Origin of the sequence: Streptomyces sp. NPDC048057, from assembly GCF_040653095.1 — a bacterium.
Lineage (GTDB): Bacteria > Actinomycetota > Actinomycetes > Streptomycetales > Streptomycetaceae > Streptomyces.
In genome coordinates this window covers 114272-171019 of the sequence record NZ_JBEZNF010000004.1, presented here as the reverse complement: position 1 = coordinate 171019, position 56748 = coordinate 114272, and the positions used below count along the sequence as shown (strand labels likewise).

Sequence of the window (56748 nt, the reverse complement as noted above, 5' to 3'; positions counted from 1 at the left end):
GTGGATCGTGGAGCCGCTGCGGCTGCTGGACTGCTGCCAGGAGACCGACGGCGGCCAGGCGCTGGTCGTCACCAGCCGGGAGCGCGCCCGCGACCTGCGCCGTCCACCGGCCGTGGTCGTCGCGGCGGCGCAGGGCGCCGGGCGGGCGCAGGAGCAGATGACCAGCTTCTACCGTGACGACCTGACCGGGCTGCCCGAGACGGCCGTGGTCGCCCGCCAGCTGTGGCGCACCTCGGGGCTCGGCCCCCGGGACATGGACGTCGGCATCATCTACGACCACTTCACGCCGTTCGTGCTGATGCAGCTGGAGGAGTTCGGCTTCTGCGGGCCGGGGGAGGGCGCCGACTTCGTCGCGGCGGACGCCCTACCGCTGAACACCCACGGCGGGCAACTCGGCGAGGCGTATCTCCACGGGATGAACGGCATAGCGGAGGCGGTCCGGCAGATCCGCGGCACCTCCGTGAACCAGGCGGCGGGCGCGGCGCACACCCTGGTGACCGCGGGCACGGGCGTCCCCACGTCGGGCCTGATCCTGGGAGCGGACCGATGACCGGCCCCGGCGAGGTGCCCCACGCCCCCGCACCCGTCCTCGGCCCCGCTCGGACCGTGCCCACTGCGGCCCCGCCCTCAGCCCCGAACCCGCCCGCCGCGGCCCCCGTACCGAAGTACGGCGACCCCGGGATCCCCGAGGGCGGTGTCCACCTGGAGTCGTACGGGATCTCCACCCTGGTCGTACGTCCGGCGGGCACCCCGTCGGCAGGGACCGCACCGCCCTCCGCCGCGGCCCGCCGACCCTCGCAGCTCCCTCGTCCACGCCGGGTGGTCCCGCCCGTTCTGGCCCGATCTCCCCCGGATCCGCCCCCTTATCGACCCCGTACCGGCGCCGATTCGGCCCGGATCCCGCTCGGTTTCGGCTCCGGTCCGGGTCGCGCCTCGATCGGTCCAGGACAGATCCGTGCCCGGGTCGCGGTTACGGAACGGCATGCGGGGCACCCGTTCCGTAGGGCTGCCCGCTCCTCCCCCTGAGTGCGGCGTCATCGCTCCTGAGGGTCGTCTCCACCTTCAGGAGGTGGGGCTGGTGCCACCACTACAACCTGAGGGGGAGATGCCTTCGGGACCTCTGGCCGATCCGCGGGAGCAGCCTCCGCTCCTACGTTGGAGGCTATGACCACGCCAGTCTGCACAAGCGCTTCGAAGGCCGCCCGGTCGGTGCCTCCGTCGTACGGAGCCGACACACGGTATGCGACCTACGCCCGTTCCACGCGCTCCACGCGTTACTCGTCGTTCTCGTCGTACGTACAGGCACGGGGGCCGGTGCTGCTGCGCACCGCCCGCTCCCTCACGGCGAACCCGAGTGACGCGGAGGACCTGCTCCAGACGGCGCTGACCAAGACGTACGTCGCATGGGAGCGCATCGAGGACCACCGCGCCCTCGACGGCTACGTCCGCCGCGCCCTGCTCAACACCCGCACGTCGCAGTGGCGCAAGCGCAAGGTGGACGAGTTCGCCTGTGACGAGCTGCCCGAGCGCGAGACCTCGCCCACGCCCGACCCCGCGGAGCAGCAGGTGCTGCACGACGCGATGTGGCGCGCCGTGATGAAGCTGCCGGACCGCCAGCGCGCCATGGTCGTGCTGCGGTACTACGAAGACCTGAGCGAGGCCCAGACCGCCGAGGTGCTCGGGGTCTCGGTGGGCACGGTCAAGAGCGCCGTGTCCCGCGCGCTCGGCAAGCTGCGCGAGGACCCGGAGTTGACCCCGGTCCGCTGACCCCCGCCCGCTGACCGAAGCCCGTATGACAGGCACGACCCTGGCCCGTACGGCAGGCACGACCCTCCTGCGTACTGCTGACACGACCAGCGCGTGGACGTCCCGATCGGCCGCGACCGGTGCCCGACCAGTGCCCGACCAGCCAGGTCGGCCACGACCGGCACGTGCGACACGAAGCGATTGCGCTTCCCTAGGGGTGGTGGCATCCCGGGGTGCACATGCAGAATCTGCACACCCTTACTGCCATGTAGCGCGTACTGCCATGTAGCGCGCCAGCGCCCACCAGGAGGACGCCGTGCTGAGCACCATGCAGGACGTACCGCTGACCGTGACCCGCATCCTTGAACACGGGATGAAGATCCACGGAAAGTCCCAGGTCATCACGTGGACCGGCGAAGCCGAGCCGCACCGCCGCAGCTTCCGCGAGGTCGGCGAGCGCGCGACGCAGCTCGCGAACGCGCTCCGCGACGAGCTGGGCATCGACGCAGACCAGCGCATTGCCACCCTCATGTGGAACAACGCCGAGCACGTCGAGGCGTATCTGGCGATCCCGTCCATGGGCGCCGTGCTGCACACGCTCAACCTCCGCCTCCCCGCCGAGCAGTTGGTGTGGATCGTGAACCACGCCGCCGACAGCGTCGTCATCGTCAACGGCTCCCTGCTGCCGCTGCTCGCGCCCCTCCTCCCGCACCTGCCCACGGTCGAGCACGTCGTCGTCTCCGGCCCCGGCGACCGCAGCCTGCTCGACGGCGTCGACTCCCGCGCGCAGGTGCACGAGTACGAGGACCTCATCGCCGGCCGCCCGACCACCTACGACTGGCCCGAGCTGGACGAACGCACCGCCGCCGCCATGTGCTACACCTCCGGCACCACCGGCGACCCCAAGGGCGTGGTCTTCTCCCACCGCTCCGTCTATCTGCACTCCATGCAGGTCAGCATGAGCGAGTCGATGGGGCTGACGGACCGGGACATCACCCTCGTCGTGGTGCCGCAGTTCCACGTCAACGCGTGGGGCATACCGCACACCGCGTTCCTGACCGGTGTGCACATGCTCATGCCGGACCGTTTCCTCCAGCCCGCTCCCCTCGCCGAGATGATCGAGAAGGTGCGGCCGACCCACGCCGCCGCCGTCCCCACCATCTGGCACGGCCTGCTCGCCGAGGTGACCGCGAACCCGCGCGACCTGACCTCCATGCGGATGGTCACCATCGGCGGCTCGTCCTGTCCGCCCGCGCTGATGGAGGCGTACGACAAGCTCGGCGTACGGCTCTGCCACGCCTGGGGCATGACGGAGACCTCGCCGCTCGGCACGATGGCCCACCCGCCGGCCGGGCTGACGCCCGAGGAGGAGTGGCCGTACCGCGTCACCCAGGGCCGCTTCCCGGCCGGCGTCGAAGCCAGGGTCGTCGGGCCCGGCGGGGACGTGCTGCCCTGGGACGGCGAGTCCGCGGGCGAGCTGGAGGTGCGCGGGCCGTGGATCGCCGCCGCGTACTTCGGCGGCGTCGGCGCCGAGCCCGTCCGGCCGGCGGACAAGTTCAGCGAGGACGGCTGGCTGAAGACCGGTGACGTCGGCGTGATCAGCGCCGACGGCTACCTCACCCTCACCGACCGGGTGAAGGACGTCATCAAGTCGGGCGGCGAGTGGATCTCCAGCATCGCGCTGGAGAACGCCCTGATGGCGCACCCCGACGTCGTCGAGGCGGCGGTGGTGGCCGTACCGGACCAGAAGTGGGGCGAGCGCCCGCTGGCGACCGTCGTCCTCAAGGAGGGCGCGAGCGCGGACTACGCGGCGCTGCGGGCGTTCCTCGGCGAGAGCATCGCGTCGTGGCAACTGCCGGAGCGGTGGGTGCTGGTGCCGGAGGTGCCGAAGACGAACATCGGCAAGTACGACAAGCGGGCGATCCGTCGGCAGTACGCGGACGGCGAGCTGGACGTGACCGAGCTGTAGCGACGGCCGGTGAGCGAAGAGCCCGCGGTGAGTGAAGAGGTTCGCGGTACGTGAAGAGGTTCGCGGTACGTGAAGCGGGCTGCGGTACGTGAAGGGGTCCGGGGTGAACGAGCGCCCCGGACCCCTTTCCCGTACTCGTTCCGCTGGTCCATGCCGATCCAGTCCGTACTGATCTGCTGATCCAGTCCGTAGCGATCTAGTTCGTACCGATCTTGGCGAGCAGGTCCACGATCCGCGACTGGACCTCCGCGCTCGTCGACCGCTCGGCGAGGAAGAGCACGGTCTCCCCGGACGACAGCCGCGGCAGCTCGGCGCGGTTGAGCCCGGCGGACGTGTAGACGACCAGCGGCGTACGGTTCAGCTGCCCGTTCGCCCGCAGCCAGTCGATGATCCCGGCGCGGCGCCGGCGCACCTGCATCAGGTCCATCACGACGAGATTCGGCCGCATCTGCGCCGCGAGCGAGACCGCGTCCGCGTCCGCGGCGGCGCGCGCGACCTGGAGGCCGCGGCGCTCCAGCGCCTCCGTCAGCGCCAGCGCGATCTCCTCGTGCTCCTCGATCAGCAGCACGCGCGAGGGGTGCTGCTCGCTGTCGCGCGGGGCGAGCGCCTTCAGCAGGACCGCGGGGTCGGCGCCGTACGCGGCCTCCCGGGTCGCCTGCCCCAGACCGGCCGTGACCAGCACCGGAACCTCCGCCGCCACGGCCGCCTGGCGCAGCGACTGGAGCGCGGTGCGGGTGATCGGCCCGGTGAGCGGGTCGACGAACAGCGCCGCGGGGAAGGCGGCGATCTGCGCGTCGACCTCCTCGCGCGAGTGCACGACGACCGGGCGGTAGCCGCGATCGCTGAGCGCCTGCTGGGTGGAGACGTCCGGCGCGGGCCAGACCAGCAGCCGGCGCGGGTTGTCCAACGGCTCGGGCGGCAACTCGTCGTCGACGGGCTGGGGGTGCGGCCGGTTGGTGACCTCGACTGCGCCGCCCGGGCCGTCCAACGGCTCGGGGCCCTCGGCGGCGCCCTCGTCGGGGGCGCCTATGGCGTACGCCCGACCCTGCTCCTCCCGCTCGCCCTCCCCGGGAGCGGGGAGCCGGAGCGCGGACTGGGTGTGGCCGCTCGGCTGCGGCGGGGCGGCCGGTGCGGGCGCCGGTGCCGTCGCCGACGGCTCGGGGCGGTCCGCGGCCGGCGGGGTGGACAGCTTGCGCCGGCGCCCGGAGCCGGAGGAGGCCGCCTGCACCTGGCCCTGTGCCGGCCCCTGTCCCTGGCCCTGTGCCTGTGCCTGTCCCTGCGCCTGCGCCTGGTTCTGGTTTGTGTTCTGGTTCGGCGTGAACGGGACGCCCTGCCCCAGGGTCCGTACGCTGAACGCCCGTCCCTGCGAGGCATCGGCCGGCATCGGAGCCTCGGCCGGCAACGGCTGGGCGAGGGACCGCGGCCCCCGCTCAAGGGAGCGTGCGTCAGCGGCCTGAGGCTCCTGCGCGGGCTGGGGCGTCTGAGCTTGCTGTGCCGCAGGTGCCGGCGGTGAGGTCGCTGCCGCGCTCTCCGCCTCCTGGCCCTCCTGAACTGCCTGAGCCCCCTGGCCTTCGATCTCCCGGCGCGCCCGACGACGTCCCGTCGGCCCGGGCGGCACCACGGGGTGCGGCTGCGGCGGCGTGAACTCGTCGGCGCCCGGTCCGGTGCGCGCGGTCTCGTGCTGCGCGGCGTCACCGGCGGGCAGCGCGAACGGGGCACGCGCCACGGCCTGCGGCGCCGGTCCCTCGGCAGGCGCGGGCGCGGGCGCGAGCGCCCGACGGGCCCGCCGCCCCGCGACGGCCTCGGCCGGTACGGGAGCCTGCGCCTGCGCGGGTACGGGCGCCGGCACCGGACCCCGCGGCGGTACGGGCTGCGGCGCGACACCTTGCGGGGGCACGGGAGCCTGCGGCGCGACACCCTGCGGAGGCACGGGCCCTTGCGGCGGCACCGGAGCCTGCGGGGGCACCGGCACCTGCGGAGGCACGGGCTGCGGTGCAGCACCCTGCGGCGGTACGGGAGCCCGGCCCCCGCCCGGCCCGGCCGGCAGCTCCGCAATCCCGCCGTGCCGCGCCCGCCGATTCCCACCAGCACCAGCACCAGCACCAGCACCCGTAGCGGGCCCGGCCGGTACACCCTGCGGCGGGACCGCCTGACCGAGCGCGGGCCGTCCACCCTGCGCCGCGCCTTCGGCGGCCGACACCACGGCACCTTCGGCCGGAACCTTGCCTTCCGCCGGGCTCGGCCGCCCGCGCCGACGCCCGGTCCCGCCCTCGGGACCGCCGTCGCCGCCCTCAGCAGCCGCCGGCTCCGCCTCCATCGGGCTCGCCAAGAACGCGTCCGTCGATCCCCGACGGGCCCTCCGGCGCCCGCCGCCGGACGCCGGATCCCCCGACGCCTGCTCCGGCAGCGCCAGCGCGCGCCCCTCGCCACCCGGCTGACCGCCCTGCCGAGGCTCCGGTCGGGCTTCCGGCTGAACGGCCTGTCGAGGCTTCTGCCCGGCGTTCCGATCGGCCTCCTGCCCGGCTTCCCGCCCGGCCTCCTGCGCCGCCGGCAGCTCCAGCTCCCGCCCGGTCGCCGGCGCAGCAGCGGCCACGGCCCCCGCGCCCTCGCCGAGCGGCACCTCCACCACGTACGCACTGCCGCTCATCCCCGGCACCTCGTGCGTCTGCACCACTCCGCCGTGCGCCGCCACGATCCCGCGCACGATCGGCTGGTGCACCGGATCGCCGCCGGGGAAGGGCCCGCGCACCTCAAGCCGTACGACCTCACCGCGCTGCGCCGCCGCGACCACGACCGTCGAGTCCACGTACGCCGCACCGCCACCGCCGGTGCCGCCACCGTCAACACCGGTCGCCGCACCACCGGGACCCGTCTCGGGAGCCGCCACCTGACGGGTCTTCCCCGTCGAGTCGACCCCGGCGACGTCCGCGATCAGATGCGCCAGCGCGGTCGCCAGCCGACCCGCGTCCACCTCGGCCTCGATCGGCGGCGCGTGCACCGCGAACTGCACCCGCCCCGGCCCGATCAGCTCCACCGCACCCTCGACACCGGCCGTCACGACCGCGTCGAGCAGCGCCTTCGACTTGGCCAACGGCTCCGCGCCGGCGTCCAGCCGCTGGAAGCCGAGGACGTTGTCGATCAGCGTCGTCATCCGGGAGTAGCCGGCGGCCAGGTGGTGCAGGATCTGGTTCGCCTCGGGCCACAACTGCCCGGCCGGATCGGCCGCCAGGGTGCCGAGCTCGGCCCGCAGCTCCTCCAAGGGCCCGCGCAACGCGTCCCCGAGCACCGCCGTGAGCTGATCCTGCCGCCCCGCGAGCGCGAGGAACCGCTCGTCGCGCCCCTCGATCTCGACGGTGTAGCGCTCGGCCTTGTCGGCGAGTTCGGCCGCGTGCTGCTCCCGCGCCTGCTCCAGCTCGGTCGTCAGCCGCTCCGTCGTCCCCGTCAGCTCGGCCGCGTGCTGCTCGACCAGCTTCTCGACCGGCCGGCGGTCGGTGAACGTCATCACCGCGCCGACGAGTTGGTCCCCGTCCCGCACCGGCGAGGTCGTCAGGTCGACCGGCACCCGCGAACCGTTCTTCGCCCACAGCACCTGCCCGCGGACCCGGTGCTTGCGCCCCGACCTGAGCGTGTCCGCCAGCGGCGACTCGTTGTACGGGAACGGCTTGCCGTCCTCGCGCGAGTGCAGCACCAGCGGATGCAGCTCCTGCCCGCCGAGGTCGCTGGCGCGGAATCCGAGGATCTGCGCCGCGGCCGGATTGACCAGGACGACCCGCCCCTCGGTGTCCGTACCGACGACGCCCTCGGCCGCAGCCCGCAGGATCATCTCGGTCTGTCGCTGCGAACGCGCCAGCTCCGCCTCGGTGTCCACCGTCCCCGACAGGTCCCGCACCACCAGCATCAGCAGTTCGTCGCCGGTGTAGAGCGAGTGTTGCGCGTCGTACGCCTCCCGCCCGTCCTCCAGGCTGGCGCTGGTCACCTCCGCCGGGAACTCGCTGCCGTCCGTGCGCCGCGCCGTCATCCGCGTCGGCTTCGTACGACCGCGCGGGCCGGCCGCCTCCGGGCGGCGCATCGACCCGGGGATGAGCCTGGAGTCGAACGCGGGCAGCAGATCCAGCAGCCCGCGCCCGACCAGGGCGGTGCCCGGCGCCTCGAAGAGTTCGAGCGCAATGGTGTTGGCGTTGACGACCGTGCCGTTGCAATTCACCAGCACGAGCCCGTCGGGGAGCGCGTCGAGTATGGCTGCGAGGCGAGCAGCGCCTCGGGATGGCCTGCTGCTCACGACGACGGTTCCTCCCTGCTGCCCTTCAGCCTGTCACTGGGAGGGAGTCTAAAGGCAGCGGCTGCGCGGGGGCGGGGGAAGAGGGGCAGCTCTCATCCGGGTTGTGTGCGGGTGCCGTGGGTTTCTCGTGACCGTACGGCGTACGCGACCCCTGTGAGCTGCCCGGTGAGCCACTATGCGCCGGCACTCGGAAGGATGGGCCGCATGAGGTTCCAGCGGGAGATCTCACATCCGTTCTGCCGGGTGAACGTGGAGTCCACCCGCTGCCCCTGCCAGGTCCCGGTGACCCGCGCGGTGGCCGGCCCGCCGGCCTGCTGGGTGCACAGCGCGTCCCGCGGCACGGGCGCGAACGGGTTCTCCCCCTCCCGTGCCATCTCGTCGAGCCGCGCACACGCCCCGACCCCGGCGGGGTGCGTCCCGCCCGGGAACCCGAGGGCGCCCTTCGCCCCGGCGGGGCTGCAGTCCAGCTCGTACCGCCCGTCGGTCCGCGGGTTCCCCGTCTCGGACACGACGACCGTCAACCGGTCCTCCGGCTGCTCCCCCAACAGCGACGCCAACGGCCCCGGCACGGGTACGGGCAACGGCACGGGCAGCCCGGACGCGGCACTGGCGGGACCGGCGAGGGCCGTCCCGGTGAGGACGGCGGCGGACGCGGAGGCGATGAGGACGATGCGGCGCAGCATGAACGCTCCTGTTTTGTTCTCCGTGACGCGCACGAGGACGTCGTGCCGTCGTGGCGTCGTACGGATGTGAATCCGACCGGTGCCCGACGGCCCCGCACGGGGCGCACCCGACAACCGGCTCGGGGCCACGCGGCCCCACCGCGTCTAACGCGCCCCGAGCCCGTCCGTTGCGCACCCCGCCCGCACCTCCCTCGCCCCGACGGGCGTGGACGCACTGCGGACGCACCGCGAAGGCACCCGGATGTGCCCCGATGTGCTTTGCCCTCGGCCCGGCGCGCCTAGTACCGTGGTCGGCGATTGGTGACACCCCGCATGGCTGTGTCATCATCTGCACACCACTCGCGCCTGCGCGGGGGTGCTGGAGGCGTCGCCTAGTCCGGTCTATGGCGCCGCACTGCTAATGCGGTTTGGGTTTTACCGCCCATCGAGGGTTCAAATCCCTCCGCCTCCGCTTCATGACCACGAGAGCCCTCGGCCACCACTGGCCCGGGGCTCTTGTGTTTCCCCCGAGACCTATGTGTGGCCCCGGTCACCCACCCCTGCGCGGGCGCGCCGCGCCCAACCCCTCTGGGTGGAGTTTTCGCAGGTCAGGCCCGGTGTGATGAATGGATTTCGCCTGACGGCGCAGGTCATGTAATGTTGTTCCCGCAACGCCGACCGGGAAGAAAAGCCCGGGAAGTACAAGCACTCGTAGCTTAACGGATAGAGCATCTGACTACGGATCAGAAGGTTGCAGGTTCGAATCCTGCCGAGTGCACAGCAGGCCAGAGGCCCTGTCGAGAGATCGACAGGGCCTCTGGTTTTTGCGTTGACATCAGTTTTGACAGCAACCGCCCGGGAGGGTGAAGGCAGACCCGGGTCAGCCGGCCACCGGCACACCGGCCAGACCGTCGTCATCGTCCGGGTTGATGTCATCACCCCGCAGGGCGTCCCCGACGCGGTCGAAGGCGGAGCGCTGGGAGTCGATCCGTACGAAGGTGTAGATGTCCATGGTCACGCGGATCGAGCTGTGACCCAGGACCTCCATGATCATGCGGGCGTCGGCGCCCTGTTCGTGGAGCAGTGACGCGCACGTGTGGCGTAGGTCGTGGAAGCGGACCCTGCGGACGCCGGCGCGGGCGCACAGCGTCTCGAAGGAGCGGTTCAGGTTGCGCGGCTCGATCGGGGTCCCGTTCCGGGTGGTGAAGATCAGGCCGTGGTCCATGCCCTTCCAGTTGTCGCCAGCGGCCTTGTGGTCGGCGACCTGCTGGGCGCGCTGGGCGCGGAGGGCCGTGACGCACTCGGACGGCAGCGCGACGCGACGGGCCGAACGCTGCGTCTTCGGCGCGACGATCAGCAGCTCACCGCCTACGCGCTGGAGGGCCTGCCGGACGGTGAGGACGCCGTCCACGAGGTCGACGTCAGACCAGCGCAGGCCCAGCAGCTCACCGCGCCGCAGGCCGATGCGGACGGCCAGTTCGTAGGCGGCCCAGAGCCGGTTGTCCCGAGCCGCCTTCAGGAGCTGACGCCCCTCCTCCACCGTGAGTGGTTCGATCTCACGCTTGGTCCCCATGCTCAGCTCCACGTTCCTGGCCACGTTGCGCGGCAGTTCGTCTTCTCGCACGGCGTGCTGGAGGGCGGCGCGCAGGATCACCAGGAGGAAGCGCACGGTGCGGTCCGAGGGCAGCTTCTTGCAGCACTCGCCGAGGGCGCAGCAGCGTCGCTTGTGCTCCGGCCGCTTCTTGTCCTTGCCCTGTGCGCAGCACTGGCAGGTGGTCGACGTCGTGGTGAGGAAGGCCCGGACGTCACGCGCGGCGAGCCGGGCCAGATTCTTCCTGCCGAACTCCGGGGTGACGTAGTTCCGGATCAGCGACTCGTAGTTGACGTACGTGGTGGGCCGGACCTTGCCCTTGGCGATGTTCGTCAGCCAGTACGTCAGGTACTCGGCGAGCGTCATCTTGCTGGTGGAGACCGGAAGGCCGTTGAGCGAGTCGGCCTTCAGCTTGGTCAGCTTCTCGTGCGCCTCGTCCCAAGACTTTCCGTAGACATAGCGTCGCTTGTACGTGCCGTCCGTCGTCAGTACGAAGGCGCTGCCCACCCAGCGCCCGTCCTGGCGCTGGTAGATGGAGCCCTCGTTGTTGGCGTTCTTCTTGGGCTTGGCCATCAGGCGGCTTCCTGTTCTGTGCGGAGGGATACGAAGGCGTTCACGGCGGCTTCGCTGACGCGTCGGCAGCGGCCGATCTTGAAGGAGGCGAGTTCGCGGGAGCGGATGAGGTCGTGGACCTTCCAGCGGCTGATGCCGAGGCGGACGGCGACTTGGTCCACGGTGAGGACGGCGGTCGTCATGAGGGCACCACCCCTTCTTGCTGGAGGCGTTGGGTGTGGGCCCTGTCGTGGCGGACCTGAGCGGCGAGGAGTTCTTCGCCGGGGCGGTAGCCGCTGCTGAGGTAGGTCCAGGACGAGTCCGTGACGAGGTCGGTGTTCTCGTCGAGGGCGGGGCGTCCGGCCGTGGTGAGGCGCCAGGTGCGGCGGACTTCGCGCAGCGCGCCGAGGGTGGTGGAGTAGGCGCGGGACTTGGTGGAGAAGTGGCCGCGGAAGCCGAGCATGTGGGCCCACTTCCAGAGCCTGAGGTCAGCGAACTCCGGCAGGTGGCCGAGCGCCCAGGCGGTGCGGATCATCTGGCGGACGTGCTGGTGGACGGGGAGGTCGCGGAGCGGTTCGGACTGGCCGGTGCCGTCGCAGTCGCCGCACAGGTCACGGAAGCCGTCCGGGCCGTGCAGCCAGCCACGCCCCCGGCAGGGGCGACAGACCAAGGACCGGTCCACGGTGCCGGTTCCCTCAGCGCTCTTCGTCGCGTACTTGGCGACGTAGGCGGCGACCTTCCGGTCTGTGAGTTCGCCGTCGCCGAGGGCGGTGATCTCCCGTACGTCGAGCAGTTCGCCCCAGACGATGTCGCGTTCGCCGACCGCGTCCGAGGAGACGGTCAGCCGGGTACGGCGGGCGGCTTCGCGGACGCTGTGGTGCAGGGCGTCGGCCGTCGCCCAGGGCGGGGGCGGGGTGGTGTGGCCGTCGGGGCCGTCGAAGCGGATGACCGCGTGGAAGTGGACGAGGCCCCGCTTCTGGTACTCCGCGACCTTGGCGAAGGAGACGCGTACGGCGGCGTTCAGAGCCTTCTGCGTCATGCCGAGGTGAGCGGCGAGGGTGCGGCGCAGGTAGGTGGTGAACCGCGCCCACAAGGCGCCGGCATGGGCGTTCCAGAGGACCGCGCCGGTGTAGTCGTACGTGGCCGGGTTGAGCGGCGAGCCGAGGACGGGTTCGTCCTCCGCGTGGCGGGTGCCGCAGGCGCAGGGGCGCGGCTTGCCCTGCGGTGTGGTGGGGCGGTTGTGGACGGGGCCGAAGCCGGGGGCGGTGAGGGTGGCGAAGACCCGGGGGTGGTCGCGGACGGTTTCGGCGACGTCCTTGCCACCGGACAGGCCGGCTTTGATCAGGTGGTACGTGTCGGCCGCGTACACGCGGGAGCAGGCCGGGCAGCGGGAGGAGCGCCGGTTGCCGCAGGCGGTGAGGAGGCGTCCGGACGGCTCGTTCTCGGTGGCGTACGACCGGACGACTGTCCCGGTGTCGCGATCGGTGGTGACCGTCCAGCCGTGGAGGTTGACGGGCCGGGTGCAGCCGCGCAGGTTGCGGACCTGTTCCAGGACGCGGTCGAAGTCGTGGCTGTTGGCCAGCGCGATCAGGTCCTGACGGCTCGGGCTGATGATGCGGCGCGGGTCGAGGGGGCGGCGCATGGTGGGCGAGTTCCTTTCTGGAGTGGTTGACCATGGCGGCAGTGGTCTGCGGGCATGGCGGAGGAGGCCCCGAAGGGCGGAGAGGGGAGAGCGCCGGAGGTCGGCGGAAGAGGACTACAGAGCGGCGTGGAGGGCCGTGGCCATCGGAAGGCCGACGCCGAGCCGCGTCTTGAGCTGTGCGGGCGTGATCGCGTCACCGTGCTCGGCACGGTGGGACGAGGCGATCGAGCGTGCTTCCGCCAGCAGCGGTTCAGGCACCTTCACGTCCGGTGCCGGCAGCGGGGGAGCGGCGGCCGGGGCCGCAGGCTCAGCCGGAGGTACGGGCGCGGGGGCGGTCTGCTGCGGTGCCGTGTGGAAGGCCCGGAGGAGTTGGGGGCCGACTGCGCCCCAGCCGAGGAGCAGGAGCGGAGCCACGGCGTCCACGGCGGCGCGGCCGTAGTGTCCGGCGATGAGCGGTTCGGCGACGTTGAGCGCGAGGGTCAGCAGCCCCGAGAAGTGCATCAGCCGCGTGGCCGCCGTCAGTTCGTCTGCGGGGACGCCCCGAAGGGACAGGTAGCGCAGGGCGACCAGGAGGCCGACGACCGACAGGTCCACCATGGGGGCGATCAGCGGCGCGATCGGCCCGGGAACGCCGAGGCGGAGGGCGAGTGCCCAGACGTTGCCGAAGGAGAAGACGAACGCCAGCAGCGCGATGACGATCATCACGGCGGTGACGGTGCGCTGGGCGATCCGGTCCTCTGTCATGGGTGTTCACCTCCTTTCTGCGGGTGGTGGTGCAGGGGCGTCGGCCGTCAGGCGGCGCGTTCGATCCCGTTGCAGGGGGCGGACACGTCGAGGAGCTTTTGGGGGTCGGCCGTCAGGTGCCCGGTGCGTCGGGCGACCTCCGCCGCGTCGGAGTCCGGTACGTACGGGGTACGGACGCGGGTGAAGCCGGGCTCGGACTGCCGGTTCATCGAGGCGACGCCCACGTACGCCGGGTCCTGGAGGCTGATCGGGTTGGCGTCGGGCCACTCGCGGATCTCCTCGCCGAGGGCGGCCACCGCGGCTTCGGCCGTCTTCTGAGCGAAGCTCAGGCCGATCGGGCACACGTCGCGGATGAAGGTGGGGATGGCGTCGCCCGTGGACTTCTGCGTCGCGAGGATGACGAGCATGCCGACCGAGCGGCCCTTCTTGACCAGGTCCTCCACGAGGCGCGCGTTCTCGGCAGCGAGGGCGGCGAGCTTCTTGGTCCGGGCGTCGCTGCCCTTGTGGTCGCGGAAGTAGGTGTGCGCCTCGTCAATGACCAGCACGACCAACGGCCAGTGCTCGGACGGGCCCACGTCCCACACGCTCTTGACCCCGAGGACTTCCCGGACCCGGGCCGAGCGTCCACGCCGCAGCTCCACCAGGCGCCGGAACAGGTCGTTGGCCTCCTCCAGGTCGTCGCCGACGAACGCGAACATGCGCTGGACCCAGTCGGCGTAGTCACCTTCGTGCGCGGCGGACACCTTGCCGTCGGCGCAGGCGAACTGCACGGCGGGGGACGGCGCCCAGTCGGACAGCAGGCGGTTGACGAGCGACGTCTTTCCGAAGCCGGGAAGGCCGGCCACGGTCACGCCGGGCACCTGGGTCAGGTCCAGGGAGACCGGGCGGGCGTACTCGTCCAACCCGAGGTCCCAGCGGGCCGATTCCTCCGGCACGTCGAAGGTGGGATGGTGCTCGGTCGGGAACTTGAGCGGGTCGACGCGTACACCCCGGATGACGACCTGACCGGGCCTGTCCTGGGTGACGGCCACACGGGTGCACCGCCAGGCGTTCGCGATGTGGGGCGCCGCCTTCTGGAACTCCGCCAGACCGACGCCCGGTAGGCAGTTCGCGTGCCCGATCACCCCGTACCGGTCGTGGGTGACCTTGAGCGCCGGGACGATGACGCGGGGCTTCGCCGGCTTGCCGTCCATGTTCGCCAGCGGGGGCGGGGTACGGTCCGTGGCGGCCAGCTTGATCATGGGCGCCAGCCGCTTCCAGCCGACTCGGACGCGGACCGCCTGCCGGATGGACCGGCGGGTCATGCGGTCGGCGCGTACGTAGCGGACCGTCCACCACACCGTCCAACCGGCGAGGACGGCCAGGACCGCCACCGCCACCAGCGGGACGAGTCCGTACGCCTCTTGCAGTGTCATGGTCTCCCCTCCGAGGGGTTCTGAGTGAGTTCGGCGCGGGGTGGTCCGGCGTGGAGCACGGGACGGCTCGACGCCGGACCGGGGCGGTAGGGAGTCACGCCGCCTGAGCGGTCGGGTCGACGAGGTCGAGGCGGTCAACGCGGTACGCGATGCCGTCCGACAACTGACCGTTGAAGATGCGCGCCCACGGCGTCGCGAACAGCTCCACGGGCCGGACCGGGAGCCCCGGCTTGAGGCCGTTGGGGAGTCCGGTCTCCGGAACGGTGATCTTCATGGCGTCGGCGCGGTCCTCCTCCATGAAGAAGAGGGTGATCGTGTAGAGCTTCGCGCCCGTCTCGCGGTCGACGGCGAACTGGGTCTTCTCCTGGTCCGCGTACTTCGGCACGGGCAGGGTGCCGACCATGAAAGCCGAGGTGGGGAGCAGGCCAACGCGGATGCGTGCCATTGGGGGTACTTCCTTCCAGTCGTGCTTCGCCGGGTGGCGCAGCGAGTCCATTGGTGCATAGCACTGCTAGCAGTGTCAACTGGTAGGGCAGTGCTAGCAGTGTCTGGTCAAAGGTAGATGTCTATGTCAGTCAGGTGTGCTAGGGGTGCTAGGTGTGGCTACTCTGGTGGCATGACGCCCGCCAGCTCCGGCAAGCCCGACCGTCGTCCGCCGTACCAGCACGCGGCCGACGAACTCCGGCGCGAGATCAAAGCGGGCCGCTACAAGCCGGGTGAGCAGCTCCCCTCCTACCGTGAGCTGCAAGAACGCTTCGGCGTCGCCAACATGACCGCTCGGTCTGCCCTCTCGGTGCTCAGGGAAGAGGGCCTGATCTACACCATCCAGGGGCGCGGCAGCTTCGTCAGCGACTACGACGGCCAGGGCGGCGACTACACCCCGCCCGCGTGGTACCTCGCGAACGAAGGCGGCGGGAAGGCGGGGAAGAATGAGCCCGAGGCCCCCGCAGCCGCCGTCCCCGAACTTCTGGAAGCGCTCACCGCACTGCGGGAGGAGATCCGCGTTCTGAGCGCGGAGCACCAGGAGCTCCGGAAGGAAGTCGAGGCGCTGAAGCGCCAACGGCCGGACGCTCGTTCCTGAGCCGGGCGACCTCTTCGCGCAGTTCCCGGGTCTCGCGACTGAGCCTACCGACCATGGCGGCGATCTCCCGGACCAGCGCAGCCGCATGCGCGGCATCCCGGGCGTGGGCGTCGTTCAACCCGGTGCCGCCGTCGTGCTCCTGCTCGCTCATGCTCTCCCCGTCGCCGTCGTGCTTCTCGCGCCGCGCCCAACCGCCCGTTCCGCGAACGGTCCCTGGCCCTGCTGTTGTGGTTCGAGTGTCCGGACGGGAGCCGGTTTGGCTAACCGGGAATCTGCTGCTATTCAGGTCTGAGGCTCCGTCGCGTGTGCCCGGTCGGGACGCCCCGACGAGCTGTTCAGAGTTTCCTTACTGGATCAAGGCGGCCCGCTCACGCGGGCCGCGCGCGCTGGCGGCCCGGGGCCGCCGCCGCTCCATGTCTTCGCCACCGCTGCGGCCGACCCCCGCCGCTCAGCGCGCAGGAAGCGCGAGCGGTCACATGCCGGTGCGGACCTCTGAACAACCCGTCGGATCGCACCCGACGCGGCGACGGGGGAGAGCAACGACCCCGCCGCAGCTCCACCGGGGCCAAGCGGTGCCAGGCGATGCGCGCCTTCAGCACGGGCCGTTCCCCACTGGCCGGGGCGGACGACCTGCGCGGCTTTACCCACCTGCGCGGATCGGGGCCCGCGTCGGGCAAGCCCAGGGGGCCACTCGGACACATTGCGGGCAGGGGCAAGCCTGCCCGAGTTGCCGGGCAGCGTACGGCCCCCTGGCCATGCCCGACCCCAACCCGAGCAGGACACCGGCCAAAGCCGCTCCGGTCGACCGCGATGCCGGGTGTACCGACCATTTCCCTCAGCCCCTTCACTTCAGAACCCCAGCTTTGGCAAGGGCTGTTGGCCGCCCACGCGGAAGGTGGGAACGACGACAGCCCCGGTACCATCGGCACCAGGGTCCTGAACAGGGACTCTCCGACCGGTCCGCCCCGCGTGCTGCCAGGCTCAGGGGCGGACCGGTCTCAGTTGTCGGTGTTGGGCACGCGGCCCTCAGTGCCTCATGTCGGAGGCCGGCAGGGTTTCGACGGGTCGTCGAGCCAGACGGTTTGCCCTTCCGCTGTGACGGTGAGCCCGAACCGTTCGAAGTCGGGACGCCGCGCGTCCCGCCACCAGCGCAGGGCCTCTTCGACTTCGTCCCAGAGGCGTCGTGGTCCGGCCTGGCGGACAGTGGCGAGGCCGGCGCCGTTGCGGAAGAGGACCACCGCCCAGGACTTGTCCGTGAGGCCGTAGAACCAGACGGGCTGGACTCCGCCGCGGGAGGGTGCGGGGGCGTGGACGCAGTCGGGGACGCGGGTGCCGACGGCGAGGTGGGCGGGTTCGAAGCGGCCGGCGCCGAGGTTGGTGGCCGTCACCGACGTGAGGGATTTGGCCGCGCTGCCGAAGCTGTGCGCGGCGAGGTAGTCCGCGTGGTTCGGCCAGGTGAGCCGTTGGGCGCGGACCTTGGTGAACTCCACCGGTCCGAGGAAGCGCCCGGACGCTGAGCGGCCGTCGTCGGCGACGGTGAGAAGGACGTTCACGTCCAGGGGTGCGTAGTGGGTGCCCCACGGAACCAGGATCAACCCGCCAGCACAGGACTGTTCCACCCACGCGTACGGAATCGTCCGGACTCCGCAGGTCGCGATGGTGCGGTCATAGGGAGCACCGGCCGGGTGTCCGCGTAGCCCGTCCGCGCTGACGACGGTGACGGGCAGCCCGAAGCGCCGGAGGACGACCCGCGCTCGGGCCGCGATGGGGGCGTCCACTTCCATGCTGACGACGTTGCGTCGGCCGAGGCGGTGGGCGAGGAGTGCGGTCGACCACCCGGTGCCCGTGCCGATCTCCAGGACGCGCGAGCCGGCGCCCACGTCGAGGTCGCGGAGCATGGAGAGGGTGATGCTGGGCATGGACGACGAGCTGGTGGGTTCGGTCAGTGGGGTGTGGGCGTCGCTGTTCTCGTCCCACTGGGTGACGATGGGGACGTCACAGTGCGCGTAGGTGTGCCAGGCGCCGGGTTCCTTGAACCTGGAGACGCGGACGTGGTCCCCGCGGCCGGGGTCGTACGGCCAGATGATGTCCGGCAGGAACGCGGAGCGCGGTACGGCGGCGAAGCTGGGCACCCAGTCGGACGTCAGGTCCTGGCGCGCGAACAGGGCCCGGGCCAGGGCCGACCACACGGCATCGGTCGCGGAAGCCCTCACGCCAGCACCCCCGCAGTAGACGTGGCGTTCGTGCAGCGGCAGCGCGCGCACTGGCAGGGCGGGAAGCGCATGGGATCTGCCGGCAGGTCCCTGGGCTCGGCGCAGCACACGACCGTGGTCGGACCCCAGGTCCGGCCCGAATCCCGCGACACCCGCAGCGTCATCCGGGCCCGGTCTCCCTCGTCCGAATCCGTGGTGGGGACGAGTTGGGTCATCCGTCCCACCGCATCCGCCGTTCGTACGCGAGAAAGTACGGCCGGACCAGGGGCCCGGGGTCGTTGCCGATCGAAGGTAAAGGGGAGGGAGCCCCCGGGATACGTGCGACGGCGGGCGTCACGATGTCTCGGTGGCGACCTGAAGGCTTGAACCCCAGGAATCGGAGCATCCGGTTGAAGCGATCGCGCAGCGGCACGTCAGGACTCCCTCAGTCAGAAAGCGGGGTGTCCCAGACTGACGGCCACTGCGGTCACTTACGAGGGCTTCTGAAGGTCTTCAGGCGTCCCACAAAAGGACTTTGAGTCCTCATCACGAGAATGGGGCTAACAAAGGAGGACATGTTGTGGGACCTTCGAGTGACAACCTGATCGGAGGTGCCCATGTCCCACCCAAGCGGAAACGTCCGCTTGAAGAGCGCCCGCGTAGCTGCTGGATACGTCTCGCAACAGAAGCTCGCTGAGGCGATGACCGCCGCAGCACCAGAGTTGGGAATCCGTGGCCTGTCCGTCGGAGTACGGCAGGTGCGCCGCTGGGAGTCGACCACCCCTCCGTGGCCGCACCCGGACCACCGGAGACTGCTGACCCATCTGCTCCGCCAGGACATGGAGCAGCTTGGCTTCACCCCGCCCCACGACCAGGGCGCGGAGCACCGGGCGATGGTCATGACCGGAACCGCGGTGGGTTTGTCGCCGGTGCCGCGTCTGACGATGGCACCGACACAGCCCGACTCGGTGGGCGACGACTACGAGGCCGTAACGCGGTCGCACCGGCGCCTGTACTGGAGCGTCGCCCCCGTGACCCTGCATCCCGTCGTCATGGCCCACGCCACGATGGGAATCGCGCTGCTGCCCGAGACGGCCGGGGCGACCCGTCACCGCGTGGCGGCGGCCCTTGCGGAGTCCTGTCTCCTCGCGGCCCGCATGGAGTTCTTCGACATGCGGCAGCCGGAGGCCGCCAACGACACGTTGGTGAAGGCGCTGCAAGCCGCCAGCGAAGCGGACAACGCCCTTCTTGGCTCAGCGGTTCTCGCGCACTCGGCGTTCATCCCGGGTTGGGCCGGGCGCCGGGACGAGGCGTTGGAGCGGATGGTGGCGGCCAGGACGTACGCCCGGCGCGGACCCGCGTCGACGGAGTTCCTGGCGTGGCTGGACGCGGTCGAGGCCGAGTGCGAGACGCGGTGCGGCGAGACCCGCACGGCGTTGAACCTGATCACGCACGCCGAGGACGTGCTGGCGACGGAGTCCGAGCATCCGAACCCACCGTGGATGGACTGGTTCAGCCCCGTGCGACTCGCCGCCTTCAAGGGGAACACCCAGCTCAAGGCCGGGCACGTGCCGCAAGCGAGGGAGACCCTGACCACGGTTCTGGAGGAGTTGCCCGAGTCCGACGACAAGCAGCGCACGGTGATCCTGGGCGACCTTGCGGCCGTCGAGGCAGCGGACGACCGCCCGGAGGCCGCGTGCGCGTACGCGCTCCAGGCGCTCGATCTCCTCGCGACGACGTGGTACGCGACCGGCATGGACCGGGTGCGCGACGTCCGGAGGACGCTCTCCCGGTGGCAGAACGAGCAGTGCGTCCGCGACTTGGACGATCGGCTCTACGGCTGGTCGACGACGCTCAGCGCTCTGATGCGTTGAGCTTGGCGATCTGCTCCGGGAGTTCCAGGAGGCTGCTGATCCGCAGGGTCGGCAGCCTCTCTGCGTCAGAGGTGTTCCACTGGATGTTGGCCCACGGCCCGCGGCGGATCAGTGCAGTGGGCATGCCGGCCGCGACGGCGGGCCGAATGTCGTTGTCCACGCGATCCCCGACGTACAGGATCTCCGAGACGTCGAAGGGGACGACAGAGGCGACCCGTTCGAAGAACGCACTGTCGGGCTTGGAAGCTCCCCAGTCGTCACTGGTCCCGATCAGATCCACGTCGCCGGTGAACAGCCCACGCAGCAGCCCACCGGCCCGTACGGTCTGGTTCCCCGCGATCCCGAGCCAGAGCCCGTCCGCACGGAGCTGCGCCAGCGCAGGCCGCACGTCGTCGTACAGATCCTCTTCCCCGAAGTACTCGGGCTGCCCGGCTGCCGCCCGCCGTTCGCGCTCCTGGTCGAGGTCGAAGCCGGGGCGAACCTCCTGGAACGTCTCGCGGTAGTCCCGCCCTTGGGCGATGACCGCGCCGAACACGGCGGCGAAGGTGTGCCGGGGGACCCCCAGCCAGTCCGCCCAAGTCCCGTACTCACGCGTCTCGTCCACGAGACATTCCCCGACATCGAACACCACTGCACGAATCATGGGGCTGATCTTACGGGTGGGGTCGGCCTGCCAAGCTCACCGTTTGCAAATTCGAGCCTCTGTACGCACTGGCCGGATCTTCTAGATGGGAGGAGGCGGCATGGAAAAGCATCTTCGCGTACCCCTATATCCTACTGCCGAGTCCGAAATTTACGCGCATGTGGAATGAGCGCCATGGTGCCAGGAATGGTTCTCTACATGCCCTCTGGGTTCCATTTTGAAATTACTCCTGGATTGCAGCTTCGACATGCTTTGGCAACGTCACCCGAAGCGAATCCATCTGGCCAGAATCGTTCGAGATGGACTACATCTCCCAAGAAAAAGTTCACTTCCCCTCTCGTTAGATCCTGCAAGAATTGATAGTCGAGGTTGAACCAGTCGAACCCTAGATGGCTGTAGGTTCCAATGGCGGATTGATTTTCATCGTAGATTACCCCGTGACCTCCACTCCACAGGCTTCCACCGTCTAGACTGTGGACCTCTCTAAGGTGCTTACCAAGCTCGTACTTGGCCAAGTTGATGTTCATTTCCAGAACGAAATTCGGCAGTACGCTCGAAACTCCATTCATGTAATCAATCACCATTTGAGGGACCCGGACGCCGTCTTCAGCTAGACGGCAACAGATGTTTTTGACAAAGTATTTGGCAAGGGATATCCGTTCTCTTCGCCAATTTTTTCCATAAATCCGAGAGAAGCGGATGTGCCCGGACTCTACAATCGCTCCCGCGTTTCGATGTATAGATAGCGCGAAAGCGTCATAGGCCAAATCGAAAGGTTGACTCTTCGTGTTATTGCAGGAAGCGCAGAGCACTTTGGCAAATTTCAAGCTGTTCGAGTTAGGCCCCTGGATGCGTTCTTCGTAGCCGTTGCTGGACCTGACGCGCACAACCGGCTCATTCCATGGGGCTGTTCCGAATGACCTTACTACGTCAGCCTTCTTGTGACGATGCTCGCGAGAGTCTGCGGGATTGCTGCACCACCAGCAGTTTCCTTGATAATCACGGTAAAAGCGCGACGAGTTGAGTGGTTTTGGATTATTCATGCAACATGCTCGCATATTGGGCGGAGTATAGAATTCGATTCCGTGGTATAGGGAAACGACGTCAGTATTAGATTGTCGAGCTTCTTGGTAAGATCAAAAGCACGCTTAGTGGTAGGTCGCGCTAACCAGCCCGCACTACCGAGCGCACTTTGCCGCACAGCCACTGGAACTCCGGGTAGTTGGCGATAGATTCGAATACCGGCTTCGGCGCTTTCGCCTCCTTTAGAAGGCAGATCACTGCGAGCCAATAGAGGGACTCGGTCAGGAAGTATTGTTCGGAATTCTCTCGACCGCTTCCCAGGTTGTGTGCTACGTGGTCGCGATCCAGCTTTACGAGCCGAGCCCACTTCGCTCGGTCGCCAGTCATCTTCATGAACTGCGCTCCAGCGAAATTTGCGCACCGGGCCATCCGGTGGCGAAACTCAATTCTATCTCCGTGCTTCCACCTATCGAAGGACTCCAACGCTGCTGCACGATTCAAGAGTCGGTCGCTAAGGGGCATGGATTCGACATAACGGCCGCCCATGATCCGAGCCAGGGCCATTCGGTTAGCTGAAGCCACTCGAATCCACTCAGCCACAGTGGGCAATCCGCCCAGCACATCGAGGGAAAAAACCATCCTGGTTGGTGTTTTTACGGGCCCATTTCGCCAAGCGTTCCACCTCGCATAGAATTCAATTGGCTGCATTGGGTCTTTCGGGCCGTAACGAATATCGGGGTGCAGGAAGCTCAGTTCCTCAAACTGTGCGACTCGGTTGGTCCCTATAGACACAAGATCTTGAACGTGGCTGGCAACGTTCAGAAGTTCCTCAGTCGACTTTACTGATTGGGCCTCGTAGTGAAAGTAAAACTCTTGCCTAATGCTCCGTTCGGTAATCCCATCACCTGACAGGTACAGACGATGTCGGAGATCCAAATGAGCGCCGTCAGGCAGGCCCACTCGCACCGGTGGAATTTCCCGTCCGGATAGGGTTATTCGTGGATCGAGTGAAGCCGAGTTCCCGATTGCAGGATCTTGTATCCTTTCGGTGATTCCAAATTTGTTAACCCAATGGTTGACGAAGCGTGGAATGAAGACCACGCCGACTCCGCCAAGTTGTTCCGAAGGGTCAAAAAGGGCGTTTCTGAAGACTTGATTCGCGAAAATTACCTGAGTGGTGAATTCTCCGGTCTTGGTCACCTTCCTTTGGAAGCAGTCTTCAAGCGTGTATGATTTATTGCTAGCGTATCCGTGGATGCGTGAATAATTGGCGTCTTCTTTCCCGAATGGCCCCAAGGCTTCTGCGAATCCGCCCAGGAGGGTGAGAGTGGTGCCCTCTTGGCTGTTGCGTATGGTTCCCGGAACGCTGAATTCCTCTTTCCCGGGTAGCCACCACTTTCCGTGCTCCTCGAACTCCCGCACAGGGTCCCTCCTTCGCCCTCATTGGGAGAATATATCGGCGTGATGGCGTGTGCGGGAGTGGTTTTGATGCTTGAGCGATATCAAGTAGTGGAGACGGCGTCCTGGTCTCGTGCGGACCAGTTCATGACAAGTGAAGCTCTGTGGTCGTCCATCGGCCAGGGGCCGCGCGCCTCCAGCGCGTTCGTGGATTGCTCTCAGGCTGTGGCCGTTCGACAGAAGTAATGTTCCTGAGCATGGGGAGCGGGCACAGCAGCGTCTGCGGTCCCAAGGCGAGATCGAGCAAGCGTTGCTTGACAGCAACCGTGACAGCAACGACGGCACACAGACACCCATGACTGCCCACGTGGACACGCGGCGTTCGCAGCCGTCGGCGGTCCTGGGCACGTGCTGCCCGATCCTACGGATCAGAAGGTTGCAGGTTCGAATCCTGCCGAGTGCACAGCAGGCGAGGAGCCCCGGAGAGATCCGGGGCTCTTTGCGTTGTCGTGGTGCGTGCTGGCTAGGGGTGGTCGAGCCAGACGGTCTGTCCTTCGGGGGTGACGGTGAGCCCGAAGCGTTCGAAGCCGGGACGCCCGGCGTCCCTCCACCAGGACAGGGCCTCTTCCACCTCGTTCCAGAGGTGTCGTGGTCCGGCTTGGCGAACGGTGGCGAGTCCGGCGCCGTTGCGGAAGAGGGCCAGGGCCCAGGAGTGGTCGGTGAGGCTGTAGAGCCAGATGGGCTGGACTCCGCCGCGGGTGGGAGCGGGGGCGTGGACGCAGTCGGGGACGCGTGCCCCTACGGCCAGGTGGGAGGGCTCGAAGCGCCCGGTACCGAGGTCGGTGGTGGTGACCGAGGTGAGGGATTTGGTGGCGCTGGCGAAGCTGTGGGCATCCAGGTAGTCCTGGTGGTGGGGCCAGGGCAGGCGGTGTGCGCGGAGTTTGGTGAACTCCACCGGCCCGAGGAAGCGGCCCGACGCCGAGCGGCCGTCGTCCGAGACGGTGAGGCGGACGGTGACGTCGAGGGGTGAGTAGTGGGTGCCCCAGGGAGCGAGGATCAGCCCGCCAGGGCGGCACTGTTCCACCCAGGCGTACGGGATGGTGCGCACGCCGCAGGTGGCGATGATCCGGTCGTACGGAGCACCCGGTGGGTGTCCGTGGAGCCCGTCGGTGCCGATGACGGGTGCGGGGAGCCCGATGCGTCTCAGGCTGCCTCGGGCTCGCGCTGCGACGGAGGCGTCCACTTCGACGCTGATGACGTTGCGTCGCCCGAGCCTGTGGGCGAGCAGCGCGGTCGACCACCCGGTCCCGGTGCCGATCTCCAGGACGCGGGAGTCGGCTTCGACATCGAGGTCCCGCAGCATCGACATGGTGATGCTCGGCATGGACGACGAACTGGTGGGCTCGATCAACGGGGTGTGGGTGTCGCTGGTCTCGTCCCACTGCGTGACGATCGGCAGGTCACTGTTCGCGTAGGTGTGCCAGGCGGCCAGTTCGTCGGGCCGGGAGATACGAACGTGGTCTCCACGGCCGGGGTCGTACGGCCAGATCACGTCCGGCAGGAACGCGGAGCGCGGCACGGCGGCGAAGCTGGGCACCCAGTCGGACGTCAGGTCCTGGCGCGCGAACAGGGCCCGGGCCAGGGCGGACCACACGGCATCGGCGACATCGCGGCGCGCGCTCACGCCAGCGCCTCCGGGGTGAGCCGGGCGTTCGTGTCGTGGCAGCGGGGGCACCGGCAGGGCGGGAAGCGCATGGGTTCGACGGGGAGGTCCCTGGGCTCGGCGCAGCACACGACCGTGGTCGGGCCCCACGTACGGCCCGAGTCCCGCGACACCCGCAGCGTCATCCGGGCCCGTTCTTCATCACCTGGCGGCAGGCCGGGGTGCGTCATTCGTCCCACCTCGGAGCTGGCGTGGCGGCGGGGCGAGGGCGACTTGATGGTTTACGCAGTGGCATGACGCGCTCCTCAACAGGGATGGCCAGGCCCGACGGTGAGCGGGCGGCAAGTTGCGGAGATCCTGGCCCGCGTCATCAGGACGGGGGAACCTCCTTCGAACCCCACTTGGGGACGTTCGTGTCCGGTAGAACGTCCCCAAAGCCGTCCCGAGCCCGAGGAGGAAGCCGTGCCGAACCAGAGACTTCGAGCCGCGCTGGCGGCGGGAGGTTGGACGTACGCCACACTCGCGAAGACGGTCGGCATCGACCCCAAGTCGGTGGAGCGTTGGGTCAACCTCGATCGCACACCGCGCCGGACCACAGCCGCGTTGGCGGCGGATGCCCTGGGGGAGAGCGCGTACGCCCTCTGGCCCGCCCTGCGACAGACGCGGACGGCGCGTGCCAACAGCCCGGAGCTGGTGGCGTTCTACGAGCGCCGGTCCGACCTTCCCGTATCGGCGTTCGTTGACCTCATGGTGCAGGCGAGGGAGCGGATAGACGTACTTGTGTACTCCGGATTCTGGCTGACGGAGGATTCGACATTTCACCGGGTCGTCGGGGAGAAGTCCGCTGCTGGTGTGCAGATCCGCTTCCTGCTCGGCAACCCTGGCAGTGACGCGGTCGCGGTTCGAGGCGCGGATGAGGGCATCGGCGCGGCTCTGGCGGGCAAGATCCAGAACGCGCTGGTCAACTACAGGTCGTTCTTCGGGCTGCCCGGCGTGGAGTTCAGACTCCACGCGACGACGCTGTACAACTCCATCTATCGGGCGGACGACGAGATGTTCGCCAATGGCCACCTCTACGGGATGGGGGCCTACTTGGCCCCGGTCCTGCACCTTCAACGGGTGTCTGGAGGCGGGATGTTCGACTCGTACGCCGAGAGCATCGATCGGGTCTGGGAGTCGGCACGGCCCATCTCCTCGCCCACTGACCTGGGAGGTCTACAGACATGAGCCGGATCGACCACTTCCGCGATCCCGACGCCCCGGAGGCGAACTCCGTCGTCCCCTCCGTCACGGCCGTCGTCAGGGACGGAGCCGGGCTGCTGCTGCTCATCCACCGGACCGACAACGACCTGTGGGCACTGCCCGGCGGCGGCCACGACATCGGAGAGCGCATCGGAGACACGGTGGTGCGCGAGGTGGAGGAGGAAACCGGCATCCTGGTCGAGGTGGACGGCATCGTGGGGCTGTACTCCGACCCCGAGCACGTGATCGCGTACGACGACGGTGAGGTCCGGCAACAGTTCTCGATCTGCTTCCGGGCCCACCCGGTGCGCGGGTCCCTGCGAACCAGCAGTGAGTCCAAGGAGGTCCGTTGGGTCGATCCCGCCGGCCTGGACGTACTCGACATCCACCCGTCCATGAGGCTCCGCATCCAGCACGGTCTGGACGCGTCAAGGCGAGACCCCTACATCGGCTGACCGCCCGGTGCGGACTCGGCCATACGGCGTTCGACGCGATGCACGGCGGCATGCATCTCCGGTGTGGCCCGCTGGATGAAGCGGCCGACGACGGTGTCCGGTCCGTACCGCCGGACGATCTCCGCCAGCCGGTCGGTCGGTGTCGTGGGCTTCCCGTACGGCGTCGTCGTCATGTCGCAGAAGAGCAGGGCGTCCCGAAGTTCGGGCTGCTCCTGCACGAACTCGCTCTCCAGGTCGCGCCGTAGGCCCCGCTCCTCGGCCTCCAGCACGGCGCAGGAGTGGTGAGCCACGAGGCTGACGACGCGTTCATCGGCGTGCTCCTCGTGCCGGAGGAAGCGGGCCCCGTCGAGCGGGTGAAAGCCCGTGGTGGCGATCGACGGCGCGTAGCCGATGTCGTGGAGGACCGCTGCGGACTCCAGCAACTCCGCGTCGTTGCCAAGGATCGGCGCGAGAGAGCGGGCCCGCTCGGCCACACCGAGACAGTGGGCCCAACGGCGTGGGAGCGGCTCGGACAAGAGGGATCCGGAGAGTGCGTGGGCCCAGCGAGTCAGCTCCATGGGGAGCAAGGCTACGGGGGCGAGGAGCGTGCGCATCTTCGTCGGCAGCAGGAGGCCGTCGCGGGCGCGCTCCGTACCGACGTGTCGGGGACGGGGGCGGAGGGCATCATCTCGGCGGAAACGTCGCGAAGGGGGATGCCGTGAACGAGTCCGAAGGTGAGCCCGACAGCGAGCGCGAGGAACTCGGCAAGGTCATCGAGTTGCGGATGAGGGAGTACGAATCCCTGCGGTCCGAGGTCGTGCAGCGGATTGCGGCGCGGCAGCAGTTGGCGGGGTACGCGGGGGCGGCCACGGCCATTGCGGCGACGTTGGGGAGCAATCTCGGGTACTGGCGGTTGGTGATCGTCGGGACCGTCGTGCTCGTTGCGTTTCTGTATTTACGGGACAGCAATGACGGCATTCAGCGGCTCGGGAAGCATCTGCGGGGCGTCGAGGACGACGTGAACGACCTGGCCCGCAGCGCCTATGGGCGGGACGTCCTGTCCTGGGAGTCGCGGCGGCAGGTCGTGCGGAACGAGGAGAAGGGGGTCTGGAAGCTGATCGGGCGCATCGGGGGGTGGCATCGGGACGATCGGAGCGTGCGGGTGCCCGCGCCGCGGGGTGGGGCGCAGCTTGGCGGGTGAGGCAACCAGGTGCAGAGGGGCGGGAGTTGGGGCGCGCCTATCATGGCGCCCCATGAGTCAGTTGCTGAGCCTGGAGGCTCCGGAGCGCGCGCGGCCGGTGCGTTTGCGGACGCGGCGGGGGGTCTTCGCGGCGCTCGACGTTCCGGCCCTTGGCGGGGCGGGCGGGGGGACGGCCTTGCTCGTGCCCGGATTCATGGGGAGCAAGGAGGACTTCCTGCCGCTGCTCGCCGGGTTGAGCGAGGGGGGCGTGCGCGTCCTGGCGGTCGACGGCCGGGGGCAGTGCGAGACGGGGGACGGCGGTGCGTCGGAGCCCTCGTACGGGCGGGGGGAGCTGGCGAAGGACCTCGTGGCCGTCGTCGAGGCGATCGGCGCGGGGGCGGTGCATCTCGTCGGGCATTCGTACGGGGGGAGTCTCGCGCGGGCGGCCGTGCTCGACACGGAAGGGGATCCGGAGCTCTGGGCGTCCGTCACGCTGATGAACTTCGGGCCGGCGGGGGTGTCGCAGGGGCAGCAGGAACGGCTTCGGCTGCTGCTGTCCGTCGTCGATTCGATGTCGCTCGCGGACATGTGGCCCTTCGTGCGGAACGACGACGTCGCAACCCCGCCGGACGTGGCGGATTTCCTGGAGAAGCGGTGGCTGAGCAACACGCCGGGCCAATTGGCCGCGGTGGCCCAGCAGATGTTGAACGAGACGGACGACACGGGCCGGCTGGCCCGTCTTTCGCTGCCGACGTGCGTGATCTCCGGGACTCCCGACGAGACGTGGGCTCCCGAAGGGGTCGAGAAGATGGCCCGCGAGCTTGGGGCCGCGTTCGTCAGGATCGAAGGCGGTGGGCATTCGCCGAACGTGCACCGGCCCGACGAGACGGTGTCGGCGCTCCTGGAGTTCTGGCTCTCCTGCGCGGACGCGGACTCCTGCGCGGACGCGGACTCCTGCGCAGCCGCGGACGTCCGTAAGCTGCCCGCATGTCAGCCGAGGTCCTCCAGCGCGTAGCCGCCTTCCGTTCGTCCTTCGCGCGGCGCCAGGCCGCGGTGGTGGAGGACGTGCCCGGTGGGGTGGTGGTGCTGGATCCGCAGTACGCCGCGTCGTACGAGAACAACCAACTCGTCGTCGACGGTGCGCCGGACCCCGACGGGCTGCCCGAGCTGGCCGACCGCGTCCTCGGGCACCTGGCGCATCGGCGGATCACCGTGCTGGACGACGCCGTCGGGGGCGGGTGCGCGGCCGTGCTCGTCGCGGCGGGGTACGCGCACGAGACCGAGCTGGTGATGACGTACTCCGGCGTCGTCGGCCGGCCGGACGAGCCCGCGCGGACGGTCCGGCTCGGGGAACTGCACGACGCGGTGGTACGGCAGCTCAGGGTGTGGATGCCGCGGGCCGAGGAGCGCGTGGTGCAGGAGCTCGCGGGGCGGCGGGCGGCGCGGTTGCGTGGGGCGGACGAGGTGCGGTTCCTCGCCGTACGGGACGCGGACGGCGTCGTCGGGTCGTGGGCCGACCTCTATCTCGACGCGGCCCGCGGAGTCGCGCAGATCGAGGACGTCGTCACCGCCGACACCCACGCCCGGCGCGGCTACGCGGACACCCTCCTCGCCACCGCGCTCCAGCACGCCGCGGGCTGCGGGCTCGTCTTCCTCCTCGCCGACCCCGACGACTGGCCGCGCCACTGGTACGCCCGCCGAGGTTTCGTCGTGGTCGGTCGTTCGCACGTCTTCACGCGGGCGCCGGAGCGGATCAGTCGAGCGTGCCCAGGTCCTCGCGCATGATGCGGCGCATCGCGGTGAGCTTGGGTTCCGCGGCCTTCAGGTCGGTCAGGGCGCGGGCCGCGTCCTCGCCCTCCCGGGCCAGGCCGCGATCGATCCGTTTGACGACGGCGTCGGCCCCGGCCAGGACGGCGTTCAGCTCGCGGGAGGCGTCGAGGACGGCCTCGGGGACGATCATCTGCGCTTCGGCGTAGCGGTCCCGGTACTCGCGGCGGGCCTCCTCGACCTGGAGGCGGTCCTCGTCGGCGTACACGCCGTCCCGCAGGCGGTGCAGGGCGTCCTTCAGCATGGTGTGGAAGTGGCGGGAGGCGCGGTTCATCGCGGTGTACGCGGTGCGCCGGTCGTCGAAGTGACGCCGGCGCTCCTCGGTGCGGAGGTCCTCCGCCCGCTGGCGCCTCGTGGCCCGTACCGTGATCAACGGGGCGAAGAGGGTGCCGAGCACCCCGGCGACGGCGGCGATCATGGCGGCGGTGGTGGCGCTCATGTCCACGACACTACGACGGTGTCGCGGTGGGCCGGGCGGCACCCGCCCGGCCCACCGGCGCGCTCTGACCTCAGGGCGCCAACGTCCACCGCTGGCTGTCGCTGTTGTCGCAGGTCCAGACGCCGAGCGCGGCGCCGTACCGGGACGCCGTCAGACAGCCGCCGTCATGGCCGACGACCTCGTACCGCCCGCCGGCGACCTGGCGCAGCGTCCACTTCTGGTTCTCGCCGTTGCCCGCGCTCCAGATCTGGGCGAAGTGGCTCGTGCCGTCCACCACCCGGGAGCGGTCGGAGTTGGAGTCCAGGACCTTGCCCGCGTCGAGGGCCGAGGTGATCCGGTGGCGACCGTCGGCGAGCCGGTCCAGGTTCCAGCGCTGGGCCGTGTGCGCGCTGCTCGTCTCGGCCTTCACCTTGGTGCCGTTGGCGGTGCTCGCCATGTCGACGTCGGCCGCCCAGCCGCCGACCGCGCTCCGCAGCTGCGCCTTGGCCGGCACCGGAGTCGTGGAGCCGCCGCCGCGGATGAGGAAGCGGCTGTTCGCGATGTTCCAGTTGCGGTCGAGATAGCTACCGGGCTGGGGCTTCGGGTTGAAGTACATGTTCCGGTTGCAGTCGATGACGGCCCGCTCCGGGAAGTCGCAGGGGACCAGTCGGCCCGGCGGGTTGGGGATGTTCCCGTCGTCGTAGCACATCAGGTCGCCCTGGACGTAGCAGTGGGCCCCGTTCCCGGTCGACTTGGGCGCGTTCGGCTGGACCGCGCCCATGGTGTGCAGGAGTTCGTGCACGTCGACGTTGGGGTCGCTGAAGCATCCGCGCGGTCCCATGCCGATCATCGGCCAGGCCGACCTGGTGTTGTTGGCGTTCTCCTGCCCGGGACGCTGGTCGACGTTGTAGCCGAAGCCGAGGCCGCAGACGTTGTTCTCGGCCCAGATCAGGTACTTGCGGTCGTTGCTGGTGTGGCCCTGGGCCATCACCGCGCGCCAGGTGGGGTCGCCGTCGCCGTCGATGGCGGCCTGGGGGACGACGACCCGGGTGATGGTCGGGCGGCAGCTCGCGTCGTGGACGAAGCGGACCTCGCGGCGCTCCCCCATCCGCTCGGACGCCTCGACGAACTTGGTGTTGAGGTTGGCGGCGTGGGCCTGGAACTGCTCGCGGAACTGGTCGAACCGGTCGGGCTGCCGGTCCCCGCGGACGTACATGAGCTGGACGCGGGGGCCGCTGGAGCCGTCCCCGTCGCAGCGGGGGGCGGAGGCGATCCCCACCGAGGCGCGGGCCTTGTCCCGCTGCACGGGCAGGCTCTTGTCCTCGATGACCCGGAACGTCGGGTCGGCGTCGGGGGACGCGGAGGGGCCGGGCTTCGCGGCGGACCGGGGTTCGGCGTCGGGGCGGGCCGTGTCGGCCTGCGCCGATCCTCCCGCGACGACGAGGGTCGAGAGGGCGGCGGTGGCGACGGCCAGGGCGGCGGCGCCGCGTATCCACGAGGTCAGACGCACGGGTCTTGGTCGGAAGATCATGCCGCGGAGTGTGCGGGCCGCACGTCAATTTTCGATCAACGGTCGCGCACCGCCGGCGCAACGCCGATGCCGGTCGAGGTGGCCGGCGCGCGAGCCGCGCGGATCGGGCGGCCCCGCCCGTACGACGTGCGGGCCGCGTCCCTCGTACCTAGGGTCGAGATATGGGCGAGGGCGCCGCGCGAGGATTCCGGCTCACGCAGGGTGACGCTCCCGACCGGTACGAGCAGTACGTCGCGCCGGTCATGGAGCCGTTCGTCGAGGCCCTGTTGGAGGTCGCCGGGCTGCGGCCCGGGCTCGCGCTGATCGACGTGGCCTGCGGCACCGGGTTCGTGGCGCGGAGCGCCGCCGTGCGGATGGCCGGCGGCGGGAGCCGCGTCGTCGGGGTCGACCTCGTGCCGGGGATGCTGCGGACCGCCGCCGCGCGCGCCGCCGACGACGGCGTGGTCGTCGAGTGGCAGGAGGCCGAGGCGGGCGATCTGCCGTACGCGGCGGGCGCGTTCGACGTCGTCCTGTGCCAGCAGGGGATGCAGTTCTTCCCCGACCGGGGCGCCGCCGTCGCCGAGTTCGCCCGGGTGCTGCGGCCCGGTGGGCGCGTCGCCGCCACCGTGTGGGTCGAGGCGGCCCGGTCGCCGTTCTTCGCCGCGCAGCAGCAGGCGTACGAGCAGGTCGGCGGGGTGGAGCTGGGCGACTGGTGCGGCTCCGCCTTCGGGTGCTCCGCCGACGAGCTGACCGGGCTGTTCCGTGCGTACGGGCTGGATGACGTGGTCGCGCGCGAGGTCGTCGCGGAGGTCCACCTGCCCGCGCTGACGGCGTACGTGCCCGGGTGCCTCGCCGCGACGCCCTGGGGGCAGGCCCTCGCCGAGGCCCGGCCGGACGGCCTGGCGCGCGCCGGGGAGATCGTCCGCGGGCTGCTCGCGCCGTACGCGACCGCCGACGGGTCCGTCACCCTGCCGTTCGTTTCCAGCCTTGTCACGGGCGTGCGCCGCGACAGCGCGGCATCCCGCTTCTGAGCCCGGTCTGAGCCCTGTGCACCCCCTCCGAACAGGGGTTTTGCTGGGGGCTTGTATACCCCCGGGGGTAATTTGGTACGGTCCAGATATACCCCGGGGGGTAAACCGGCAGGGAAAGGAACAAGGCAGTGTTCTTCATCGACACCGTTGAGGTGCCGGGACTCGGCAATCGCAGCTACCTCGCCGGCGGCGGCCGAACCGCCGTCGTCGTCGACCCGCCCCGTGACATCGACCGGGTCCTGGAGGCCGCCGCCCGGCGCTCCGTGCGCATCACGCACGTCGTCGAGACCCACGTCCACAACGACTACGTGACCGGCGGGCTCGAACTCGCCCGCGTCACCGGCGCCGCCTATCTGGTGCCGGCCGGTGCCCGCGTCGCGTACGAGCGCACCCCCGTCGCCGACGGGGACCGCGCCGACGTCGACGCCGACCTCGTGCTGCGCGCCGTCGCCACCCCGGGGCACACCCCGCACCACACCGCGTACGTCCTGGAGGAGGCCGGCACGCCCGTCGCCGCGTTCACCGGCGGCTCGCTGCTCATCGGCACCGTCGGGCGGCCCGACCTCGTCGAGCCCCGCCTCACTGAAGGGCTCGCCCGGGCGCAGCACGCGTCCGCGCACCGGCTCGCCGACGAGCTGCCCGACCAGACCGCCGTCCTGCCCACGCACGGCTTCGGCAGCTTCTGTTCCTCCGCGCAGAACGGCGCGGTCGGCGGCGGCAGCACCATCGGCGCGGAGCGCATCGGCAACGAAGCCCTGGTCAAGGACGTCGACACGTTCGTCGCCGAGCTGCTCGCCGGGCTCGACGATATCCCTGCGTACTACACGCACATGGGGCCGCTGAACGCCCGCGGGCCGCAGCCCGTCGACCTGGCCCCGCCCGCCGTCGCCGACGCCGAGGAGATCGCGGCGCGGCTGGCCGAGGGCGAGTGGGTCGTCGACCTGCGCAATCGGGTCGCGTTCGCGGCGGGGCACGTCGCGGGCGCGGTGAACTTCGAGGCGGAGGGGCAGCTCGCCACGTATCTGGCCTGGCTGGTGCCGTGGGGCAAGCCGATCACCCTGCTCGCCGAATCGCCGCAGCAGCTCGCGGACGCCCAGCGGGAGCTGGCGCGGGTCGGGATCGACCGGCCGGCCGCGGGGGCGACGGGCGCGGTGGAGGGGTGGCTGCGCGACGGTGAGCAGCCGCGTTCCTTCCGGCGCGCGACCTTCGCGGAGCTGGCGGACTCGGTCGGGGACGGGGTCGTCGTGCTGGACGTACGGCGGGACTCCGAACGCGCCGCGCAGGGGTGGGTCACCGGGTCCGTCCACATACCCGTGCACCAGCTGCGGTCCCGGCTGGGCGAGGTGCCCGGGGGCACGGTGTGGGTGCACTGCGCGGGCGGCATGCGGGCCGCGATCGCCGCGTCCCTGCTGGACGCCGCCGGGCGCGAGGTCGTCGCCATCGACGACGGCTTCCTGGCGGCGCAGGCGGCGGGGCTGGCGCTCAGCGAAGCGAACGGTGCCAGCGAAGTGAACGTTGTCAGCGGAGCGAACGCTGCCGATGCCGGTGACCCGACGGCATGACCGCACTCGTTCTCGCGCTGCTCGCCGGGGCCGTCGTCGGTCTCGCGCTGGGCGGCCTCGGGGGCGGCGGCAGCGTCCTCGCCGTCCCCGCCCTGATCTATCTGCTCGGCTTCAGCCCGGCCGCGGCCACCACCGCGAGCCTGGTGATCGTCGCCGTCACCTCCGCGACCGCGCTCGTCGTCCACGCCCGCGAGGGCAACGTGCGCTGGCGCACCGGTGGCCTCTTCGCGGCGGCGGGCCTCGTGCCCGCGGCGCTCGGCGGCGCGCTCGCCGGGCGGCTGCCGGAGGCCGTGCTGACCGGGGCTTTCGCCGTGATCGCCGCGGTGGTGGCGGTCCGGATGCTCCGCCCCGCAGGGGCTGACGACGGTGCCACCGAAGCGGTACGGCCCGGGCGGCCGGGTGCCGCGGCCGGCGCGGGTGCCGGACTCGGCGCGGTGACCGGCGTCCTGGGCGTGGGCGGGGGCTTCCTCGTCGTACCGACCCTGACCGGCACGCTCGGGCTGCGCATGCGGGCCGCCGTCGGCACCAGCCTGCTGGTGATCAGCGTGAACGCGCTCGCCGCGCTCGCCACCCGCTCCGGGACGGCCGAAGGGCTGGACTGGGGGCTGATCGCGCCGTTCGCGGGCGCGGCGGTGCTGGGGGCGTGGGACGGCAAGCGGCTCGCCGGGAAGGTGGACGCCGGGACCCTGCGGAAGGTGTTCGCGTGGGGGCTGGCGGCGGTGGCGGCCGTGATGCTCGTGGACGCGGTGTGGTGGGGCTCGTGGTGAGCGGCGGGCGCGATGCGGCGGTGCCCGCGGTGAGCGGCGGTCCCGGAGTTACGCGGTGGGGGCGCCGTACGACGTACGACGCCCTGGTCAGCGGCGCTGCGGCGGCGCGCGCCGCGTCACGCCAGCGACAGGAAGAGCTTCTCCAGCCGCGCCCGCATCTTCTCCGGGTCCTCCTCGCGCTTCGCACCCGACTCGATGTCGGTCATGCACTGCTGGAGGCCGGTGGCGATGATGGCAAACCCCGCCCGGTCGAGGGCGCGCGACGCCGCGGCGAGCTGGGTCACGACGTCCTCGCAGTCGCGCCCCTCCTCGATCATGCGGATGACTCCGGAGATCTGCCCCTGCGCCCGGCGCAGGCGGTTCAGCACGGCCTTCAGTTCGGCCGCGGCCATGTCCAGCTCCACGAACGACCCTCCTCGATGGATCCCCCTGAGACCTCTGGCGACGTCCAGATACCCCTGGGGGTAATTTACCCCGATTCGGCACCCGACTGCGAACACCGAGGTCGGCGCCGTAACGCAAGGGAAAGGCAGTAGAAGATGAGCACGAACACGAACACGAACGCCGGCATCGGCGCGCGCCTCGACGTCGACGGGGCGTACGCCCGGCTGTCCGAGCTGGCCGTCGTCGACGTCCGTACGCCCGGTGAGTACGCCGCCGGACACCTGCCCGGCGCCGTCAACGTCCCCCTCGACCAGCTCCGCCGGGCGCTGCCCGAGCTGACCGGGGCCGCCGGGCGGCGACCGCTGCTGATGGTGTGCGCGTCGGGTGCGCGGTCGGAGCGGGCCTGTGCGGCGCTGGCCCGGCACGGGGTGCGCGCCGCGACGCTCGTCGGCGGCACGTCGGCGTGGGCGGAGCGCGGGCTGGCGCTGGAGCACCCGGAGTCCGTCTCCGGGGCCGAAGCCGGGACCGTCTGCGCGGTGCCCCGCCGTGCCTGGGCCATGGACCGCCAGGTCCGGCTGACCGCCGGCACCCTGGTGCTGACCGGTGTCGGGCTCGGCGCCCTGGTGCACCCGGCCTGGCTGCTGCTCGCGGGGGGCGTCGCGGGCGGGCTGGTGTTCTCCGCCCTCACCAACACCTGCGGCATGGCCGCGGTCCTGGCGAAGCTGCCGCACAACCGGCCCGCGCCCGCGGACCTCACGGCGTCGCTGGAGCGCCTGCGGGCGCTGTGAGCGCGCCGTTACGCCGCCGTCGCCGTACGCCCGTGAAGAAGAGGGGCCGCCCGATGTGTCGGGCGGCCCCTTTGACCCTTCCGTCTCCTCCGTCTCCTCAGCCGAAGGCTTTCGGCGGAGGCCCTTCGGCGGAGGCCCTTCAGTCCAGGTTCTTCTCCAACACCGCGATGTAGTTGGTGATGAAGTGGTCCCGCACCCCGTCGCTCGCCGGCGCGAACGCGTCCGCCGTCAGCCCCCGCGCCCGGTCCGCGAGCCCCGGCAGCAGCGGCATCGCCGAGTGCAGCTTCCCCTTCGCGTCGAAGTAGCGCACCGCGTCGACGTGGGTGTACGCCGGCTCGGGCGGCAGCTGCGGCACGATGTCGTTGTTGTTCACGAAACGGTAGAAGCGGTCCTTGAAGCCCTGGTTGGTCGCCGCCGCGAGGGTCCGGTCGCAGGTCCGCGGCTGCCCGAAGGTGTACACCCCGTCCGCACGCACCTTGGGCTTCTCCAGGTACAGCTGGCAGCCCGCGAGCATCGCCAGCGCACCGCCCAGGCTGTGCCCGGTGAACCACACCGTCTGTTCGCCGTCCCGGAACTCCGCGATGGTGTCCCTGACCTCCGGGTACACCGAGTCCAGCGCCGCGCCGAAGCCGTAGTGCACGTATCCGGTCATCGCCGGCCCGGGCCACGGCGGGGTGTTGGCGTCCGACAGCCAGTCCCGGATCTGCACGGGCTCCGTCCCGCGGAACGCCGTCACGATCATCCGGTCGCTGGCCATGGTGTACGCCTGGGTGTCGTCCAGCGCGAACGGCGGCTCGAACAGCGACTCGTGGTGGCGCACGCGGTCGAAGCCCCACTCCTGCGCCTGCCGGCGGACCTGGTCGGGCGGCTGGTACGCCAACTCCGCTGCCCGCGCCATCCAGTAGGCGTGCGGCAGGCTGTAGCCGGTGGCTCGATGGTCGATCGTGGACGGTACGGGCACGAACGGGTCCCCTTCTTGTTCCGGTGCTTACGGTATTTCTGTTCGTTCCAGTTGTTTCGGCGCCGACTCCTTGTCCGCCGACTTCTTGTCCGCCGACTCCTGGTCCGCGGACGCCTGGGCACGCGTACCCGTCACTCGTACCGACGTCGGGCGTCGAACGGCCGTCGACACGACGGCCGGACGCCGCCGTCACCCGGCCGCGCCCCGCGCACCGTTCGACCGGCCCACCGCCGCGTCGGGCTCCGAACACCCGCTCGGTAGAGTCGTCCCATGGGGACGGGCATGGGGATGGACATGGGGAACGGGGAGGGGCTGACGACCGGCCCGGGCCCCGACGGTGCGTTCGGCGACGCGTCCAGCGGAGCACCCGGCGGCTTCGGCGGCCCGCCGCCCCCCGGTGGAAATCCCGGGACGGCGCCCTCCTGGCAGGCCCCCAGCCACATCGAGCGCGAGCTGTACGAGGCGAAGACGCGCGGCGACTGGCCCGCCTACTTCGACGTCCTCGGCCGCAACTGGCTGTACGCGGCCGAGTCCCGCACGTTCGTCGACGCCAACCCCGACCGCATGAAGCTGCTGCCGCACTTCTCCCCCCAGGTCGGCGCCCAGTGCCTCGCCCTCGTCACCGAGGGCATGCTGCCGGTGCCGACCCAGGACCCCGTCTACACCTCCGGCTCCCTCGGCTGGTTCGCCCGGGAGTGGAAGCAGCACGACCCGCCCTGGATCGTGATCAACCCCGGCTCCCCGTGCGAGGCGTACTTCCCCACCACCCCCGCCCACCGCGCCCAGTGGCTGCGCCACGCCCTGCCCTCCGAGGACGGCTTCGGGCTCAACGGCCGGCTGCGCGCCCTGCACGTCGGCGGCCCGCTGCACGGCCCGGTGGCGCACGGACTGGCCTGCGGGGCGCTGCTGTTCGTCGGCAACGGCGAGTTCTGGAACGCGGTGGGCTACCACGGCGGCGGCTACCTGCGGGAGCGCAGCCGGCTGCGCGAGTGGTGGGGCATCGACACCCGCGCGGACTGGCAGCAGATCCTGGAGCGACTGCTGCGCGCCGAGATGGTCAGCCCCGTCTGGGAGTTCGCGCTGCAACTGCGCCGCTCCCTGGCCCTGGACTTCGCCGGCGCCGTCGAGGTCGACCACTGGCGCGCCGTCGCCGAACGCGTCGTCCGCGCCAACGCCGACCGCGCCGCCGAACCGCGCATCACCCCCGAGGGCGTCGCCCCCGGCGAGGTGCGCCCCGAGTCCGAAGTGGCCGCCCAGATCGCCGGCGTCCAGCGGCTCATCGGCCGGATCGCCCGCTACGAGGCCCGGTTCCGCGCCGACGGACTGCTGCCGGAGGGCGGCTTCATCCGCTCCGTCGAGGCGTGGGACTACGGCCGCGCCTCCTGCATGGCCCGCTGGGGCCTGGGCGCCCGCTACTGCACCGTGGCGGAGACGGAGGACGGGCTGCTGCGCGCGGGCCGGGCCTGTCGCGCCAACTACCGCTCGTGGGAGGAGATGTCGGCGGCGTACGTCCTCGGGCGCTGCCTCCACTTCGACGAGGAGGAGTTCGGCGACTGGTACGAGAACGCCCTCGCCTCCCACCGCACCCTGACCACGGACCCCGCGAGCCCCTGGCGCAACATCCCCTGGAAGTAGCGCCGCCGGTTCGAGGGGTGCGGCGTCACGCCTCCTCGGCCCGCACCCGGCCCTTGCGCACGGCGTCCACCAGCGCCTGGTGGTCGCGCTCGTTCTGGTCGGCGTACTGCTCGGCGAAGGTGACCACCGCGGTGTCGAAGACGTCGCCGCCGCCCAGGTACGCGCCGATCGCGATCCGGTCGCCGGAGCGGGCGTGCGCCCGGGCCAGGGTCGCACCGCACAGCTCCGCGAAGAGCCGCATGCCGCGCGGGACCATCGACTGCGGGACCACGATGCCCTTCCAGTCGTGCAACTGCCGCACGTAGAAGTCGCGCTGCGGCACGTCCACGTCCGTGATCCGCTCCCAGCCGAGGAACACGTCCCCCACGGCCTGCATCAACCGCTGCCCCGCCACCACCCGCTGCCCCTGGTTGTCGTACGCGCTCTCGCCGACGTGGGGGGCGAGCACCGAGCGGTCGGCTTCCTTGGCCTGGAGGATCAGCGGATCGCCGTCGTCCCGGCCGAGCAGCAGCAGGATCCAGCAACGGGTGCCGACGCTGCCGACGCCCACCACCTTGCGGGCGATGTCGACGACCCGGTACTGCGCCAGCAGGTGCCGGCGCTCCATGGGCAGCGAGGTGGCGTACCGCTCGACCAGGTCGTGGATCTGCTGGACCAGCCGGTCCAACTCCGCACCCCGCAGCAGTTCGTCGACGGGCACGACCAGCGGCGGATCGGCGACGAAGCGGCGTCCGTCGTCGCGCATCTCGGTGAGCTTGTGGAACGCCTGGAGGCTGTCACGGGTCCGCGCCTTCGCCATCGCGTCGGCCAGCCGCATCCGCCCGCGCTGGTCCAACCGCTCGTCGGCGAGCGCCTGCACCTGCTCCATGTCGCCGTGGTCGTACCAGACCTCCAGATGGCCCATGCCGGCGTACGCCCTGATCCGCTGCCGGTACGTGCGCACCGCCGCGCGCACCACGCCGGCCCGCTCCTTCTTCGAGTAGCCGTTCTCCCGGCCGGCGATCACCAGGCTGGTCGCGAGCCGCTTCACGTCCCACTCCCACGGCCCCGGCAGCGTCTCGTCGAAGTCGTTGATGTCGAAGACCAGCCGGCGCTCGGGGGAGCCGAGCAGCCGGAAGTTCATCATGTGGGCGTCCCCGCAGAGCTGCGCGGTGAGCCCGGTGCTGGGCGTGGCCGCCGCCAGGTCCCCGGCCATGATCGCGGCGGCGCCGCGGTAGAAGCGGAACGGCGACTCGACCATCCGCCCGTACCGGATCGGCACCAGCTCCGGCACGCGCGTCGCGGACTGCGCCTCGACGACGTCCACCGGATCGCGCCGCCGCGCGTCCGGCGCGTACTCCGCGTGCTGCGACCGCGGCACCTCCTTGCGCACGGCCCGCCCCCGTTCGGCCCGCTCCCACGGCGACAACGCACTGCGCCGCCCGCGCCGCAACAGCCCCCCGTAGGCCAACTGCTCCTTCGCCGGCCGCGCTTTCGCCGCCTTCTTCGGAGTCTCCTTCGGCGCCCCTTTCGCAGGACCCTTCGCCGGCTGCGTCCTCGTCGCCCGCTGCTTGGCTGCCATGCCCGCTGCACCTCCGACCGGAAGCGGCACCACGGCGTCGAGGCCCGTGGCACCGACCCCACCTGCCATTATTCTCCGCTCGCCGGCACGCGCACCCCGGCCGCCGGCTCCCTCGGCTTCCCGTGGAAGACCTGCGCCTCGTGCCACTCCCGGTGCTCGGCGGCGATCCGCGGGTTGCCCGGTTGGGGGCCCAGCAGGGGGCGGGCGGACAGGGCCAGGACGTGGGTGCGGGCGGATTCGCTGCGGCCGACGAAGGACTGGGAGACCATGACGTGGTGGGTCGGCGTGACGCCGAGGACGCCCTTGTCGAAGAGCTTGTGGTGCAGGGAGCACAGGCACAGTGCGTTGTCGACCGTGTCCGGGCCGTCCAGGGCCCACCAGCGGACGTGGGCGGCTTCCAGGCCGACCGGGGTGGTGCCGATGTGGCCGTCGTAGCCGCAGAAGGCGCACTGGTACTCGTACGCGGTGAGGACCAGGTCCCGCAGCTGGCGGTCGCGGCTGCGGCGGCGGGCCGAGACGGTCGCGGTCTCCGCGAGTTCGAGTTCCAGGCCGACGGCGTCGCAGAGTTCGCCGTGCAGGGACGGCGGGAAGTGCCGGTCGAGCAGGACGCGGGCGATCCGGCCCAGCAGGGCGGAGTCCTGACGCAGGGCGCGGCGCAGGTCGGGGGCGAGGCGGCCGACCGCGTTGGCCTCGCGTAGTTGCGTCACGCCGTTGCCGGGGCTGCCGGGGCCCCGCGAGGTGTGCACCTCCCACACGCCGTCGCTGGCCAGGTGGTGGAAGGGATAGTTGGGGGACTTCCTGTTGCGCGGCGCGTACTCCCCGAGCAGGCGCTTGAGGTCGTCCTCGACCGCGCTGTACGCGAGCGCCCCGTCCGGGTCCTCCTGGAAGCGGCCCAGGGCGTACAGGAACAGCAGCGGCTTGTGGGGCGCCCGCATGCCGTTCTGAGCCCATTGCCGTAGTTTGCCCGCCTGTTCCACCCAGTCCATGGCCATGGACAGCGATCGTACGATCCGACGCCGACAGCGGTCCCTAGCGTTCTCTGGTCTCCGGCAGCAGCAGCACGCACACCAGCGACACCAGCGCCATCAGGCTCACGTACCAGCCGACCGCCCAGGAACCGAGCTGGTCCTGGAGGCGGGTGGAGACCAGGGGAGCGACGGCGCCGCCGAGGACGCCGCCGAGGCTGTAGGCGGAGCCGGCGCCGGAGTAGCGCAGGTGAGCGGGGAAGAGCTCCGGCAGGAAGGCGCCCATCGGGCCGTAGATCACGCCCGAGATGAACAGCGTGCCGCCGATGCCGAGCACGATCATCGAGAGCCGACCGGTGTCCAGCAGGGGGAAGAGCAGCGGGCCCCACAGCACCGCGGCGACCGTGCCCGCCAGCACCATGCGGCGTCGGCCCAGCCGGTCGGAGCGGGTCGCGGCGAACCAGGTGCCGACGGCGAGGAGGAGGGCCGCGACCATCTCGGCCAGCAGCATCGTGGTGCGGCTGATCCCGAGCGTCTTGGTGCCGTACGCCAGGCAGTACGTCGCGGCGGTGTAGAACAGGCCGTACGCCACCACCATCCCGCCCGCGCCCAGCAGCAGTTCCCGCGGGTGGTCGCGCACGACGTCGACGAAGGGGTTGCGGCTGGTGCGCCGGTCCGCCACCACGCGGCGGAAGGCCGGCGTCTCGCTGATCCGCAGCCGGACGAACAGGCCCACGGCCACCAGCGCCAGCGACAGCAGGAACGGCACCCGCCACGCCCACCCCTCGAACGCCGAATCACTCAAAGCGCTGGTCAGCAGCAGGAAGACGCCCGTCGCGGCGAAGAAGCCGAGGGCCGGGCCGAGTTGGGGGTACGCCGCGAACCGGCCGCGCCGGTCGGCGGGGGCGTGCTCCACCGCGAGCAGCGCCGCGCCGCCCCACTCGCCGCCCAGCCCGATGCCCTGGAGGAAGCGCAGCGTCACCAACAGCGCCGGAGCCCACGCGCCCCAGGTGTCGTACGTCGGCAGCAGGCCGATCGCCGCCGTCGACAGGCCCATCAGCAGCAGCGACGCCACGAGCATCGACTTGCGGCCGAGCCGGTCGCCGAAGTGGCCGAAGAGGACGGCGCCCACGGGGCGGGCGACGAAGGCCACGGCGTACGTGGAGAAGGACGCGAGCACGCTGTTGACCGGGGAGAGGTGCGGGAAGAACGCGTCGTCGAGGACGAGCGCGGCGGCGGTGCCGTAGATGTAGAAGTCGTAGAACTCGATCGCCGTGCCGACGAAGCTCGCCGCGGCGACGCGCCGCCGCATCTCGGGCGAGGGGGCGGGTTCGTGGTCGGGGGAGGACGGGTCCTCCCACCCCTGCGACCCCGGCTCGGACTCGTCCCGTCTGGACTCTTCCTGTCTGGACGGCATGCGATTCCCCCTGGCGGTGTCGGGGCGGCAGCTCCGGCGCGGCGCACCGCAGCGGGTCGGCATCGCAGAGGTACTGCCCGGGGCGCGACCACATGAACCGGCGATCCCCGCGGGCAATGCCCTCGCCTTCGCGGGCGTGGTGACGCCGTGCTGATCAGGCGATCGTGGCGCCCGCGGCCCGGTGTTGCTCGCGCGGTTCCCCGCGCCCCTGATTCGCTACCCCGTCACTCAAGTGCGGGCGGGTGGCGGGGGTTTTCAGGGGCGCGGGGAACTGCGCGACCAGCCCCACCACCGGGCCGCGGGCGCCACGATCGCTCGATCAGCACGGCGCGACCGCACGCGGTGCGGCAACGGCGTCGCCCGCAGTGCGTCGGCGGCTCAGCACGTCGCCGTGAAGAGGACCGCGCGGGACGAGGACGCGGCGCGGGCGAAGAAGGTCCGGAGGTCCCCGAACGCCTCCCACGCGTGGTCGAACGCCGGGTCGTCACCGGCGCCCAGCAGTCGGAAGCGGCTCCGCAGCCAGCTCCGGCCCACCCCCGCCAGGGCCTCCGCGGTGCGGGCCGCTTCGGCGGGGGCGAGCAGGGAGGCCGCGAAGAAGTCGGGCGGGGCGGCCAGTCGGCGGGTGCCGAGGAAGGCGTACGTCAACGGGCCCGGCGGACGGCCCGATTCACCCGGCCCGGCCGTGACGCAGCGGTGCAGCACCAGCCACTGCCCGTCCGTCGCCACCCAGCAGCCGTCCCGCGTGCCGCACTCCGCCCGGTCCTCCAACTCCGCCACGTACGACTGCACGTCCTCCGGGTCCGCCGCCGCGAGGCGCGCCGCCGCAGCCGGGCCGATCGCGAAGTGCACGCCGAGCCCCGCGCCCGCGCCCGCGGCCGGGTCGAGCCGGGGGCGCGGGCCGCCCGCCCCCAGGACGGCGGCGAGGAGCAGCAGCCGTACGAGGGTGGCCGGCGGGCTCGACTCAGTGCGCATGGGGGACGCCCGTCATCTCGGGGCGGCCCCGCGGGACGAGGGCGACCGAAGCGAGCGCGCTGGCGCCCGCGACGACGGCGAGCAGTGCGTACGCGTCCGTGAACCCGGCGGTCGCACCGGCGCCGATGCCCGCCGCGGCGACCGTGGAGACCACGGCGACGCCGACCGAAGCGCCCACCTCGTGGAAGGTGTTGACGACTCCGGACGCGAGCCCCGCCTCCTCGTGCGCGACCATCGCGAGCGCCGTCGTCGTCGCCGTCACGAACACCGCGCCGACGCCCAGCGACGCCACGACGAGGCCGGGGACGAAGACGCCGTACACAGAGGAGTCGTCGGAGAGCAGCGCCAGCGGCACCGCGCCGGCCGTCGCGACGGCCGTGCCGCCCACCGCGCAGGCGCGGCTGCCGATCCGGCCGACCAGCCGGGAGCCCAGGTGCGCGCCGAGACCGACGCCGACCGCGACCGGCAGGAAGGCGAGACCGGTCTTGAGCGGGCCGAAGCCGCGCGCGTGCTGGAGGTACATCGAGCCGAGGAAGAAGAAGGAGATCAGCAGCGCGGTGGCGACCAGCATCAGGAACGAGCCGGCGACCACCGGACGGCGGGTGAGCATCCGCAGGTCCATCAGCGGTGCGCGGGAGGCGCGTTCGACCGCCGCGAACGCCGCGTACAGCACGGCCGAGCCGGCGAGGGCGAGCAGGGTCACGGCATCGCCCCAGCCGTCGTCGCCGGCGTGCACGAGCCCGTAGATCAGCGCACCGGTCGCGGTGGTGACGAGGAGCGCGCCGGGCACGTCCAGCCGGGCGGCGGTACGGGCCCCGGGCGCGGCGGCCGGCACCAGCGCGGGGAGTACGGCGAGGACCGCGAGGCCGACGGGCACGTTCACGTAGAAGACCCACTGCCAGCCCGGCCCTTCGGTGAGCGCACCGCCGATCAGCACGCCGAACGCCGAGCCGGTGCCGCCGATCGCCGCCCACACGCCGAGCGCGCGGTTGCGCTCCGGGCCGTGGAAGGAGGTGGTGACGACCGCGAGCGCAGCGGGGGAGAGCAGCGCCGCGCCGACGCCCTGCGCGAGCCGGCCGCCGATCAGCAGTTCCGCGCTCTGCGCGAGCCCGGTGACCAGGGACGCGGCGGTGAAGACGGCGAGGCCGGCGAGGAGCACGCGGCGGGTGCCCAGGGTGTCCGCGAGCCGGCCGCCGAGCAGCATCAGGCCGCCGAAGGCGAGGGTGTACGCGGTGACGACCCAGGTCAGGGCGGCACGGTCGAGGTCGAGGTCGGCGGCCATGTCGGGGAGCGCGACGTTCACCACGGTCACGTCGAGGACCAGCATGAACTGCGCCAGGCAGATGACGGCGAGCGCGGCCCAGCGGCGCGGGGGCGGCGGCGGGTGCTGCGCGGCGCCGGTGTGCGGGTGGCCGTGCTGGTGGCCGTGCGGATGGGCGTCGGTTGCGGACATGGCTGCTCCTTGGGAGGGCGGCAAAGGGAGGAGGGGCGCCGGACGGTAGGGACATCTGTGGGTGGCCGGGCCCCCGATAACTGAACCGTACAGTTCAGTTCACGTGAACTCAACCGTACAGTTCAGATGGATGGGTACGATCGAGGGCGTGGACACCGTGGACACCAACCGCCCCAGCGAGCCGAGCGGACCTCGCGGCCCCCGCGCCGAGCGGAAGCGGCAGGCCATCGTCACCGCCGCCCGCACCCTCTTCCTGCGCGACGGCTTCGGCGTCGGCATGGACGCCATCGCCGCCGAGGCGGGCGTCTCCAAGGTGACGGTCTACAACCACTTCGGCAGCAAGGAAGCGCTGTTCACCGCGGTGGTCGCGGGCGCGGTCGACCAGCCGGTGACGGGCCGGCCGGGGCCCGACCAACCGGCGGCCGGGGCCGGGGCGTCCGGGGCCGTCGCTCGTCTCGACCGTCTCGCCGACGCCGACGACCTGCGCGCCGCCTTCGTCGAGACCGCCCGCGCCTGGGTCCGCGCCGTGCGCGAGGACCATGAACTCGCCGCCCTGCGCACCCTCGTCGCCGCCGAGCTGCACCGCTTCCCCGACCTGGCGCGCGCCTGGCGCGAGGGCAGCCCCACCAGCCACCACCCGGAGGTCGCCCGGGCGCTACGGACCCTCGCCGACCGCGGCCGACTGGTCATCCCCGACCTGGAGGTGGCCACGATCCAGCTCCACGCACTGCTGGTCCATCCGCACCTGGTCTTCGGGCACTACGGCGCGACCATCGACGACGAGCTGACGGAGCAACTGGTCGTCAGCGGTGTGGACATGTTCCTGGACCATTACGCACCGCGCTGATCCCGTGGCCCGCGGCCTGGAGCCCCGCCTGGAAGCGGGTGCGGGCGCCCAACTCGTTCATGATCCGCCGCATCCGGCGCTCCACCGTGCGCTGCGCGACGCCCAGCCGACGGGCGATGGCCCGGTCCGTCAGTCCGGCCGCGGACAGCGTCAGCAGCTGCTGGTCGGCGGCGGACAGCGGGCCGTCCGCCCCTTCGTCCCCTGCCGGTACGGAGCGCTCCCACAGCAACTCGTACAACGTCAGCAGCCCGTCGAGCAGCGCGGAGGCGCGCAGCAGCAGGGCGCCCTCCTCCGCGTCCGGGCCCTGACCGGGGCCCCGCACCAGCGCGGTGCGGCGGTCCACGACGACCAGCGCGAGCGGTGCCGGCTCGACGAGCACCCGGCCCTCCACCCCGGGGGGCGCGGGCGCCGGCCCGGGGTCGTACAGGGCCCGGCGTACGACAGGGGACGTCCCCGGCACTCCCAGGGCCGCACCGGGGTCCGGCACTCCCAAGGTCAGCACCTCCTCGCGCGCCACCGCCTGGAGTCGGCGCGCCATCCGGTCCAGGGACGGGCCGTCGCCGCCGAGCCGTTGCAGCGCCGGGCCCTCCTCGGGGCCCGCCGCGCGGAACGCATCGGTGAGCGCGACCGCGGCGAGCCGGGCCCGGGCGATCTCCTCCTCGCGCCGACGCGCGAGCGCGTCGAGCACCACGTCCGGCGGGGCGGGGGTGAAGCGCACCGGGCGGCAGGCCGTCCGCAGCAGCATGCCGCGTCGCTCCAGCGCGCGGGTGCGGCGGCGGACGCGGGCGGCGTTCCAACCGGTGGCGGTGGCGAGTTCGGCGACGGTCGCCCGGGGGCGGGTCAGCAGCGCCCGGTACAGGAACTCCTCGTCGGGCGGGACGCCGAGTGCCGCGAGCCCGCCCGGGCGCCGCGCGCCGTCGACGTCCTCGTCGGTGCCTGATTCCGCGCCCGCGTCCGGCCCCGCGCCCGCGCCCGCGCCCGTGCTCGCGTCGGTGCCCGTCGTGCCGCTCATGTCGTGCCGCCCATGACGCCTCCCGGCGAAACCCGGTCGAGCCCGGTCAGGAGTACGCAAGGAAAGGTACAGACCACCACGCCCCGCCCACCACCCGCCGGCGACGGAATGCCGACACTGGCGGAAAGCCACTGCTTCCGCCGTCTTCCCGATTGGTCCAGACCAGGTAGCTTGAGGGGTTGATCGACTGAACGGTCGAGCGGTTGATCGTCCTGAGCACGGCCACGCACCCCTACCGCAGGGAGAGCCATGTTCACGAGAACCCACCCCCACAGAGACCCCCACGAAGACCCCCACAGATCCCGGCGCCGACGCCCGACCCCGCGCGGCGCCGCGCGCAAGCTGCGCAACCGCATCGCCGCGGCGCTCGCCGCCCTCGCCCTCCCCCTGGCCACCCTCACCGGCCTCGCCGCCTCCCCCGCGCAGGCCGCCGGCACCCTCACCGCCACCTTCTCCACCGAGAACAACGGCTCCTGGTGGCGCGGCGTCTACACCATCCACAACAGCGGCACCACCGCCGTCAACGGCTGGACGCTGGAGTTCGACCTGCCCGCCGGCGTCACCGTCACCGGCCACTACCACGGCGACGCCACCGTCAACGGCCGTCGCGTCACCGTGAAGAACGCCCACTACAACGGCACGATCCCGGCCGGCGGCACCAGCAACCCCTGGAGCTATTGGTTCATCGGCAACGGCCCCGTGGGCACCCCCACCGCCTGCACCGTGAACGGCGACAAGTGCGACGGCACCCCGGACAAGCCGCCGACCGCGCCGAGCACCCCGCGCGCCACCTCCGTCACCGCGCGCACCGCCGCCCTCGCCTGGGACGCGGCGACCCCCGGTGACTACCCCGTCGCCTCGTACGACGTGCTCAACGGCAGTGCCGTGGTGGCGGGTTCCACCGCCGGCGCGACCGAAGCCATCGTCACCGGGCTGACCCCGGCGACCGCCTACTCCTTCACCGTCCGTGCCAAGGACACCCGGGGCAACCTCGGCCCGCCGAGCGCCCCGCTGGCGCTGCGCACGGTCGACCCGGCGAGCGACCCGACCCCGCCGACCGCCCCGGGCAACCTGCGCACCACCGCGAAGACCGCCTCCTCGGTGAGCCTCGCCTGGAACGCCTCCACCGACAACGTCGCCGTCGCCGCGTACGACGTCTTCCGCGGCGCCACCCTGGTCAAGTCGGTCACCACCACCGCGGCCACCGTCACCGGGCTCTCCCCGGCGACGGCCTACACCTTCACCGTCAAGGCGCGCGACACCGCCGACAACTCCTCGCCCGCCTCGGGCGCCCTCGCCGTCACCACCGATGACGTCGCCGGCCCCGGGAACCACCTCAAGGTCGGCTACTTCATCCAATGGGGCCTGTACGGGCGGCAGTACTTCGTCAAGAACCTCGACACCTCCGGCGCCGCCGCGAAGCTGGACGTTGTCAACTACGCCTTCGAGAACGTCGACCCGGTCAACCTGACCTGCCAGGCCGGGGTCACCAAGGGCATATCCGGCAATCCGCAGGACCCGGATGAGGGCACCGGCGCGGGCGACGCGGACGCCGACTACGGCCGGCCGTTCTCCGCCGCCCAGTCCGTGGACGGCGTCGCGGACGACGGCTGGGGCAAGCTGCGCGGCAACTTCAACCAGATCAAGAAGCTGAAGGCCAAGCACCCGCACCTGAAGTTCGTGGTCTCGCTCGGCGGCTGGACGTTCTCCAAGTTCTTCTCGGACGCCGCCGCCACCCCGGCCTCGCGGGAGAAGTTCGTCCGCTCCTGCGTGGACGTCTGGATCAAGGGCAACCTGCCCGTCTACAACGGCGCGGGCGGCCCCGGCACCGGCGCCGGCGTCTTCGACGGCATCGACATCGACTGGGAGTGGCCGGGCGCCGAGGGCCACCCGGGCAACCACTGGAAGGCGGCCGACAAGGACAACCTCACCGCGCTGCTGGCCGAGTTCCGCAAGCAACTCGACGCGCTCGGCGGCGAGCACCGGCTGCTGACCGCCTTCACCCCCGCCGACCCGGCGAAGATCGCGGCCGGCTGGGACCTGACGAAGATCTTCGACTACCTCGACTACGCCAACGTCCAGGGCTACGACTTCCACGGCTCCGGCAGCGACAACTCCTGGGAGCCGCTGCGCACCGGCCACCAGGCCAATCTGCACCGGGACGCCCAGGACCCGTACCCCTTCGACTTCAGCGTCGAGCGGGCCGTACAGACCTACCTCGACGCCGGCGTCAACCCGCGCAAGCTCACGGTCGGCTTCCCCTTCTACGGCCGGGGCTGGAAGGACGTCGCCGCGGGCGCGCCCGGGGTGAACGGCGAATGGCAGACCGCGAACGGCGCGGCCCCCGGACAGTTCGCCGAGGAGGCGGGCATCAGGGGCTACCACAACATGATGACCAGCTACCCGAACATGACCGTGCACCACGACCCGCAGTCGATCTCCACGTACGGTTACACCGGCCCTGGCGGGACGTGGTGGAGCTTCGACGACACCTGGTCCATCGGCAGGAAGGCCGAGTGGATCAAGTCCAAGGGGCTGCTCGGCGCCATGGTCTGGGAGATGTCCGGTGACACTCCGACCGGAACGCTGATGAACGCCCTGCACGCCGGGCTGCCCTGAGCCGCCGACGGCGGGTGAGCCCGGCCCGCGAACGCGGTGGTCGTGCGTCCGTGCGGGACGTGCGACCACCGTGGCTCCCCCGCGCGACCGCGGCGGCCCGCACGCACCACCGCTCCGGACGAAACGTGCGGGACGACCGTGCTCGTCCAGCAGTTCGGCGCCCATCCGACTCGCCCCCTCCGTGCTAGTGCGTCCGGGTTTTTCTTATAGACCGAACGAGTGAATTGTGTGTTTGCTCGGTTTACCGCCGTGACCTCCTGGCCGGTTTGGCGGATACACCCCGCGAGCACCGCGTTCCGACTCCTTACGACCCGATCCCACGCAGGCGGAGACGACATTGACCAGGACCACGCACGCCCGGCTCATACTGACCGCACTCGGCGCGACGGCTCTCGCCGCCACGTTCCCCACCGGCACTGCCGCCGCCGACGAGACCCGCAACGGCCACCAGCTCTCGCTGGTCTCGATCGGCCAGATCGACGACCCGGCGGAGGACGTCCTGGAACACGCCGTGATCCTCAAGGACGCCTCGATCCTCTCCCCGACGCACCACCACCATCACCCCGGTGCCGAACCGGCCGCCGAGACCCCGGCGCCGGAAGCCGCTGAAGCCCCGCAAGCCGCTGAAGCCGCCGAAGCCCCGGAGGCTCCCGCCGCCGAGTAGCGATCCGAACACGGGCGCGCACCACGCGCCCCGCGAGCCCACCGGGGCCCCCGCTGTACACGGCGGCGGGGGTCCCGGTGTCCTTGATGTCCATGGTCCCTGGATTCCCGCCCCCACCCGGCGTACGCCCGCGTGGCGAGTACACGCCGCCCGGACGCGGATCGCTGGCGGGCCGCCCCCGCCCGGGTGACCATCGGTACATGAGTCCCACGATCCACCTCGCCCAGCAGCCCGAGGCGGACGCGCTGCTGAGCCGCAGCCCGCTCGCCGCGCTCGTCGGCATGCTGCTCGACCAGCAGGTCCCGATGGAGTGGGCGTTCTCCGGCCCGTACACCATCGCCAGCCGCATGGGCCGGGACGACCTGGACGCCGCCGAGATCGCCGCGTACGCCCCCGACGCCTTCGCCGACCTGCTGAAGGAGAAGCCGGCCGTCCACCGCTATCCGGGAAACATGGCCAAGCGCGTGCAGACCCTCTGCCAGTACCTCGTCGACACCTACGACGGCGAGCCGACCGCGATCTGGAGCGACGCCGCCGACGGGGCCGAGTTGCTGGCCCGGCTGAAGGCGCTGCCCGGGTTCGGCGAACAGAAGGCGCGGATCTTCCTGGCCCTGCTCGGCAAGCAGTTCGACGTGCGGCCCCCGGGCTGGCGGGAGGCGGCCGGTGCGTACGGCGAGGAGGGGTCGTACCGCTCCGCGGCCGACATCACCGGTCCGGAGTCCCTGGCCAAGGTCCGGTCCCACAAGCAGGAGATGAAGCGCGCCGCCCGGGCGAAGAAGACGTCCTGAAAGTCCCGGTCCGTCAGTTCCCCTGCCTACGGGGCGAGGTGACGCCGGAAGGGGCCGGCGACGTGAGTTGGGGCACAAGCGTTCCCTTAGGAGGCCGGCCCCCGCTAGCTTCCGGTTTCGACATGTCCATTACGTGACGTCCACGACGGAAGGAATCAGGTGAAGGCAACTCGTCACAGAGCCGTGGCTGCCCTGGCCGCCGCCGCACTTGCGACACCGCTGCTGCTGGCCTCCGCGTCCCCCGCTTCGGCCGACCGCCACTCGCCGGCCGAGCGCGACGCGCGCACGGCCGCGAAGCTCGCGGCGAAGCTGGTCAAGAAGTCCTCCGCGGACGACGCCCACGAACACCTGGAGAAGTTCCAGCAGATAGCGGACTCCACCGGCAACCGGGCAGCCGGCACCCTCGGGTACGACGCCTCCGCCGCGTACGTGTACCAGCAGCTGAAGAAGTTCGGCTACGACGTCTCGTACCAGCCGTTCCAGTTCCCGTACATCGAGACGCAGGCCGAGAAGCTGACGGTCGTCTCGCCCGCGCCGCGCTCCGTCCAGGTCACCGCGATGGACTACACCAAGTCCACCCCGGCCGGCGGCACCACCGCCGACCTCGCGGCCGTCCCCGTGGACGACACCACCGGCTGTGAGCCCGCCGACTACGCGGCCGGCGCCTTCACCGGGAAGATCGCCCTGATCAAGCGCGGCGGCTGCACCTTCGCGCAGAAGCAGGCCACCGCGGCGGACGCGGGCGCCGTCGCCGCGCTCGTCTACAACAACGCCGAAGGCTCGATGGGCGGCACCCTCGGCGACCCGGCCGGGGTGAAGATCCCCACTGGCGGACTGATCCAGGCCGAGGGCGAGAAGCTCGTCGGCGAGCTGGCGAACGGGCCCGTGCGGATCACCCTGGAGCTGCGGCAGCTCCAGGAGACCCGCACCACCCGGAACGTGATCGCGGAGACCAAGCACGGCAACGCGGCGAACACGGTCATGCTCGGCGCCCACCTCGACAGCGTCTCCGAAGGCGCCGGCATCAACGACAACGGCTCCGGCTCCGCCGGTCTGCTGGAGGTCGCCGAGGAGCTGGCCAAGGCCGAGAAGCGGCCCACGAACAAGATCCGCTTCGCCTGGTGGTCCGCCGAGGAGAACGACCTGCTCGGCTCGAAGGCGTACGTCGCCGGCCTCAGCTCCCTCGGCAAGAAGGAGATCAAGGCGTACCTCAACTTCGACATGATCGCCTCGCCGAACTACGGCATCTTCATCTACGACGGCGACAACTCCGACGGCGTCGGCGCCGGACCGGGCCCCAAGGGCTCGGAGCAGATCGAGCGCGACATGCAGAAGTTCCTGGACGGGCGGGGCACCCCGCACGAGGGCTCGGACTTCACCGGCCGCTCCGACTACGGCCCGTTCATCGCCGCCGGCATCCCCTCCGGCGGCCTCTTCACCGGCGCCGAGGTCAAGAAGACCCCGGCGCAGGCCGCGAAGTTCGGCGGCACGGCCGGGATCTCGTACGACCCGAACTACCACAGCGCCGGGGACGACCTGAACAACGTCAACATGACGGCGTTCGGGATCAACATCGGCATCATCGCCAACGCGACCGGCACCTACGCCCACGACATCAGCTCGCTGAGCAAGCCGGTCGCCCCGGCCGCGAGCACCGGTGAGGGCACCACCAACGGCGGCCACTCCGCGGTGACGGAGTAACAGCCCCGGCGACCTCCCGGCGGAGGCGCGGGCGGGCCTTTCGCAGGCCCCCCGGTCAGCGCTTCCGCCGGGCGGTCCCGAACAGGGACCGGGTGATCTCCCGCCCCAACTGGGTCCCCACCGACCGGGCCAGCGACGTGAAGGCGCTGCTCCCCACCACCTGCGAGACCAGGGAGTCCTGCTCCTTCGGGGTCGGCGGGCGCCCAGCAGCCGGCGGCTCCTTCTCGGGAGCGGGCGCCTCCGCCTTCTCCGGGGCGGGCGCCGGTGCCGTTCGCGCGGTGAGCTTCTCGTACGCCGACTCCCGGTCCTCCTCCTGCGCGTACCGCCCGTACAACGGCGACGCCCGCACCGCCGAGTCCAGCGCCGCCGCCTCGATCGGCCCCATCAGCGACTGCGGCGCCCGCAGCCGGGTCGCCGCGACCGGCGTCGGCGCGCCCGACTCGCTGAGCACGGTCACCACCGCCTCGCCCGTACCGAGCCCGGTCAGCACGTCCTCCAGGTCGTACGGCGAGTTCGGGAACGTCTGCACGGTCGCCTTCAGCGCCTTGGCGTCCTCCGGGGTGAAGGCGCGCAGCGCGTGCTGCACCCGGTTCCCCAACTGCCCCAGCACGTCGGACGGCACGTCCTTCGGCGTCTGCGTGACGAAGAAGACCCCGACGCCCTTCGACCTGATCAGCCGCACGGTCTGGGTGATCGCCGCCAGGAACGCCTTCGTCGCGCCGGTGAACAGCAGGTGCGCCTCGTCGAGGAAGAACACCAGCTTCGGCCGCTCCACGTCGCCGACCTCCGGCAGGTCGTGGAAGAGGTCCGCCAACAGCCACATCAGGAAGGTGGAGAAGAGCTGCGGCCGGTCCTGCACGGCGGCCAGCTCCAGCACCGACACCACGCCCCGCCCGTCGTCGGCCGTGCGCAGCAGCTCCCCGGTGTCGAACTCGGGCCGGCCGAAGAAGCTGCCGGCGCCCTGCTGTTCGAAGGCGGTGAGGGAGCGCAGGATGACGCCGGCGGTCGCCGCCGACAGCCCGCCGATGGTCTTCAGCTCCGCCCGGCCCTCGTCGGAGACCAGGAACGCGACCACCGCCCGCAGGTCCTTGATGTCGTCCAGCTCCAGGCCCTTGGCGTCCGCGTAGTGGAAGACCAGGCCGAGCGACTGCTCCTGGGTCTGGTTGAGCTGGAGCACCTTGGCCAGCAGCACCGGGCCGAAGCTGGTGACGGTCGCCCGGACGGGGATGCCGGGGCCGATCCCGCCGAGCCCGTAGAACTCGGCGGGGAAGCCGCGGGCCGTCCACTCCTGGCCCACCTCGGCGGCGCGCTGCTGCACCCGGTCCCCCGGCTGGCCCGGCGCGGCGATCCCGGACACGTCGCCCTTCACGTCCGCGAGGAAGACGGGGACGCCGGCGGCCGAGAGCTGCTCCGCGAGGAGCTGGAGCGTCTTCGTCTTGCCCGTGCCGGTCGCGCCGGCGACCAGCCCGTGGCGGTTGAGCATCGCCAGCGGCACGCGGATCGGGGCGTCGGCGAGGCAACGGCCGTCCCACAGCAGTGCGCCGAGGTCGAGGGCGGCGGCGGACGGGGCGTACCCCGCGGCGATGGTCCGCGCCGGCTCCGGAAGGCTCCCGTCGCCGGCGGCGCTGCTCGTGCTCTCGGCCATGCGGCCCCCAGATCTCCCGGTTTCGCCGATCGACTGCGCACCGAGCCGTGCTCCACGGCTCGTCGACAGCTCTTCGACGTCTCGTCCACGGCTCTTCGACCGCTGATCGAAATCTGCTTTGTCAGGCTTCGACCAGGATCGCACCGGCCCGCCATGGCTGCGCCCGGAGGGGCTTGACCGGTAGGCTTTCCGTGTGATCTTCAAGCGCATCGGAAACGGCCGGCCTTACCCCGACCATGGCCGGGAATCCACCCGGCAGTGGGCGGACGTCGCGCCGCGCCCGGTCCGCCTCGATCAGCTCGTGACCACCAAGGGGCAGCTCGACCTGGAGACGCTCCTCGCGGAGGACTCGACGTTCTACGGCGACCTCTTCGCGCACGTCGTGAAGTGGCAGGGCGACCTCTATCTGGAGGACGGACTGCACCGCGCGGTGCGCGCCGCCCTCCAGCAGCGCCAGGTGCTGCACGCCCGCGTGCTCGAACTGGGCTGACGCCCGACGTCCCCGGACGGGCCGACGCCCGGGGCGCGTCCCGCCTGATCGGCGGCGCCCCACTGATCCTTTCGGGCCCATTCCAGGGCCGTACGGGGGTCACGCGTTGATCATCTTGTACGCACGGCGGGCCGGTCGCACTACGCTGCGACCATGAGCATGCTGACTCCTCCCGGGATGGGGGGAAAGTACCGCATCACGGGCGACAAGTACCCCCGGATGCGCCGCCCCCGCAATCGCCGCAGGATCGTCACGGCGGCCGTCGCCGGCGTGGTGGCCCTCGGCCTGGCCGGTTGGGGAACGGTCCAGCTCATCGACGCCTTCACCGGCGGCTCCGACAAGGAGACCACGGCGTCCCGCAAGGCCGGCTGCCAGCCGGCGAAGAACACCGCCACGCCCCCGCCGGCCGCGCCGATCACCCTCAAGCCGGCCCAGGTGACGGTGAACGTCTACAACGCGACCCCGCGCGGCGGTCTCGCCAAGGCGGCGGCCGACGAGCTGAAGGCCCGCGGCTTCACCATCGGCAAGGTGGGCAACGCCACGGCGGAGTACGACAAGAAGGTGCCGGGAGCGGCGGTCCTGCTGGGGGCACCCGGGGCGACGAAGGGACCGTTCTCCGTGCTGTCCACGCAGCTCTCCGGCGCGACGACGAAGACGGACGCGCGCACGACCGGCGACGTCGACCTGATCCTCGGCACGTCCTTCACCGCGCTCGCCCCGAAGCCGACGGCGGAGCAGGCGCTGGTGGCCCTGGCGAAGCCGGCCCCCAAGTCCAAGACCACCTGCTGAACCGCGCCGCCGTGACGCGCGGACTGAGCTAGGGCGTGTCTTACGGATCTTGCTGGGCTCGCGTGCCCTGGCACCATTCCCCCTGGGCCTTCGGCCCGGGAGGTACCCCCACTCCGCGTTGTCGTCGGTCGCCAATACTCCGCATTGGCTCCCTCCTCCGCCTTGAGATCCACGGCACCAGACCCCGCTCCCTCATCCAGCCTGATCCGTAAGACAGGCCCTAGTGACCTGAGTCGGAGATTCGTCGGCAGTAGGCGGCGACTTTGTCGAGGATCTCGTCGGCTGTCTTGGTCCAGACGAAGGGTCGTGGGTGCTCGTTCCAGTCGGCGAGCCATGCCCGGATGTCGCGTTCGAGGGCTGGGACGGAGCGGTGGACGCCGCGCTTGAGCTTCTTCTGTGTGAGCTCGGCGAACCACCGCTCGACCAGGTTCAGCCACGAAGCACTCGTCGGTGTGAAGTGCAGGTGGAACCGTGGATGGGCCAGCAGCCACTTCTTGATGTCCGGCGTCTTGTGGGTCGCGTAGTTGTCGAGGATCAGGTGGACGTCCAGCCCTGCGGGCACCTCCCTGTCGAGTTTGGCCAGGAACTTTTTGAACTCGGTGGCGCGGTGGCGGCGGTGGAGGGAGCCGATGACTTTGCCGGTGGCGACTTCGAGGGCGGCGAAGAGGGTGGTGGTGCCGGCGCGGATGTAGTCGTGGCTGCGGCGTTCGGGGACTCCGGGCATCATCGGCAGGACCGGCTGGGACCGGTCCAGGGCCTGGATGGAGGACTTCTCGTCCACGCAGAGCACGAGTGCCTTCTCCGGTGGGTCGAGGTAGAGGCCGACGACATCGCGGACCTTGTCGATGAAGAACGGGTCGGTGGAGAGTTTGAAGGTCTGCGAGCGGTGCGGGGCGAGGGCGAACGCCCTCCAGATCCGGGAGACCGCCGACTGCGACATCCCGGTCGCTGCGGCCATGGACCGTGTCGACCAGTGGGTGGCGTTGCGCGGTGTTTCCTCCAGGGTTTTGACGATCACCCGCTCGACGTCCGCGTCGGTGATCTTCCTGGGGACACCCGGCCGTGGCTCGTCGCACAGGCCCTCCAGGCCCCGTTCGATGAACCGGCGGCGCCAGGTGCGGACCGTGTCCGCGACGACGCCCACCCGGCGGGCCACCTCCGCGATCGAGTGGCCTTCGGCGGACTCCAGCACGATCCGCGATCTCTGGGCCAGAGCCTGGGCCGTCGAACGACGACGAACCCAGCCCTCCAGCACCACCCTCTGGGCATCGGTCAACGACAACGGAGGAATCTTCGGTCCAGGACGACTCACACCCCAACCAACGACAAACCTCCGACTCAGGTCACTAGTCCGCCGTGCCGTACATGCGGTCGCCCGCGTCGCCGAGCCCCGGCACGATGTAGCCGTGCTCGTTCAGCCGCTCGTCGACGGCCGCGGTCACGACCGTCACCGGAGTGCCCTCCAGCTCCCGCTCCATGATCTCCACGCCCTCGGGCGCCGCGAGGAGCACCACCGCGGTCACGTCGTCGGCGCCCCGCGCGATCAGCTCGCGGATCGCCGCGACGAGCGTGCCACCGGTCGCCAGCATCGGATCGAGCACGTACACCTGCC

The 56748-nt window shown here is 71.1% G+C and carries 50 protein-coding genes and 2 tRNA genes (2 of these 52 only partly in view); 24 read left to right on the top strand and 28 right to left on the bottom strand.

Going from position 1 to position 56748, the window contains the following annotated elements:
* The 3 genes from AB0E05_RS06120 to AB0E05_RS06110 form a co-directional block, all read left to right on the top strand.
* On the top strand, window positions 1–550 hold the 3' end of the coding sequence (locus AB0E05_RS06120; protein WP_361959522.1) for a lipid-transfer protein. It extends 617 nt beyond the left edge of the window; 550 of the gene's 1167 nt are visible here — the last part of the coding sequence; its start codon lies beyond the left edge, outside the window; it ends in the stop codon at window positions 548–550.
* Window positions 551–1164: 614 nt separating this feature from the next.
* Window positions 1165–1767 (top strand): SigE family RNA polymerase sigma factor, encoded by a 603-nt coding sequence (locus AB0E05_RS06115; RefSeq protein ID WP_361959515.1) that lies wholly within the window; start codon window positions 1165–1167, stop codon window positions 1765–1767.
* Window positions 1768–2062: 295 nt separating this feature from the next.
* On the top strand, window positions 2063–3715 hold the full coding sequence (locus AB0E05_RS06110) for a long-chain fatty acid--CoA ligase (protein ID WP_361959512.1): 1653 nt from the start codon (window positions 2063–2065) through the stop codon (window positions 3713–3715).
* A 196-nt stretch (window positions 3716–3911) separates the two neighbouring features.
* Here the strand turns inward: AB0E05_RS06110 and AB0E05_RS06105 are convergent, their stop codons facing one another.
* Both AB0E05_RS06105 and AB0E05_RS06100 read right to left on the bottom strand, forming a co-directional pair.
* The gene (locus AB0E05_RS06105) at window positions 3912–7994 is read right to left on the bottom strand and encodes a PAS domain-containing protein (RefSeq protein WP_361959509.1); all 4083 of its coding nucleotides are present in this window, start codon (window positions 7992–7994) and stop codon (window positions 3912–3914) included.
* A gap of 173 nt (window positions 7995–8167) precedes the next feature.
* Complete coding sequence (locus AB0E05_RS06100) at window positions 8168–8677, bottom strand: SSI family serine proteinase inhibitor (protein ID WP_361959505.1); 510 nt, start codon at window positions 8675–8677, stop codon at window positions 8168–8170.
* 360 nt (window positions 8678–9037) lie between these two features.
* On the opposite strand from AB0E05_RS06100, the gene AB0E05_RS06095 reads away from it, so the two are divergent.
* Both AB0E05_RS06095 and AB0E05_RS06090 read left to right on the top strand, forming a co-directional pair.
* Window positions 9038–9128 (top strand) — tRNA-Ser (locus AB0E05_RS06095).
* A 233-nt stretch (window positions 9129–9361) separates the two neighbouring features.
* Window positions 9362–9434: transfer RNA gene (locus tag AB0E05_RS06090), tRNA-Arg, on the top strand.
* A gap of 102 nt (window positions 9435–9536) precedes the next feature.
* On the opposite strand, the gene AB0E05_RS06085 is transcribed toward AB0E05_RS06090, so the two are convergent.
* From AB0E05_RS06085 to AB0E05_RS06060, 6 genes are all read right to left on the bottom strand, one after another.
* Window positions 9537–10820: a site-specific integrase gene (locus AB0E05_RS06085; RefSeq protein ID WP_361959502.1), complete on the bottom strand. Its 1284-nt coding sequence runs from the start codon at window positions 10818–10820 to the stop codon at window positions 9537–9539.
* The gene (locus tag AB0E05_RS06080) at window positions 10820–11002 is read right to left on the bottom strand and encodes a helix-turn-helix domain-containing protein (protein ID WP_361959499.1); all 183 of its coding nucleotides are present in this window, start codon (window positions 11000–11002) and stop codon (window positions 10820–10822) included. Before AB0E05_RS06080 ends, AB0E05_RS06085 begins: the two co-directional genes overlap by 1 nt.
* A complete protein-coding gene (locus tag AB0E05_RS06075; RefSeq protein ID WP_361959496.1) occupies window positions 10999–12441 on the bottom strand; it encodes a replication initiator in 1443 nt (480 codons plus the stop codon). The genes AB0E05_RS06080 and AB0E05_RS06075 overlap by 4 nt, the downstream gene beginning before the upstream one ends.
* 114 nt (window positions 12442–12555) lie before the next feature.
* Entirely contained in the window at window positions 12556–13185 is a 630-nt protein-coding gene (locus AB0E05_RS06070; RefSeq protein WP_361959493.1) for a DUF2637 domain-containing protein, read from the bottom strand.
* A gap of 47 nt (window positions 13186–13232) precedes the next feature.
* Window positions 13233–14600, bottom strand: a complete 1368-nt coding sequence (locus AB0E05_RS06065) for a cell division protein FtsK (RefSeq protein WP_361959490.1) — start codon at window positions 14598–14600, stop codon at window positions 13233–13235.
* A 94-nt stretch (window positions 14601–14694) separates the two neighbouring features.
* Window positions 14695–15045, bottom strand: a complete 351-nt coding sequence (locus AB0E05_RS06060; protein ID WP_361959487.1) for a hypothetical protein — start codon at window positions 15043–15045, stop codon at window positions 14695–14697.
* Between the two features lie 171 nt (window positions 15046–15216).
* Here AB0E05_RS06060 and AB0E05_RS06055 point away from each other — a divergent pair, with 171 nt between their 5' ends.
* Window positions 15217–15681, top strand: a complete 465-nt coding sequence (locus tag AB0E05_RS06055) for a GntR family transcriptional regulator (RefSeq protein WP_361959484.1) — start codon at window positions 15217–15219, stop codon at window positions 15679–15681.
* A 1034-nt stretch (window positions 15682–16715) separates the two neighbouring features.
* On the opposite strand, the gene AB0E05_RS06050 is transcribed toward AB0E05_RS06055, so the two are convergent.
* Window positions 16716–17894, bottom strand: coding sequence for a methyltransferase domain-containing protein (locus tag AB0E05_RS06050; protein ID WP_361959481.1), 1179 nt, complete (start codon window positions 17892–17894; stop codon window positions 16716–16718).
* 596 nt (window positions 17895–18490) lie between these two features.
* Here AB0E05_RS06050 and AB0E05_RS06045 point away from each other — a divergent pair.
* Window positions 18491–19747 carry a transcriptional regulator gene (locus tag AB0E05_RS06045; RefSeq protein WP_361959478.1) on the top strand — a complete coding sequence of 419 codons (1257 nt, stop codon included), beginning with the start codon at window positions 18491–18493 and terminating at the stop codon, window positions 19745–19747.
* On the opposite strand, the gene AB0E05_RS06040 is transcribed toward AB0E05_RS06045, so the two are convergent.
* The 5 genes from AB0E05_RS06040 to AB0E05_RS06020 all read right to left on the bottom strand — a co-directional run bounded on the left by AB0E05_RS06040 (window position 19728) and on the right by AB0E05_RS06020 (window position 24704).
* Entirely contained in the window at window positions 19728–20390 is a 663-nt protein-coding gene (locus AB0E05_RS06040; RefSeq protein ID WP_361959475.1) for an HAD family hydrolase, read from the bottom strand. The genes AB0E05_RS06045 and AB0E05_RS06040 overlap by 20 nt on opposite strands.
* A 194-nt stretch (window positions 20391–20584) precedes the next feature.
* Window positions 20585–21277, bottom strand: coding sequence for a hypothetical protein (locus tag AB0E05_RS06035; RefSeq protein ID WP_361959472.1), 693 nt, complete (start codon window positions 21275–21277; stop codon window positions 20585–20587).
* Between the two features lie 277 nt (window positions 21278–21554).
* The gene (locus AB0E05_RS06030; protein ID WP_361959469.1) at window positions 21555–22835 is read right to left on the bottom strand and encodes a HEPN domain-containing protein; all 1281 of its coding nucleotides are present in this window, start codon (window positions 22833–22835) and stop codon (window positions 21555–21557) included.
* A gap of 499 nt (window positions 22836–23334) precedes the next feature.
* Window positions 23335–24495 carry a methyltransferase domain-containing protein gene (locus tag AB0E05_RS06025; protein ID WP_361959466.1) on the bottom strand — a complete coding sequence of 387 codons (1161 nt, stop codon included), beginning with the start codon at window positions 24493–24495 and terminating at the stop codon, window positions 23335–23337.
* Window positions 24492–24704, bottom strand: a complete 213-nt coding sequence (locus tag AB0E05_RS06020) for a hypothetical protein (protein ID WP_361959463.1) — start codon at window positions 24702–24704, stop codon at window positions 24492–24494. The genes AB0E05_RS06025 and AB0E05_RS06020 overlap by 4 nt, the downstream gene beginning before the upstream one ends.
* Window positions 24705–24936: 232 nt before the next feature.
* On the opposite strand from AB0E05_RS06020, the gene AB0E05_RS06015 reads away from it, so the two are divergent.
* Together AB0E05_RS06015 and AB0E05_RS06010 are read left to right on the top strand one after the other, a co-directional pair.
* Window positions 24937–25701: a helix-turn-helix domain-containing protein gene (locus tag AB0E05_RS06015; protein WP_361959460.1), complete on the top strand. Its 765-nt coding sequence runs from the start codon at window positions 24937–24939 to the stop codon at window positions 25699–25701.
* Window positions 25698–26171 carry an NUDIX domain-containing protein gene (locus AB0E05_RS06010; protein ID WP_361959457.1) on the top strand — a complete coding sequence of 158 codons (474 nt, stop codon included), beginning with the start codon at window positions 25698–25700 and terminating at the stop codon, window positions 26169–26171. Before AB0E05_RS06015 ends, AB0E05_RS06010 begins: the two co-directional genes overlap by 4 nt.
* Here AB0E05_RS06010 and AB0E05_RS06005 read toward each other — a convergent pair.
* Window positions 26159–26728 carry an HD domain-containing protein gene (locus tag AB0E05_RS06005; protein WP_361959453.1) on the bottom strand — a complete coding sequence of 190 codons (570 nt, stop codon included), beginning with the start codon at window positions 26726–26728 and terminating at the stop codon, window positions 26159–26161. The two genes, AB0E05_RS06010 and AB0E05_RS06005, sit on opposite strands and share 13 nt — an antisense overlap.
* A 140-nt stretch (window positions 26729–26868) precedes the next feature.
* Here AB0E05_RS06005 and AB0E05_RS06000 point away from each other — a divergent pair, with 140 nt between their 5' ends.
* From AB0E05_RS06000 to AB0E05_RS05990, 3 genes are read left to right on the top strand one after another with little or no spacing between them, the layout of a single operon-like run.
* Window positions 26869–27351 (top strand): hypothetical protein, encoded by a 483-nt coding sequence (locus AB0E05_RS06000; RefSeq protein ID WP_361959450.1) that lies wholly within the window; start codon window positions 26869–26871, stop codon window positions 27349–27351.
* Between the two features lie 52 nt (window positions 27352–27403).
* Window positions 27404–28345 carry an alpha/beta hydrolase gene (locus AB0E05_RS05995; protein ID WP_361959447.1) on the top strand — a complete coding sequence of 314 codons (942 nt, stop codon included), beginning with the start codon at window positions 27404–27406 and terminating at the stop codon, window positions 28343–28345.
* Entirely contained in the window at window positions 28318–29115 is a 798-nt protein-coding gene (locus AB0E05_RS05990) for a GNAT family N-acetyltransferase (RefSeq protein WP_361959444.1), read from the top strand. The genes AB0E05_RS05995 and AB0E05_RS05990 overlap by 28 nt, the downstream gene beginning before the upstream one ends.
* Here the strand turns inward: AB0E05_RS05990 and AB0E05_RS05985 are convergent.
* Complete coding sequence (locus AB0E05_RS05985; RefSeq protein ID WP_361959441.1) at window positions 29084–29596, bottom strand: hypothetical protein; 513 nt, start codon at window positions 29594–29596, stop codon at window positions 29084–29086. The genes AB0E05_RS05990 and AB0E05_RS05985 overlap by 32 nt on opposite strands.
* A gap of 70 nt (window positions 29597–29666) precedes the next feature.
* The gene (locus AB0E05_RS05980) at window positions 29667–31106 is read right to left on the bottom strand and encodes an RICIN domain-containing protein (RefSeq protein ID WP_361959438.1); all 1440 of its coding nucleotides are present in this window, start codon (window positions 31104–31106) and stop codon (window positions 29667–29669) included.
* A 161-nt stretch (window positions 31107–31267) separates the two neighbouring features.
* On the opposite strand from AB0E05_RS05980, the gene AB0E05_RS05975 reads away from it, so the two are divergent.
* The 3 genes from AB0E05_RS05975 (at window position 31268) to AB0E05_RS05965 (ending at window position 34445) form a co-directional block, all read left to right on the top strand.
* Window positions 31268–32116, top strand: a complete 849-nt coding sequence (locus AB0E05_RS05975; RefSeq protein WP_361959435.1) for a class I SAM-dependent methyltransferase — start codon at window positions 31268–31270, stop codon at window positions 32114–32116.
* 128 nt (window positions 32117–32244) lie between these two features.
* On the top strand, window positions 32245–33678 hold the full coding sequence (locus AB0E05_RS05970) for an MBL fold metallo-hydrolase (RefSeq protein WP_361959432.1): 1434 nt from the start codon (window positions 32245–32247) through the stop codon (window positions 33676–33678).
* Window positions 33675–34445, top strand: a complete 771-nt coding sequence (locus tag AB0E05_RS05965; protein ID WP_361959429.1) for a sulfite exporter TauE/SafE family protein — start codon at window positions 33675–33677, stop codon at window positions 34443–34445. The genes AB0E05_RS05970 and AB0E05_RS05965 overlap by 4 nt, the downstream gene beginning before the upstream one ends.
* Before the next feature lie 116 nt (window positions 34446–34561).
* Here the strand turns inward: AB0E05_RS05965 and AB0E05_RS05960 are convergent, their stop codons facing one another.
* Window positions 34562–34849, bottom strand: coding sequence for a metal-sensitive transcriptional regulator (locus tag AB0E05_RS05960; protein WP_361536119.1), 288 nt, complete (start codon window positions 34847–34849; stop codon window positions 34562–34564).
* A gap of 135 nt (window positions 34850–34984) precedes the next feature.
* Here AB0E05_RS05960 and AB0E05_RS05955 point away from each other — a divergent pair, with 135 nt between their 5' ends.
* Window positions 34985–35617, top strand: a complete 633-nt coding sequence (locus AB0E05_RS05955) for a rhodanese-like domain-containing protein (protein ID WP_361959425.1) — start codon at window positions 34985–34987, stop codon at window positions 35615–35617.
* Between the two features lie 139 nt (window positions 35618–35756).
* Here the strand turns inward: AB0E05_RS05955 and AB0E05_RS05950 are convergent, their stop codons facing one another.
* Complete coding sequence (locus AB0E05_RS05950) at window positions 35757–36578, bottom strand: lipase family protein (protein WP_361959422.1); 822 nt, start codon at window positions 36576–36578, stop codon at window positions 35757–35759.
* Window positions 36579–36848: 270 nt separating this feature from the next.
* On the opposite strand from AB0E05_RS05950, the gene AB0E05_RS05945 reads away from it, so the two are divergent.
* Window positions 36849–38213: a DUF1266 domain-containing protein gene (locus AB0E05_RS05945; RefSeq protein WP_361959419.1), complete on the top strand. Its 1365-nt coding sequence runs from the start codon at window positions 36849–36851 to the stop codon at window positions 38211–38213.
* Between the two features lie 25 nt (window positions 38214–38238).
* On the opposite strand, the gene AB0E05_RS05940 is transcribed toward AB0E05_RS05945, so the two are convergent.
* The 5 genes from AB0E05_RS05940 to AB0E05_RS05920 form a co-directional block, all read right to left on the bottom strand.
* Complete coding sequence (locus tag AB0E05_RS05940) at window positions 38239–39774, bottom strand: DUF2252 domain-containing protein (protein ID WP_361959416.1); 1536 nt, start codon at window positions 39772–39774, stop codon at window positions 38239–38241.
* A gap of 68 nt (window positions 39775–39842) precedes the next feature.
* Entirely contained in the window at window positions 39843–40760 is a 918-nt protein-coding gene (locus AB0E05_RS05935) for a phosphorothioated DNA-binding restriction endonuclease (protein WP_361959895.1), read from the bottom strand.
* Window positions 40761–40803: 43 nt separating this feature from the next.
* The gene (locus tag AB0E05_RS05930; RefSeq protein WP_361959892.1) at window positions 40804–42051 is read right to left on the bottom strand and encodes an MFS transporter; all 1248 of its coding nucleotides are present in this window, start codon (window positions 42049–42051) and stop codon (window positions 40804–40806) included.
* Between the two features lie 483 nt (window positions 42052–42534).
* The gene (locus AB0E05_RS05925; RefSeq protein WP_361959413.1) at window positions 42535–43128 is read right to left on the bottom strand and encodes a DUF1877 family protein; all 594 of its coding nucleotides are present in this window, start codon (window positions 43126–43128) and stop codon (window positions 42535–42537) included.
* Entirely contained in the window at window positions 43118–44581 is a 1464-nt protein-coding gene (locus AB0E05_RS05920; protein WP_361959410.1) for an MFS transporter, read from the bottom strand. The genes AB0E05_RS05925 and AB0E05_RS05920 overlap by 11 nt, the downstream gene beginning before the upstream one ends.
* Window positions 44582–44711: 130 nt before the next feature.
* On the opposite strand from AB0E05_RS05920, the gene AB0E05_RS05915 reads away from it, so the two are divergent.
* Window positions 44712–45428: a TetR/AcrR family transcriptional regulator gene (locus tag AB0E05_RS05915; RefSeq protein WP_361959407.1), complete on the top strand. Its 717-nt coding sequence runs from the start codon at window positions 44712–44714 to the stop codon at window positions 45426–45428.
* On the opposite strand, the gene AB0E05_RS05910 is transcribed toward AB0E05_RS05915, so the two are convergent.
* Window positions 45385–46440: a helix-turn-helix transcriptional regulator gene (locus tag AB0E05_RS05910; RefSeq protein WP_361959404.1), complete on the bottom strand. Its 1056-nt coding sequence runs from the start codon at window positions 46438–46440 to the stop codon at window positions 45385–45387. The two genes, AB0E05_RS05915 and AB0E05_RS05910, sit on opposite strands and share 44 nt — an antisense overlap.
* 249 nt (window positions 46441–46689) lie before the next feature.
* Here AB0E05_RS05910 and AB0E05_RS05905 point away from each other — a divergent pair, with 249 nt between their 5' ends.
* The 4 genes from AB0E05_RS05905 to AB0E05_RS05890 all read left to right on the top strand — a co-directional run bounded on the left by AB0E05_RS05905 (window position 46690) and on the right by AB0E05_RS05890 (window position 52212).
* Window positions 46690–49059, top strand: coding sequence for a glycosyl hydrolase family 18 protein (locus AB0E05_RS05905; RefSeq protein ID WP_361959401.1), 2370 nt, complete (start codon window positions 46690–46692; stop codon window positions 49057–49059).
* 337 nt (window positions 49060–49396) lie between these two features.
* Entirely contained in the window at window positions 49397–49723 is a 327-nt protein-coding gene (locus AB0E05_RS05900) for a hypothetical protein (protein WP_361959398.1), read from the top strand.
* Between the two features lie 200 nt (window positions 49724–49923).
* Window positions 49924–50511 carry an HhH-GPD-type base excision DNA repair protein gene (locus tag AB0E05_RS05895; protein ID WP_361959395.1) on the top strand — a complete coding sequence of 196 codons (588 nt, stop codon included), beginning with the start codon at window positions 49924–49926 and terminating at the stop codon, window positions 50509–50511.
* Between the two features lie 183 nt (window positions 50512–50694).
* A complete protein-coding gene (locus AB0E05_RS05890) occupies window positions 50695–52212 on the top strand; it encodes a M28 family metallopeptidase (protein ID WP_361959889.1) in 1518 nt (505 codons plus the stop codon).
* 55 nt (window positions 52213–52267) lie between these two features.
* Here AB0E05_RS05890 and AB0E05_RS05885 read toward each other — a convergent pair whose 3' ends face one another.
* On the bottom strand, window positions 52268–53857 hold the full coding sequence (locus AB0E05_RS05885; protein WP_361959392.1) for a helicase HerA-like domain-containing protein: 1590 nt from the start codon (window positions 53855–53857) through the stop codon (window positions 52268–52270).
* Between the two features lie 193 nt (window positions 53858–54050).
* Between AB0E05_RS05885 and AB0E05_RS05880 the strand changes: the two genes are divergently transcribed.
* Together AB0E05_RS05880 and AB0E05_RS05875 are read left to right on the top strand one after the other, a co-directional pair.
* On the top strand, window positions 54051–54347 hold the full coding sequence (locus tag AB0E05_RS05880; protein WP_003955420.1) for a type II toxin-antitoxin system VapB family antitoxin: 297 nt from the start codon (window positions 54051–54053) through the stop codon (window positions 54345–54347).
* Window positions 54348–54500: 153 nt separating this feature from the next.
* Window positions 54501–55136, top strand: coding sequence for a LytR C-terminal domain-containing protein (locus AB0E05_RS05875; protein WP_361959389.1), 636 nt, complete (start codon window positions 54501–54503; stop codon window positions 55134–55136).
* A gap of 220 nt (window positions 55137–55356) precedes the next feature.
* On the opposite strand, the gene AB0E05_RS05870 is transcribed toward AB0E05_RS05875, so the two are convergent.
* The gene (locus AB0E05_RS05870) at window positions 55357–56448 is read right to left on the bottom strand and encodes an IS630 family transposase (protein WP_361959386.1); all 1092 of its coding nucleotides are present in this window, start codon (window positions 56446–56448) and stop codon (window positions 55357–55359) included.
* A gap of 34 nt (window positions 56449–56482) precedes the next feature.
* Window positions 56483–56748 carry the end of a uracil phosphoribosyltransferase gene (gene upp / locus AB0E05_RS05865; protein ID WP_361959383.1) on the bottom strand. 370 nt of this gene lie beyond the right edge of the window, so only the last 266 of its 636 coding nucleotides appear in the window; its start codon lies off the right edge, out of view; it ends in the stop codon at window positions 56483–56485.

Coding starts and splice junctions, on each gene's coding strand:
- AB0E05_RS06115 (WP_361959515.1), top strand. CDS start 1,165: ATGACCACGCCAGTCTGCACAAGCGCTTCGAAGGCCGCCCGGTCGGTG.
- AB0E05_RS06100 (WP_361959505.1), bottom strand. CDS start 8,677: ATGCTGCGCCGCATCGTCCTCATCGCCTCCGCGTCCGCCGCCGTCCTC.
- AB0E05_RS06085 (WP_361959502.1), bottom strand. CDS start 10,820: ATGGCCAAGCCCAAGAAGAACGCCAACAACGAGGGCTCCATCTACCAG.
- AB0E05_RS06080 (WP_361959499.1), bottom strand. CDS start 11,002: ATGACGACCGCCGTCCTCACCGTGGACCAAGTCGCCGTCCGCCTCGGC.
- AB0E05_RS06075 (WP_361959496.1), bottom strand. CDS start 12,441: ATGCGCCGCCCCCTCGACCCGCGCCGCATCATCAGCCCGAGCCGTCAG.
- AB0E05_RS06070 (WP_361959493.1), bottom strand. CDS start 13,185: ATGACAGAGGACCGGATCGCCCAGCGCACCGTCACCGCCGTGATGATC.
- AB0E05_RS06065 (WP_361959490.1), bottom strand. CDS start 14,600: ATGACACTGCAAGAGGCGTACGGACTCGTCCCGCTGGTGGCGGTGGCG.
- AB0E05_RS06060 (WP_361959487.1), bottom strand. CDS start 15,045: ATGGCACGCATCCGCGTTGGCCTGCTCCCCACCTCGGCTTTCATGGTC.
- AB0E05_RS06055 (WP_361959484.1), top strand. CDS start 15,217: ATGACGCCCGCCAGCTCCGGCAAGCCCGACCGTCGTCCGCCGTACCAG.
- AB0E05_RS06045 (WP_361959478.1), top strand. CDS start 18,491: ATGTCCCACCCAAGCGGAAACGTCCGCTTGAAGAGCGCCCGCGTAGCT.
- AB0E05_RS06040 (WP_361959475.1), bottom strand. CDS start 20,390: ATGATTCGTGCAGTGGTGTTCGATGTCGGGGAATGTCTCGTGGACGAG.
- AB0E05_RS06020 (WP_361959463.1), bottom strand. CDS start 24,704: ATGACGCACCCCGGCCTGCCGCCAGGTGATGAAGAACGGGCCCGGATG.
- AB0E05_RS06010 (WP_361959457.1), top strand. CDS start 25,698: ATGAGCCGGATCGACCACTTCCGCGATCCCGACGCCCCGGAGGCGAAC.
- AB0E05_RS06005 (WP_361959453.1), bottom strand. CDS start 26,728: ATGGAGCTGACTCGCTGGGCCCACGCACTCTCCGGATCCCTCTTGTCC.
- AB0E05_RS05995 (WP_361959447.1), top strand. CDS start 27,404: ATGAGTCAGTTGCTGAGCCTGGAGGCTCCGGAGCGCGCGCGGCCGGTG.
- AB0E05_RS05990 (WP_361959444.1), top strand. CDS start 28,318: ATGTCAGCCGAGGTCCTCCAGCGCGTAGCCGCCTTCCGTTCGTCCTTC.
- AB0E05_RS05985 (WP_361959441.1), bottom strand. CDS start 29,596: ATGAGCGCCACCACCGCCGCCATGATCGCCGCCGTCGCCGGGGTGCTC.
- AB0E05_RS05980 (WP_361959438.1), bottom strand. CDS start 31,106: ATGATCTTCCGACCAAGACCCGTGCGTCTGACCTCGTGGATACGCGGC.
- AB0E05_RS05975 (WP_361959435.1), top strand. CDS start 31,268: ATGGGCGAGGGCGCCGCGCGAGGATTCCGGCTCACGCAGGGTGACGCT.
- AB0E05_RS05965 (WP_361959429.1), top strand. CDS start 33,675: ATGACCGCACTCGTTCTCGCGCTGCTCGCCGGGGCCGTCGTCGGTCTC.
- AB0E05_RS05955 (WP_361959425.1), top strand. CDS start 34,985: ATGAGCACGAACACGAACACGAACGCCGGCATCGGCGCGCGCCTCGAC.
- AB0E05_RS05945 (WP_361959419.1), top strand. CDS start 36,849: ATGGGGACGGGCATGGGGATGGACATGGGGAACGGGGAGGGGCTGACG.
- AB0E05_RS05940 (WP_361959416.1), bottom strand. CDS start 39,774: ATGGCAGCCAAGCAGCGGGCGACGAGGACGCAGCCGGCGAAGGGTCCT.
- AB0E05_RS05935 (WP_361959895.1), bottom strand. CDS start 40,760: ATGGACTGGGTGGAACAGGCGGGCAAACTACGGCAATGGGCTCAGAAC.
- AB0E05_RS05930 (WP_361959892.1), bottom strand. CDS start 42,051: ATGCGGCGGCGCGTCGCCGCGGCGAGCTTCGTCGGCACGGCGATCGAG.
- AB0E05_RS05925 (WP_361959413.1), bottom strand. CDS start 43,128: ATGCGCACTGAGTCGAGCCCGCCGGCCACCCTCGTACGGCTGCTGCTC.
- AB0E05_RS05920 (WP_361959410.1), bottom strand. CDS start 44,581: ATGTCCGCAACCGACGCCCATCCGCACGGCCACCAGCACGGCCACCCG.
- AB0E05_RS05915 (WP_361959407.1), top strand. CDS start 44,712: ATGGGTACGATCGAGGGCGTGGACACCGTGGACACCAACCGCCCCAGC.
- AB0E05_RS05910 (WP_361959404.1), bottom strand. CDS start 46,440: ATGAGCGGCACGACGGGCACCGACGCGAGCACGGGCGCGGGCGCGGGC.
- AB0E05_RS05905 (WP_361959401.1), top strand. CDS start 46,690: ATGTTCACGAGAACCCACCCCCACAGAGACCCCCACGAAGACCCCCAC.
- AB0E05_RS05895 (WP_361959395.1), top strand. CDS start 49,924: ATGAGTCCCACGATCCACCTCGCCCAGCAGCCCGAGGCGGACGCGCTG.
- AB0E05_RS05885 (WP_361959392.1), bottom strand. CDS start 53,857: ATGGCCGAGAGCACGAGCAGCGCCGCCGGCGACGGGAGCCTTCCGGAG.
- AB0E05_RS05875 (WP_361959389.1), top strand. CDS start 54,501: ATGAGCATGCTGACTCCTCCCGGGATGGGGGGAAAGTACCGCATCACG.